Source organism: Streptomyces sp. NPDC055506 (genome assembly GCF_053643595.1).
The window spans coordinates 1-55,407 of the sequence record NZ_JBSHKH010000027.1; the positions used below are offsets into that span (position 1 = coordinate 1).

The window sequence follows — 55,407 nt, forward strand, 5'->3', positions numbered from 1 at the left end:
GCGACGTTCCGAGGACGGACACCCCCCGGCGCGGCCCCGACCCACCACCCGGCGAGATGGCGCTACGCGCACCCCCACCAAAGCCCCACAGGCCGCCGCAGGCACCCGGCCCCACCCAAACAGCCGCACCCGCCACCCCCAGCAAAAGAAATGACCCCGCCCACACCAGGACGGGGTCACCTCACGGCAGCGTCACCGCCGGGCCACACCCTCGGCCCGCGCGGCCGCGGCCACAGCCGCCGTCACCGCCGGCGCGACCCGCTCGTCGAACGGCGACGGAATGACGTAGTCGGCAGCGAGGTCGTCCCCGACCACGGACGCCAGCGCCTCGGCCGCCGCCAGCTTCATCCCCTCGGTGATCCGGGAGGCCCGCACCTGCAGCGCCCCCGCGAAGATCCCCGGAAACGCCAGCACGTTGTTGATCTGGTTCGGGAAGTCCGACCGACCGGTCGCCACGACAGACGCGTACTTGTGCGCGACCTCCGGGTGCACCTCAGGATTCGGGTTCGCCATGGCGAACACGAACGCGCCCTCGGCCATGGAGGAAACCGCAGCCTCCGGCACGGTCCCGCCGGACACCCCGATGAACACATCGGCCCCGGCCAGCGCGGCCTCCAGCGGCCCGCTGATCCCCGCCTTGTTCGTGAACCCGGCCAGCTCCTGCTTCACCGCCGTGAGGTCGTCCCGGTCCGCCGACACGACACCCTTGCGGTCGGCGACCGCGACATCCCCGATCCCGGCCTCGACCAGCATCCGCGCGATGGCGACACCGGCCGCCCCCGCACCGGAGATGACGGCCCGCAGCTCCCCCAGCGACCGCCCGCTCAGCCGCGCGGCGTTCCGCAGGGCCGCCAGCGTCACCACCGCCGTACCGTGCTGGTCGTCGTGGAAGACCGGGATGTCCAGCCGCTCCTGCAGCTTCCGCTCGATCTCGAAGCACCGGGGCGCCGAGATGTCCTCCAGATTGACCCCGCCGAACGACGGCGCGAGCCGCACCACCGTCTCGACGATCTCGTCGACGTCCGTGCAGTTCAGCGCGATCGGAACCGCGTCCACGCCCCCGAACTGCTTGAACAGGATCGCCTTGCCCTCCATCACCGGGAGGGAGGCCTCGGGCCCGATGTCACCGAGCCCCAGCACGGCCGTACCGTCCGTCACGACGGCGACGACCGACGACTTCCACGTGTAATCGTGGACGAGATCCGGCTGCTCCGCGATCGCGCTGCACACCTTCGCGACGCCGGGCGTGTACGCCAGGGACAGGTCGTCCTTGTCACGGACCGGCACCGTGGCCTGCACGGCCATTTTGCCGCCGCGATGCAATGCGAACGCCGGGTCGAAGGAGTCGAGGGGCTCCGCACCGCCCTCGTGACCCGTATCGCCGGTCTTGCTCTCGCTGCGAGGATTGACGATCTCCGCTGCCACTTCGTTTTACCCCTTAAATCTTCATTGGTCTGAGGGTGGCCACTCCTGGTGAGGGGTGGGCGGGACCGCGTACCGCCGTGGTCGTGCTCTGTACGTGATACGTACGGGCGCGTACGCGACGGGCGCGCCGCACACGCGCCCTGAGCCCCGGATGAGGGGTGTAAACACCCTTCTTACCGGACGGACGACGCCGACGACGAGTCCATAACGCGAAGGTCACATGAGGGCACCCCGACGCTTCGTCCAATTTCGGTACAACCCCTGGACAAAGCAGCGACAACCGCTCAAGCATCCGCGAAGTTCGCGGGCCCCATGCTGAAATCCCTGGTTACGCCGAAGATCTTCCGGCCGGAAGCACCGATTCCTATAGAAGGTCCAGCCGTGATGTACCTGGGTGATGCGGTTCGGGGATCGCCCGTTATCCGATTTTGACATGGCTGGCCCCCAGAATCGCGCAGTCCGAATGGCAAGATGCCGTAATCACACGAGGTCGCGACACTCGAAGGCGTGTGCTCTCGTCGACCCCATGGCGCTGCCGCACCGGCAGTCGCCGGCCCCATCGGCAACTCCACCCATCCGCCGGAGGAACCCACCATGACCGCAAGCTCCACCCGTCGTACGACCGCCGCGCACTCCCGGCTAGCAGCGGTCGGTGCGATCGCGGTCGCAGGCGCGCTGATGCTCACCGGATGCGGTGACCAGACCAAGGACAACGGCTCGAGCGACACGGCGGCCTCGGCCCCGCTCGCCGACAAGCTGCCCCAGGCCATCCGCGACAAGGGCGTCATCAAGGTCGGTTCCGACATCGCCTACGCCCCCGTCGAGTTCAAGGACGACTCGGGCAAGACGGTCGGCATCGACCCGGACCTCGCCGCCGCCATGGGCAAGCAGCTCGGGGTCGACTTCCAGTTCGAGAACGGCACCTTCGACACGCTGATCACCGGTCTGCGCTCCAAGCGGTACGACATCGCCATGTCCGCGATGACCGACACCAAGGACCGCCAGGAGGGCATCGACTCCGACACCGGCAAGAAGGTCGGTGAGGGCGTCGACTTCGTCGACTACTTCACCGCCGGTGTCTCGATCTACACCAAGAAGGGCGACGACCAGGGCATCAAGACCTGGTCCGACCTGTGCGGCAAGAAGATCGTGCTGCAGCGCGGCACGGTCTCCGAGGACCTCGCCAAGGCGGAGTCGAAGAAGTGCCCGGCCGGCAAGAAGATCGCCATCGAGCCCTTCGACAACGACCAGCAGGCCCAGACCCGGCTGCGCGCGGGCGGCGCGGCCGCCGGTTCGTCCGACTTCCCGGTCGCCGCGTACGCGGTGAAGACCTCCGGCGGCGGCAAGGACTTCCAGCTGGTCGGCGAGCAGGTCGAGGCCGCTCCGTACGGCATCGCGGTCGCCAAGAACCAGACGGAGCTGCGCGACGCCCTCAAGGCCGCGCTGGACGCCGTCATCAAGAACGGCGAGTACGAGAAGATCATGAAGAAGTGGGGCGTCACCGACGGCGCCATCGACGAAGCCACGATCAACGGCGGCAAGTGACCGCGACGCAGCGGCACTGAAAGGCAACACCCGTGACTGTTGACATCGACAAGACGCCGGCCGACACGCCCCCGGCCGGACCGGAGGCCATCAAGGCCATCCCGGTCCGGCACTACGGGCGGTACATCTCGGCCGTCGTCGCTCTCGCCCTGCTGGGCGGCATCGTCTACGCGTTCTCCCAGGGCAAGATCAACTGGGATGCGATCCCGGACTACTTCTTCGACGACCGCATCCTGGACGGCGTGGGCAAAACGCTCCTGCTGACCGTCCTGTCCATGGCGATCGGCATCATCGGCGGCGTCCTGCTGGCCGTGATGCGCCTGTCGAAGAACCCGGTGACCTCGTCGATCGCGTGGTTCTACATCTGGTTCTTCCGCGGCACCCCGGTCCTGGTCCAACTGATCGTCTGGTTCAACCTGGGCCTGGTCTTCGAGTACATCAACCTCGGGCCGTTCTACAAGGACGAGTGGTCGGACTTCATGACCCCGTTCCTGACGGCTCTGCTGGGCCTCGGCCTCAATGAGGCGGCCTACATGGCGGAGATCTGCCGTGCCGGTCTGCTCTCGGTCGACGAGGGCCAGACGGAGGCGTCGCACGCGCTGGGCATGAGCCACACGAAGACGCTGCGCCGGATCGTCATCCCGCAGGCGATGCGCGTGATCGTGCCGCCGACGGGCAACGAGGTCATCAACATGCTGAAGACGACCTCGCTGGTCTCGGTCGTCCAGTATCCCGAGCTGCTCCGCGCCGCCCAGGACATCGGCCAGACCTCCGGCGCCCCCGCCGAGATGCTGTTCCTGGCGGCGGCCTGGTACCTGCTGCTGACCTCCGTCTTCAGCGTGGGCCAGTACTACCTGGAGCGGTACTACGCGCGTGGTTCGAGCCGGTCCCTCCCGGCCACCCCGTTCCAGAAGATCAAGGCGAACGTGCTGTCCCTCTCCAGCCGCTCCAAGCCGAAGGGAGGCACCGCATGACCGCCATGGTCAAGGCCGAGGGCGTCCACAAGTCCTTCGGCCCCGTAGAGGTCCTCAAGGGCATCGACCTGGAGGTGAAGCAGGGCGAGGTGTTCTGCCTCATCGGCCCCTCCGGCTCCGGCAAGTCGACCTTCCTCAGGTGCATCAACCACCTGGAGAAGATCAACGCCGGCCGCCTGTACGTGGACGGTGAGCTGGTCGGCTACCGCCAGAAGGGCGACAAGCTCTACGAGCTGAAGGACAGCGAGGTCGCGGTCAAGCGCCGGGACATCGGCATGGTCTTCCAGCGCTTCAACCTGTTCCCGCACATGACGGCCGTCGAGAATGTCATGGAGGCGCCCGTCCAGGTCAAGGGCGTGAGCAGGAGCCAGGCCCGTACGCGCGCCCACGAGCTCCTGGACCGGGTGGGCCTGGCCGACAAGGCGGGCAACTACCCCTCGCAGCTCTCCGGCGGCCAGCAGCAGCGCGTCGCCATCGCCCGGGCCCTCGCCATGGACCCGAAGCTGATGCTGTTCGACGAGCCGACCTCGGCCCTCGACCCGGAGCTGGTCGGTGACGTCCTGGACGTCATGCGCGACCTCGCCGAGTCCGGCATGACGATGATCGTCGTCACCCACGAGATGGGCTTCGCCCGCGAGGTGGGCGACAGCCTGGTCTTCATGGACGGCGGTGTGGTGGTCGAATCCGGTCACCCGCGCGAGGTGCTGACGAACCCGCAGCACGAGCGGACGAAGTCGTTCCTGTCCAAGGTGCTCTGAGGGTACGGACACCGAGGGGGCGGTACGGATCTCCGTACCGCCCCCTTCGCTCGTCCGCGCCCGGTCACTTCAGGGCGAGCAGCAGGGTGTCCGAGGGCGAGCACCACACCGGCCTGGCCTCCCCGAATCCCTTCTCCCGCAGCACGCGCGCGTGCCACGCCCCCGAGGGCATGTCGCCGTCGGCGTGTTCACCGTAGATCTCGTAGCGCCGGGCGGTGGGCTCCGCCAGGACCGGGTCCTTGGCGGCGAGCTGCCACCATTCGGACCAGTCGAGGATGCCGTCCCGCTTGGCCTGATCCATACGGGCGTGCCGCTGTGCCCGCTCCGCCGCGTTGATCCGGGGCGTCGACTCGTCGATCATGTGATCCGCGTTCATGAAGACACCGCCGTCGCGGACGAGTCCCGCGACCTGGCCGTAGAGGTCCGCGAGGGGTTCCCGGTGCAGCCAGTGCAGGGCCGTCGCGGTCAGGACGGCGTCGTACGAGTCGTACGGCAGCCGCGCCGGCCAGTCGGGGTCCTTGAGGTCGGCGGTGACGAGGCCGACCCGGTCGTCGCCCGCGAAGGTGCCCTCGGCGATGGCGAGGAGCGCCGGGTCGAGGTCGACGCCGGTGCTGCTGGCCTCGGGGAACCTGGCGAGCAGCCGGGCCGTGATGCTGCCCGTGCCGCAGGCGAGGTCGAGCACGCGCGGGGCGGTGCCCACCAGGGCCTCGACCATGTCGAGCATGATCCCGAACCGCTCCTCGCGGTCGGGCAGGTACCACTCCTGCTGCCGGTCCCAGCTCTCCTGCCAGGCACGCCAGTCGGCGGTGGCCGTAGTGGTGTCGGCGTCCGTCATCGAGCCCCTCCCTCGTAATACCCTGGAAGCACCATCAGCTGTTACAAGTCCGCGCTCACGACAATAAAGCCCCTCCGTAAGGACTACAAGTGGAACTGGCCTATTACTCGGACTATGCCGTGCGCCTCGTCAACACCGAGGAACCGGTCCGGGGGAAGGACACGCTGACATCGGTCGAGGCCGTCCGCGACCTGTTCGGCGCCAGCCAGTCGGCGGCCCGCCGCGCCACCGACTCGGACGTGACGCGGTTCCGATCGATCCGGGCCCGGCTGCGCGCGGTCTTCGAGGCGGCCGACGCGGGCGACGAGACCCTGGCCGTCGATCTGCTGAACTCACTGCTGCTGGAGTTCCCGGTGAGCCCGCAGATCTCCGGGCACGACTTCCGCGACGACGACGGCCGCCCCCTGTGGCACATGCATCTGGCGGACCACCCGTCCAACGCCACCGCGGGCTACGCGGCGATCGCGGCGATGGGCCTGGCGTTCCACCTGACCGAGTACGGCGTGGACCGGCTCGGCCTGTGCGAGGCCGCGCCCTGCCGCAACGCCTACCTGGACACCTCCACGAACCGCTCCCGGCGCTACTGCTCCGACCGCTGCGCGACCCGCGCCAATGTGGCGGCCTACCGGGCCCGCAAGCGCCGCGAGGCCGATCTGTCGGAGAACACCGGCCTGGCAGCCGACAGCACCCAGCCCAGCAGCGCCCACGGCGAACGCCCGGTCCCGCGCGGCCGGTAACGGAACCGGACCCGCCCCAGCACCAAGTCGTCCGGCACCACGCCGTAGTCCGTGCTGTCACCACCGGCGTACGCGTTGTCCCCGAGGACCCACCAGCCGCTCTCGCGCCGCTGGGCGACCCGCTTCACGACGAGCAGGTCCTGCTGGAAGGGATGCCGCAGCACGACGACGTCACCGGGCTTGACCCGGGCCCCGTAGTGCACGAGGAGCTGGTCCCCGTGGTGCAGCGTGGGCACCATGGACGGCCCGGTCACCTCGGCGACGCCGAAGGGCGCGGCCGACCTCCCCCGCTCGGACTCCTGCGACAGCTCCGGCATCACCCGGCACCTCCCCGGTTCTTCCTCCACCAGTCTCAGTCTCACCCCGGACTTTTGTCCTAAGCCCATGGGGGCACCCGCGAAAACCAGTCCCCCACGGAGTAATGTCCCCTGTGAGAAGACGATCACGAGGAAGGAATGCTCCATGCTTTCCCGCCTGTTTGCCCCCAAGGTCAAGGTCAGTGCGCACTGCGACCTGCCCTGTGGTGTGTACGACCCTGCCCAGGCCCGCATCGAGGCGGAGTCGGTCAAGGCTGTCCAGGAGAAGATGGCCGGCAACGACGACCCGCACTTCCAGGCGCGCGCCACCGTCATCAAGGAGCAGCGCGCCGAGCTCGCGAAGCACCACGTCTCGGTGCTCTGGAGCGACTACTTCAAGCCGCCGCACTTCGAGAAGTACCCGGAGCTGCACCAGCTGGTCAACGACGCCCTCAAGGCCCTCTCGGCCGCCAAGGGCTCGACCGACCCGGCGACCGGTCAGAAGGCTCTGGACTACATCGCCCAGATCGACAAGATCTTCTGGGAGACCAAGAAGGCTTGATCTTGGATCATGCCCTCTGACCTGCGATTACTTTGGTTGCAGTGTCTCCGAGTCCGCACCCGGTCCGCAGGGCGCCGAGCACGGCGTCCATGACGGCCCGGGTGCGGCTTTCTTCGTGCGGCCACATGTGGGCGTAGCTCCGCAACGTGACAACGGCAGACGCACGACGAACTCGTCGGCGTTGCGTTGTGCGGTGAACCGGGCGAAGTCGGCTGGCGACACCGCGCCGCGGCAGCCCGGTCGAGCATCGCCACATCAACGCCGAACACCTGCGCCAGGTACGTGCGGTTCACGGAACCGGGGTACGCACCTCGCGCTCGTAACGCCCGATCTCCTACCGGTCTTGGCGGCACGCCCCTCCACGGCGTTGTACTCCCGGATGGCCCAAACAGCCCCGCCCCGCTGGCGCGATGGTGGGGCAGGGGCCGTTGACGGGGCCCCGCGTCGCCACAACTCCCACGCGCGGGCGCGGATGTTGCGGGAGCTGTTCCGGTCCGCGTGATCAACGAATCCGCAGGTCCGGCACGCGAACCTGGCCTGCGACACCCGGTTCGCCCTGTCGATATGGCCGCACTCGGCGCAGGTACGCGAGGTGTACGCCGGATCGACATACACCACCGGCACACCGGCCCTGCGGGCCTTGTAGGCGATGAACTGCCCCAGCTGGGCGAAACCCCAGCTGGAGTGGGTGGCCCGTTGGGGCTTTCGAAGCCGTACCCGCTCGCGGATGCCCGTCAATTCTTCCAGGGCGATCCCGCGACCGGTGCGTTCTGCCTCGGCCACCACATGCTTAGCGATCTTGTGGTTGATGTCGCGCGCCCGCCGCGCCTCCTTACGGCGCCGCTTCTTCAGCCGGCGTTTCGCGGACGGCGTGCTCTTCTTCTGCAGCTTGCTGCGCAGCGCTCGCTGACGAACCCGGACCCGGTTGATCTGGCGTCCGGCCATGATCTGGCCGTCGGAGGTGGTGGCGATGTTCACGATGCCCAGGTCGATACCCAGGAAGTCCACCGGATCAGTGTTCGGCGGCGCCTGGGGCACCTCACAGATGGCGTTCAGAAACCACATGCCGTCCCGGCACATCAGATCCGACTCGCCCTTGCGGTACAGGGCCAGGGTGGCCAGCTGCTCCGCAGACTCGGTGAACTCCACATCCTTGATCCGCCCAGCCGTTGTCCAGATCGACACCCTCCGCTCGGGGATCTGCCAGGACAACATCCGGTCGTCATACGGCTGCGCACTCTGCGGCCGGAAAACGAGCGGCTTCTGCACGGCCCTGCGGTAGCGCTTCGAACCTGGCCTGCCCAGATTCCCGACCCGCAGGTTCGCCTTCAGCGTGGCGTACGCGTCGCACGTCTTCTTGATCACGTGCTGGGCAGCCTGCGCCCCGAGCCCCCAGCGCCTCTTGATCTGTGCGTAGGTGTGCTCGCGCAGGGCGAAGTTCCGCTGCACACCCTTCTCGAACGCGACCTCGCTCGCCCAGGTCGCCGCTTCGTTGCAGGCACGCAGCGTCGCTTCCAATGCCGCCGCCTGCATCGGCGTCGGCAGCAGCCTGACCTGCACCACCAGCTTCACGATCAGCGAAGCTACACAGGTGTACGAGCGCCCACCGCACGTTCACCACACACCACCCGACCGGGTGAAGGGCTGTTGCCCCGCACCTGCGGCAACGGCCCGCCGGAGGATGGCACCCGGCCGCTGCAGCCGAGCACTCACGAGGGGCCAAGGGGCCCAGGCGAGGGGTTCCCGGCCGGGCCCCTTCGTCGTAAGTCGTGATCAGTGGAACTGAGGCACGATCAGATAGATCCCGTACGCCACCACGGCCGCGCAGGCGAGGAAGCACAGGGCGGCCTGGGTGAGGCCGAGGGCGGAGGTGCCGCCCGGGTGTTCGCGGGCGCCCTCCAGCCGGGCGAGGCCGAGGACGCCGAAGGCGAACACGACGACCACGGCGACGGTGACGCCGACGCTCACCGCGCCGACCTGGCCGAGTGCGGTCCAGTCCAGATGCATGTCGACTCCCCGTCGTTCAGGCTGCCGTGCCGACCTTGGCGGGCGGCTCGGTGCGGATGCTGACCTCGTGCGCGTCGTTGACGTTGTGCGCGTGCACCGGGTTGCGGCGCGAGACGGCCACGATGCCCGCGGCCAGGGCCGCGCCGACCAGCGCGACGACCGCCGTACCGAGGTCGCCGCCGTTCTGGACGACGCTCGCGGCCAGACCGCCGACCAGTGCGGCGGCGGGCAGGGTGATCATCCAGGCGAGCGCCATCCGGCCCGCGACGCCCCAGCGGACCTCCGCGAGCCTGCGGCCGAGCCCCGCGCCGAGGATGCTGCCCGAGGCGACCTGAGTGGTGGACAGGGCGAAGCCGAGGTGGGCGGAGGTGAGGATGACGGTGGTGGAGGCGGTCTCGGCGGCGAAGCCCTGTGGCGACTGGATCTCGGTGAGGCCCTTGCCCATCGTGCGGATGATGCGCCAGCCGCCGAGATAGGTGCCGAGGCCGATGGCGAGGCCCGCGGAGGCGATGACCCACAGGGGCGGGCCGGCGTCGTGGCCGAGCGCCCCGGCGGAGATCAGGGTGAGGGTGATGACGCCCATGGTCTTCTGCGCGTCGTTCGTGCCGTGTGCGAGGGAGACCAGGGAGGCGGAGGCGATCTGGCCGATCCGGAAGCCCTTGGTGACGGAGTCCTTGCGGGCGCGGTCGGTGAGCCGGTAGGCGAGGTAGGTGGCGAGCAGCGCGGCGACACCGGCCACGATCGGCGAGGCCACCGCCGGGACGAGTACCTTCTCGAGGACCTTGTCGAAGTTGACGCCGTGGCTGCCCGCACCGACCCACACGGCCCCGATCAGTCCGCCGAACAGGGCGTGCGAGGAACTCGATGGCAGTCCGACGAGCCAGGTCAGCAGGTTCCACAGGATGGCCCCGACCAGCCCCGCGAAGATCATCCCCGGGCTGACGAGTGTGTCGTCCACGATGCCGCCCGAGATGGTCTTGGCCACCTCGGTGGAGAGAAAGGCACCGACGACGTTGAGGACACCGCTGATCAGGACCGCCGTACGAGGAGCCAGCGCGCCGGTGGCGATGGACGTGGCCATCGCGTTCGCCGTGTCGTGGAATCCGTTGGTGAAGTCGAAGGCGAGCGCCGTGACGATGACGACCGCCACGAGGAACGTGATGTGGTCCATTCCTGAATGCAAACAAGCGCAGACCAATACACGGGGAACGGCGAGGCAAAGGCTGGTCAAGGTTCACGCAGGTGGCCGTGGCGAGCCGCGCCGCGTTCGCGTCCATGAGGATCGGCGGGGTGAACTAGTCCCTCAACCGCGCCGCCCGCGCCTGGAGATAGCGCTGCTCGGGCAGGCTGAGGGTCTGGGCGGCCGCCGACTCGTAGGCGGTCCGGGCGGCTTCGGGCTCGCCCGCGCGCTCGAGGAGGTGGCCACGTACCGCGTCCAGGCGGTGGCCTTTCAACTCGCCTGACAGAGAGTCCAGTTCGGTCAGGCCGGCGCGTGGGCCGTGGACCATGGCGACGGCGACCGCGCGGTTGAGGCGTTCGACCGGGCCTGGGACCAGGCCGACCAGGACGTCGTACAGACCCAGGATCTCGGTCCAGTCCGTCGCCTCGGGCGAAGGCGCCTCGTCGTGTACGGCCGCGATCGCGGCACGCAGGGGGTACGGCCCGGGCCTGCCCCGGGACAGGGCCCGGGTCACCAGCGCGACGCCCTCCTCGATGGCGGCCTTGTCCCAGCGGTCGCGGTCCTGCTCGTCGAGGGGGATGAGCTCCCCGCGCGGTCCGCTGCGCGCATCACGGCGGGCGTCGGTGAGCAGCATCAGCGCGAGCAGCCCGGCCACCTCGCCGTCGTCGGGCAGCAGCCGATGGACCGTACGGGTCAGCCGTACGGCCTCGCCCGCCAGGTCGGGGCGTTGCAGGGCGGTGCCGGAGGTGGCGGTGTAGCCCTCGTTGAAGATCAGGTAGAGGGTCTGCAGAACGGACGGCAGCCGCTGCTCCCAGCGGTCCGGGCGGCCGAAGCGCACGCCCCGCACCTTCTGCTTGGCCCGGCTGATGCGCTGCGCCATCGTCGCCTCCGGAACCAGATACGCGCGGGCGATCTCCGCCGTGGTCAGCCCGCCGACGGCGCGCAGCGTCAGCGCGATCTGTGCGGGCGGCGTGAGGTCCGGATGGCAGCACAGGAAGAGCAGCGAGAGGGTGTCGTCCTCGCGGGGAGCCCGCTCCCCCGGCGGCGGGGCGGTGAAGGCGTCGCGGGGCGTGAGCGCCGCCGCCCGCTCCTCGCGCTGCCGCCGAGCCTCCTCGCTGCGCAGGGCGTCGGTCAGCCGCCGCGAGGCCACCTTGATCAGCCAGCCGCGCGGATTGCCCGGCACGCCCGCCGAGGGCCACTGCCCGGCCGCGGCGAGCAGCGCCTCCTGCACCGCGTCCTCGGCCGCGTCGAAGTGCCCGTACCGTCTGACCAGCGCGCCGAGGACCTGCGGCGCGTTCCGGCGCAGCAGGTCCTCGATCTCGGGTGTGTTCCTCACCGGCGGGTCCGTCGGCTTCGCACGGGCCGGCTCGTCAGATGTCCCCGCTGCCGTCCATGATCGGGCGGATCACGACCGGGTAGTCGGGGGCACCGGCCGGCTGGGGGCAGCGGGAGATGCGGTCGGCGATCTCCGTGACCCGCTCCAGGCTCTCGCACTCCAGGACCCAGTAGCCGGCCAGCAGCTCCTTGGTCTCGCTGTACGGGCCGTCGGTGATCACCGCCTTGCCGTCGTCACCGAGGGTGACATGCCGGGTCTGTGCCGGCTCGGCCAGGCCCTGCCCGTCGACGAACTCGCCGGTCTCGGAGAGATCGTCGTTGATGGCTCCCATGTAGGCGAACATGGCCTGCAGCTCGTCCTCGTTCCAGGCGGGCGAGTCCGCTGACGCCTTGCCGCGCATGGCCTCGTAGTCCGCCTGTGTGCCCTGCACCATGACCAGGTACTTCATCAGTCCGCTCCTTCGGCTCTCACCACCCTGCCGGGCGGCTCTCACAGGGAACGTCGGAGCCGGGCCGGGATTCTCGACACGGGCTCAGGAGTTTTCCGAGACGGTTTCTCCGGGAGCCGTTTCGGCCGAGGTCGTCGCAGGTGAGGCGGTGCCTTCGGCCGGCCGCGGGTCCGCGTCGGGCCGGGTCTTCCCGGCAGGCCGCCTGTCCTCGACCGCGGGGCCGCTCTCGGCGCCCTCCGCGTCGTAGGCCCCGCACTCGGGGTTGTGGCAGGGGCCCGCCACCCACAGGGGCACCCACGTGCCCAGCGTCTTGTGGCGCCGGACGACTGTTTCCACTGGCTGTCCGCAGGACGGACAGACGTGTTCGTCACTGCCCATGTCCTCAGAGTAGGACGGTCGGGGGCTCAGCGCTTCCTGCTGTACGAGCGCACCAGCGCGCCTTTCTGCATCTGGCCATGCTCGGGCTGCTCCTGGCGCGTCCGACCCTGCGGGGCGTCCTGGAGGGCGTACTGCCAGGACCGCGGCGGGGTTGTCTAGGCGCCCGTGCGCGTACGCGGCTCGCGCCACATCGGCCACATGGCCGGGCCGTCCGGGAGGTCGAGGACGGGACCGGCGACCTCGAAGCCGAGACGCTCGTACAGTTTGCGGCTACGGGCGTTGCTGGCCTCCAGATAGGCGGACAGCCCCTCGCGGTCGCAACGGTCGAGGACCGACTCGATGAGCGCCGTGCCGAGCCCCTCGCCCTGTCGGCCGGGGGCGACGCCGATCATCCACAGGTACTCATGGGCCCGCCCCGAGGGGTGGACCGCGGCCGTCAGCCGGCCGATCAGCTCGATGCGCTCGTTGTCCGGGTCGACGGCCTCCCGCACCTGGGCCGGACCGTCGTCCTCGGAGTCGTCGTCCGCGGAGTCACCGTCATGGTCGTCGGCCGGTATGGACAGCCACAGCGCACAGGCCGAGCCGTCCTCGGTGACGTCGATACGTCCGGCCGCGAGCACGATGTCGGTGAAGGCGGCCATGAGCCCGGGGTGATGTTCACGGCGGTCCTCCGCACCGGGAAAGACCCAGCCGCTCACCGGGTCGTCCTGGAACGCCTCGTCCAGCAGCCGGACGACCGACTCCCGGTCCGCCTCGCCGGCCGTACGGATCGCCACGCCCATGCCCCGCCCCTTCGCTCGTCCCGACGGGCGTTGATCGTAGGGGGGTTGAGGGTCGTCCGGAGCAAGTGGGGCGGGAGCTTGGCGGAATTGAGTCGAACGACTGTCCAAACTCGATCGCATGATGCGTGAAAGGGGCGGGCCCCGCACACGGTGGGGCAGTGCGGGACCCGCCGACCGGAGTCCGGAAGCCGCGCGGGGTCAGGAGCCGCACGGCCCCGACACTCCGGGGTCCTGCCTCCGGTCGCCCGAAGGTTCGTGCTGTGCTGCCGGCCGTCGACGACCCTGCCGTCGAGTGCCGTCGGCCGCCGCCGGCCTGCATGCCTTGCCGACGGCCGCCGGACCGCCACCCCTTGCCGAGGCTGCCAGGCCGTCATCCTTGCCGAGGGCCGCCGGTCCGTGCCGATGCCGCCCGGCCCTGCCGGTACCGCCGGCCCTGCCGGTACCGCCGGCCTGGCCGGTACCGCCGGCCCTGCCGATGGCCGACCGCTGCCGGCCGTGAACCACGGCCGAACATCAACCACGGCCGAACATCAACTGCCGCCGAACATCAACTGCTGCCGAGCGTCAACCGTTGCCGAGCCTCAACTGCTGCGCCGTGTCACGAACTCGGCGAGGGCCAGCAGGCCGCCCGCCGCCTCCGGATCCGGCACCGCACGCGCCAGTTGCTGCATCGCCCGCGCCATCCGGTCGGCCGCCTGGCCCTGCGCCCAGTCACGGCCGCCCGCGCGCTCCACGGTCAGGGCGATGTGGTCCAGGTCCTCCTTCTCGCGAGGTCGTGCGTACAGGTCGGCGAGCTCGGCGGCCGCCGGCGTGCCGGACGTGAAGGCCGCGACGACCGGCAGGGACTTCTTGCGGGCGGCCAGGTCCGCGCCGACGGGTTTGCCGGTGCGGTGCGGGTCGCCCCATATGCCGATGACGTCGTCGATGAGCTGGAAGGCGAGCCCGGCCTCCCGGCCGAACGCGTCCAGCGCCGCCACGTCCCCGTCCCCGGCACCCGCGTACAGGCCCCCGATCGCACAGGCACTCCCCAGCAGTGCGCCCGTCTTGGCCTCCGCCATGGCGAGCACCTCCTCGAGGGTGACGTCGCCGGGGTCGCACCGCTCCATGGCCGTGTCCGCGTGCTGGCCCGCGCACAGTTCGACCACGCAGTCCGCGAGCCGGACCGCGGCGGCCCGGGCCGCCGGGTGCGGATCCGTCGCGAGCAGCCGCAGGGCCAGCGCCTGCAGGGCGTCCCCGCCGAGGATCGCGTCGGCGTCTCCGAACACCGTCCACGCGGTGGGCCGGTGCCGGCGGGTGGTGTCCCGGTCCATCACGTCGTCGTGCAGCAACGTGAAGTTGTGGACCAGCTCCACTGCCGCGGCCGCCCGGACCGCCCCCGCCCGGGCCTCGGGCCCCCCGAGAGCGGATGCCGCGGCGAGGACGAGCGCGGGGCGGATCGCCTTGCCCGAGCCGCCCTCGGCCGGGGTGCCGTCCGCCTCCTCCCAGCCGAAGTGGTAGAGCGCGATCCTGCGCATCGGCCCGGGCAACGAGTCGAGCGCGGCCCGCAGCACCGGGTCGACCTCCGCCCGGGCCCGGTCCAGGAGCATGACCGCCTCGTGCCCCTCGGCCGGTCCGGGCCGGCCGTCCCGCTGTGTCCCGATGGACCCCCGCCTTTCCGGCACCCCGGCCGCACGCCCGGGCTCGGCACCTCGCTGCACGCCGAGGGCGGCTCGCTGCTCACCAGGGGCGGGCAGCGGCGTCTCCGTCCTGAACTCCGTGAGGGACTCACCCATGGGACCGCCTCGGAGTGTGTGCGGACGGTGGCGCTTCCGCTGCCGCTGGGCGCGTACCCCGAGGGTGTACCCGCCCGGGCGGGCGGGGACACGGCTGACGTACCGGAAGCGTCACCGCCAGCGGCCGATCTCGACGTTCTCCAGGACTCCGAGCGCGTCCGGTACCAGGACCGCGGCCGAGTAGTAGGCCGTGACCAGGTACTTGATGATGGCCTGTTCGTTGATGCCCATGAAGCGCACCGACAGGCTCGGCTCGATCTCGTCCGGGATGCCGGAGGCCCGCAGGCCGATGACACCCTGGTCGGCCTCGCCGGTACGCATCGCGATGATCGACGTCGTACGGGCCTCGGTCACCGGGATCTTGTTGCACGGGTAGATCGGCACACCACGCCAGGTGGGGATGCGGTTGCCGCCGACGTCGATGGTCTCGGGCACCAGCCCGCGCTTGTTGAGCTCACGGCCGAACGCGGCGATGGCACGCGGGTGGGCGAGGAGCAGCTTGGTGCCGCGGCGCCGGCTGAGCAGCTCGTCCATGTCGTCCGGGCCGGGCACCCCGTCGTGCGGCTGGATCCGCTGCTCGTACTCGCAGTTGTGCAGGAGCCCGAAGTCGCGGTTGTTGACGAGCTCGTGCTCCTGGCGCTCCTTCAGCGCCTCGACCGTCAGCCGGATCTGCTGCTCGGTCTGGTTCATGGGCTGGTTGTAGAGGTCGGCAACGCGCGTGTGCATGCGCAGCACGGTCTGGGCGACGCTCAGTTCGTACTCACGGGGCCTGGCCTCGTAGTCGACGAACGTGTGCGGGATGTCCGGCTCGCCGGAGTGGCCGGAGGAGAGGTCGATCTCCTTCTCGCCGTACTTGTTGGAGCGCTGCTCGGGGATCGCGCGCCGCTGCTGGAGGTGCTCGCGCAGCGAGTCCGAGCGCTCCGCGATCTGTTCGAACTCCTGGCGGGGCAGCACGAGAACGGTGCAGGCGGTGAGCGCGCGGGCCGTGTACTCCCAGATCGCGTCCTCGTTCAGCAGGGACTCGTCGCCGAAGTAGGCACCGTCGGCGAGGACTCCGAGGGACTCGTCGTCCCCGTAGGGGCCCGTGCCGATCTTCTCCACCCTGCCGTGCGCCAGCAGATACACCTCGTCGGACTGACTGCCGAACGACGCGATCACCTCGCCCGCCTGGATCTCCCGCTGCTCACAGCGGCGGGCGATCTCGGAGAGCACCTCCTCGTCCTCGTACGACCGCAGTGCCGGCAGCTCGCCCAGCTCCGCGGGGATGATCTCGACGCGGTCGCCGGTCTTCACGAACGTCATCCGGCCGTCGCCGACGGCGAAGGTCAGCCGCCGGTTCACCCGGTACGTGCCACCCTGGATGTCCACCCAAGGCAGCGTCCGCAGCAGCCAGCGGGAGCTGATCTCCTGCATCTGCGGCACGGACTTGGTCGTGGTGGCCAGGTTCCGCGCGGCCGCCGTGCCGAGACTCTGCTGCGGCTTGGTCTCCTCCGTGCGGACCTCTTCGCCTACCGACATAGAGAACTGCCCTCCCGGTTATGCCCAACGCCCATATGACTCGGGCATCGATGTCCACGGGCAAGCCTTCCTCACTCAACGTCGCGGTGCTATTACCCGAAAGAGCGGGAATGGATCTTCGTATCACTGGGCAGAGGAGACCCGTTTCGGCATTCGAAGGTTCCGTGGCCGGACCGGGTGGCGACAACCCGTGGAAACCTGTCGCTCGCGCCACTGGGGAGCGGACGGGGCCGGATCTAGCGTGATGAGCCGTTCCCTTCCCGGCTCCAGAAACGGCCCCCATCGATGCAGTACATCGCGCCGATCGGCATCGGCATCCTCTACGCCCTGGTGATGTCCCTGGTCCGCGAACCGCACCGGCGGCGCCTGAACGCGGTGATGGTCGCCGGTGCCGGTGCCGCCTATCTCAGCGGCGGCGGCATGGGCGGCTGGGAGTTCCCCTTCACCGCGCTGGTCACCTACGTCGCCTTCCGCGGCCTGGAGTCGTGGACGTGGATCGGCATCGGATGGCTGCTGCACACGGCCTGGGACATCGTCCACCACATCAAGGGCAACCCGATCATCCCGTTCCTCCACACCTCGTCCCTGGGCTGCGCCGTCTGCGACCCGGTGATCGCGCTCTGGTGTCTGCGGGGCGGACCGTCGCTCATCGAGTTCGTGCGATACAGCCGAAGCCGCCGCGGCCGCAGCCGCAGCCAAAGTGGCAGTCGCAGTGGCAGCCAGATCGGGCCGGAAGCCGGGTCGCACGCACCCCGGGCGACAATGACGAGGTGACCAGCCCCGACACCCCCGACCCGCCCGGGCTCGCGGCCCTGCGCCCCCGGCTGCCCTCGCCGGTGGGGGAAGTCGTCGACGGCCGGTTCGAGCGCCGGGGCGTCCGGCTGCTGCTGAAGCGGGACGACCTGATCCACCCGGAGCTGATCGGCAACAAGTGGCGCAAGCTGGCACCGAATCTCGCGGCGGCGGCCGGCCGTCCCGTCGTCACCTTCGGCGGCGCCTACTCCAACCATCTGCGCGCCACGGCCGCGGCCGGCCGGCTGCTCGGCATCCCCACGGTCGGTGTCGTACGCGGCGAGGAACTCGCCGGCCGCCCCCTCAACCCCTCCCTCGCGCGGTGTGCGGCCGACGGCATGCGGCTGCACTTCACCGACAGGGCGACGTACCGCCGAAAGTCGGAGCCGCGGGCCCTGGCCGGGATCCTGCGCGCGGCCGATGCCGAGGGGGCCTGTGTCGTCCCCGAGGGCGGCAGCAACGCCGAGGCCGTGCGCGGCTGCCGGGCGCTCGGTGCCGAGCTGCGCGACCGGGCCGATGTCGTGGCCGTGGCCTGCGGCACCGGCGGCACGCTGGCGGGACTGGCCGCCGGGCTCGCTCCCGGGCAGCGCGCCCTGGGCGTGCCGGTCCTCAACGGCGGCTTTCTGACCGCCGAGACCGAGGCCTTGCAGCGGCAGGCCTTCGGCGGCCGCCGCGGCACCTGGACCTTGGACGACCGCTTCCACTTCGGCGGCTACGCGCGCGTGCCCGACGAGCTCGACGCCTTCGCCGCGGACTTCGAGGACCGCCACGGCCTGCCCGTCGAACGCCTGTATGTGGCCAAGCTGCTGTACGGCCTCGTCGCCCTGGCCGAGGAAGGCGCCTTCCCGCGCGGGACGACGGTGGCGGCCGTCATCACCGGCCGCCCCTTCCCGTGACCCGGCAGCGCCTTCTGACACTGTCGCCCGGCGTCGCCTCCGTGCCGGCCCGCGGCTACGCCGCCTCCCGGAAGGCCGCCGCCTCCTCCAGGTCCAGCCTGCGCAGCAGGGTCCGCAGCATCTCGTCGTCGATGTACCGGGCGTCCCTGAGCCTGACGAACACCTCGCGCTCGGCGCTGATCATCTCCCGCGACAGCCGCCGGTAGGTGTCGTCGACGGACTCCCCGGTGATGGGGTTGGCCTGCCCGAGCCGTTCCCAGACGGCGTTGCGGCGGCGCTCCAGGACGATGCGCAGCCGGTCTGCGAGCGGGGCGGGCAGGGCGTTGCGCTCGTCGGCGAGGAGTTCGTCCAGGCGCCGCTCGGCGGCCCGGGAGGCCTGCGCCTGGGCGTTCGCCTCGGCAAGCGTCTCTGCCTGGGGGTCCCGCCCGGGGACCTTGAGCAGACGGATCAGCGGGGGCAGGGTCAGGCCCTGCACGACCAGGGTGCCGATGACCGTCGTGAAGGTCAGGAAGAGGATGAGGTTGCGGTGCGGGAAGGGTTCCTCTCCGTCGTGCATGGTCAGCGGGATGGAGAAGGCGATGGCCAGCGAGACCACACCCCGCATGCCGGCCCACGCGATGATGAACGGACCCTTCCATGTCGGGTTCTCCTCCCGCTCCCTGATCCGCGCCGACAGCAGCCGCGGCAGGAAGGTCGCCGGATACACCCAGACGAACCGGCTCACGACGACCACCAGGAAGACGGCGAGCGCGTACCAGGCGGCTTCGGCGCCCTCGTACTGTCCGAGACCTCTCAGGACCACCGGCAGCTGCAGTCCGATCAGCGCGAACACGACCGACTCCAGGACGAAGCCCACCATCTTCCACACCGCCTCCTCCTGGAGGCGCGTGGCGAAGTCGACCTCCCACGCGCGGTGCCCCAGGTAGAGCGCGACGACCACGACCGCGAGGACACCGGAGGCGTGCACCTGCTCGGCCACGGCGTAGGCGACGAACGGGATGAGCAGGGAGAGCGTGTTCTGCAGCAGCGCCTCCTTCACGTGCGTGCGCAGCCAGTGGATCGGCGCCATCAGCACCAGCCCGACCACGACACCGCCGACCGCCGCGAGCAGGAATTCGCCGATGCCCCCGGCCCAGGAGGCGCCCTCTCCGACGGCGGCCGCCAGGGCCACCCGGTAGGCGGTGATCGCGGTGGCGTCGTTCAGCAGGGACTCGCCCTGGAGGATCGTGGTGATCCGGGACGGCAGCCCGACCCGGCGCGCCACCGCGGTGGCCGCGACGGCGTCCGGCGGCGCGACGACCGCGCCGAAGACCAGCGCCGCGGTCAGCGGCAGGTCGGGCACGAGCAGGTACAGGGCCCAGCCGACGACGAAGGTCGCGAACAGCACGTACCCGACGGACAGCATCGCGACCGGCCTGAGCTGGGCCCGCAGGTCGAGATAGGAGCTGTCGGTGGCCGCCGTGTGCAGCAGCGGGGGCAGGATGAGCGGCAGGACGATGTGCGGGTCGAGCGTGTAGTCGGGCACCCCGGGGACGTAGCTGACCACCAGCCCGATCGCCACCAGCAGCAGCGGCGCAGGCACCGGGGTGCGCCGCGCCGCCGCGGCGATCGCGGCACTTCCCGCCACCAGCAACAGCAGTGGCATCACGTCCATCGTTCTCGCCCGCCCTCTTTTTTTCGCGCGGTCTTCCGCTCGACCGTCGTAACCTGGCAATCATGAAACAGTGCACGCACGCCGAGGCGCTGCCGCACCCCGAACCCGGCCCGCTCAGCGAGACGTGTCCGGAGTGCCTGGCGGAAGGCATGGATCCGGTACAACTACGGCTGTGCCTGAGCTGCGGTCACGTCGGCTGCTGCGACTCCTCGCCGGGGCGGCACGCGGCGGGGCACCACAAGGAGTCCGGCCATCCCGTGATGCGGACGCACGAGCCCGGGGAGACCTGGCGATGGTGCTTCGTCGACCATGTCCTGGTGTGACTCGGCAAGGCCCCGGCGGCGGACGGTTCGACCGTCTGACGTCTGGGTACGTCAACCCGGCGCGCGCTCTTCCCATTTGGGCCCGCCCAACCCCTAGACACGGAGCGTATCCACAGGTTTACTGTGAGTGACGACAAGGGGTTGGGGTCCCGGGGACAGGACCGTCGAGAGCGCGATAGCGTCACCGCTGAACCACGTATCGCGTTATCCCGGGGGGCGACCCTCGGCCCTGAAACGCTTGTACCACCATGGAGGTGAGGGTGTCCCAGATCGCAGGCGAGCCCGCGACCCAGGACTTCGTGGAAGTCCGGCTGCCGGCCGCGGGTGCCTACCTGTCGGTGCTGCGTACGGCCACGGCCGGTCTCGCGGCCCGTTTGGACTTCACCCTCGACGAGATCGAGGACCTGCGCATCGCGGTGGACGAGGCCTGCGCGATCCTGCTTCAGCAGGCCGTGCCAGGCTCGGTGCTCAGTTGTGTATTCCGCCTCGTCGACGACTCACTCGAGGTCACTGTCTCGGCACCGACCACGGATGGCCATGCCCCCTCGCGGGACACCTTCGCCTGGACCGTCCTGTCGGCCCTCGCGGGCAAGGTCTCCTCTGCCGTGGACAAGGACAAAACCGTTTCGATCAGCCTCTACAAACAGCGCGGCGCGGGACCCGGGCCGGCGTGAGGAGCGAGGACGGGCCGGTGCGGGACGAAGAGCGCAGCACACGAGAGCTGCCGGCCGAGGGCACGGGCACGAGCGGTCCGAGCGGGGCCCGGCGCATGGCGGACGGCATCGACGGCATCCCCGAGCAGGCCCGCCCGCACCCTGAGGACGACTCCACGGGAGCCGTCCTCCCGGGCGGCGGGCCGCTGGAGCAGGGCGGTGCCGTGCGGAGCGCGCCTCCGGGCGGGGGGATCACCGCATCCCCTGTCCCAGGGGGTCCTCCCACTCACGCGAAGTCAAGAGTGGCGGAGGAGGCGAGGGCTCGGGGAAGGGCGACGGGCGGGACGATGAGCGAGCACGAGCGAGACTCCGAGCATCAGGCGCCGAAGGTGCACCACGCACAGGGTGCGCACCACGGCTCTCCGGACCGCAGCGGGGCGCGCGAGATGTTCCTCAAGCTGCGCACCCTGGGAGACGGCAGTCCGGAGTACGCGGAACTGCGCAACCAGCTGGTCCGCATGCACCTGCCACTCGTCGAGCATCTCGCGCGCCGCTTCCGCAACCGCGGCGAGCCGCTGGACGACCTCACCCAGGTCGCCACCATCGGACTGATCAAGTCGGTCGACCGCTTCGACCCGGATCGCGGCGTGGAGTTCTCGACGTACGCGACCCCGACGGTCGTCGGCGAGATCAAGCGGCACTTCCGCGACAAGGGCTGGGCGGTGCGCGTGCCGCGCCGGCTGCAGGAGCTGCGCCTGGCGCTGACCACGGCGACGGCCGAGCTCTCGCAGCTGCACGGCCGCTCCCCCACGGTCCACGAGCTCGCCGAGAAACTGGCGATCTCGGAGGAGGAGGTCCTGGAGGGCCTGGAGTCCGCCAACGCGTACTCCACGCTGTCCCTGGACGTCCCCGACACCGACGACGAGTCCCCGGCGGTCGCTGACACCCTCGGCGCGGAGGACGAGGCGCTGGAGGGCGTGGAGTACCGGGAGTCCCTCAAGCCGCTGCTGGAGGACCTGCCGCCGCGGGAGAAGCGGATCCTGCTGCTGCGGTTCTTCGGCAACATGACCCAGTCGCAGATCGCGCAGGAGGTCGGCATCTCACAGATGCACGTCTCGCGGCTGCTGGCGCGCACGCTCGCGCAGCTGCGGGAGAAGCTCCTCGTCGAGGAGTGACGGCTACTTCTCCACGTTGCCGGGGTTGCCGGGCCCGCGGATCCCCAGGGCCCGGGTCGTCTCGGGGTTCACCAGCAGGACGAGCGCCGTGACGGCCACGACCGCGAGGGCGATCCCGGCCGGAATGGCCATGCTGTCGGCCTGGAGCAGGTTGTAGGCCACCGGCAGCGCGATGAGCTGCGTGATGACGGCCGGGCCGCGGCTCCAGCTGCGCAGGGCGAGCAGACCACGGGCCGCGAGCAGCGGCAGCAGTGCGAGCACGACCAGCGTGACGCCTCCGGTCACCGCCTGCTGCCGGTCGTCCGGGTGCCCCGTGAGGCCGAGGACGAGGATCCAGACGCCGCCGACGACCAGCGCGAGTCCCTCCAGCGCGGCCAGCAGCGCGGCGTATGTCAGGCGCCGGGGGCGGGGGCCGGTGGTTTCCTCGGTGGTGGGGGTCTGCTCACTGCTCACCCCTGAAGAGTAGCCCTCGCCCTACGAGCCCCCCGTGGCGAGGTTCACCCCTGGTCTCTTACCTGATCCCTACCTCGGTCTGGGCCCGGTACCCCCCAGTAGGTACGCTGCCAGTCATGCGTGCACTTCTCGTGGTCAATCCGGCGGCAACCACCACCAGTGCGCGCACGCGCGACGTACTGATCCACGCGCTCGCCAGCGAGATGAAGCTGGAGGCGGTCACCACCGAGTACCGCGGCCACGCGCGCGACCTGGGCCGGCAGGCGGCGGACAGCGAGGACATAGACCTGGTGGTGGCCCTCGGCGGCGACGGCACGGTCAACGAAGTGGTCAACGGCCTCCTGCATGCCGGCCCCGCCCCGGGGCATCTCCCCGGCCTCGCCGTGGTCCCGGGCGGCTCCACCAATGTCTTCGCCCGCGCCCTCGGCCTGCCCAATGACGCGGTGGAGGCCACCGGCGCGCTGCTGGACGCCCTGCGCGACGGCAGCGAACGCACCGTGGGCCTGGGTCTGGCCTCGGGTACACCCGGCACGGAGGACGAGACGGTGCCGGCCCGCTGGTTCACCTTCAACGCGGGCCTCGGCTTCGACGCCGGTGTGGTGGGTCGTGTGGAGCAGCACCGCGAGCGGGGCCGGAAATCCACACACGCTCTCTACGTACGCCAGGTCGTGCGCCAGCTTCTCGGTGAGACCAACCGCCGGCACGGCATGATCACGCTGGAGCGGGCCGGCGAGGATCCGGTCACCGATCTGGTGCTGTCCATAGTCTCGAACACTTCCCCGTGGACGTTTCTGGGGAATCGCCCGATCTACGCGGCGCCTAAGGCCTCGTTCGATACCGGCCTCGATCTCTTCGGTCTCAGCCGTCTGTCCACCGCCGCTGTTGCCCGGTATGGGACCCAGTTGCTCACTTCGTCCCCCGAGCGTGGACCCCATGGCAAACACGCCACTTCCCTGCACGACTTGACCGAGTTCACCTTGCATTCCAAGGTGCCGCTCCCCCTCCAGATGGACGGTGACCACCTGGGCCTGCGAACGAGCGTGACGTTCACAGGCGTACGCCGTGCACTGCGTGTGATTGTGTGAGCAGAACTGGCTAAAGTCCTTTCACTCGAACGTTTAGGCCAGGATCCACCCCATGGAAGTACGGCTGTGACCTAGTCGACACCGAAGAATCAAAAAAAACTTTCCAGAAGGGGTTGTATCCGCCGCTGAGGTTTGCGAGTCTCTACGTGGCGATCGGGACGGCCCGCAACACCGGCCTCCACTGATCACCAGAATCCCCCTTCAAAACACAGGACCCACGCCAGGGAACCTGGCAGTTGGCCCTTCACTTGTTGAGGGATTCGTGAAAGCGTTCACATTCACAAGCAAGCCCTGCACGTAATACCAAGGAGAGGTAGCAGCCATGGACTGGCGTCACAACGCCGTTTGCCGCGAGGAAGACCCCGAGCTCTTCTTCCCCATCGGCAACACCGGTCCTGCGCTGCTGCAGATCGAGGAAGCCAAGGCCGTCTGCCGTCGCTGCCCGGTGATGGAGCAGTGTCTGCAGTGGGCGCTCGAGTCCGGCCAGGACTCCGGCGTCTGGGGTGGTCTCAGCGAGGACGAGCGCCGTGCCATGAAGCGCCGCGCCGCCCGCAACCGGGCCCGTCAGGCCTCCGCCTGACAACCCACCCCTGCTGACAGCCTGAGCTTGGCGGCGCGTACAGCGAGTACGCATCTCCCGCCCCCGAGCCGCAGCGCGCAGTTCCCCCGATGCGCTTAGCAAAGCAGCAACGAGCTTGAGCCCCGGGCCACCAAGTGGCCCGGGGCTCAATGCTGTTCAGGGCGTTTCGGCGCCTCGGCCGTTTCCTACTTCTGTGAGCGCACCGGGATGTCGAGGATCACCCGGGTCCCGCGCTCCGGGGCCGGGACCATGTCGAAGGTGCCGCCCAACTCGCCCTCCACCAGGGTCCGTACGATCTGCAGGCCGAGGTTGCCCGCGGTGTGCGGATCGAAGCCCTCCGGCAGTCCGACGCCGTCGTCCTGGACGGTGACCAGCAGTCGGGCCTCCTTGCTCGTGCCACCGCGGATCGCCGACACCTCGACCGTGCCGGTGTCGCCCTCGCGGAAGCCGTGCTCCAGGGCGTTCTGCAGAACCTCGGTCAGCACCATCGACAAGGGTGTGGCGACCTCGGCGTCGAGGATGCCGAAGCGGCCGGTGCGCCGGCCCGTGACCTTGCCCGGGGAGATCTCCGCGACCATGGCCAGGACACGGTCGGCGATGTCGTCGAACTCGACGCGCTCGTCCAGATTCTGAGAGAGCGTCTCGTGCACGATCGCAATCGAACCGACCCGTCGCACCGCTTCCTCGAGTGCTTCGCGGCCGCGGTCGGACTCGATGCGCCGGGCTTGGAGGCGGAGCAGGGCCGCCACCGTCTGGAGGTTGTTCTTGACCCGGTGGTGGATCTCCCGGATCGTCGCGTCCTTGGTGATCAACTCGCGTTCGCGGCGGCGGAGTTCGGTGACGTCACGGAGCAGGACCAGCGAGCCGATACGGGTGCCCTTGGGGCTGAGGGGGATCGCGCGGAACTGGATCACCCCGTCGCTGGCCTCGATCTCGAACTCGCGCGGCGCCCAGCCGCTGGCCACCTTGGCGAGCGCCTCGTCCACGGGGCCCCGGGTCGGGGCGAGTTCCGCGGTGGTCCTGCCCAGGTGCTGGCCGACGAGGTCGGAGGCGAGGCCGAGACGGTGGTAGGCGGAGAGGGCGTTCGGTGAGGCGTACTGGACGAGGGCATCGGCGTCGAGCCGGATCAGGCCGTCGCCCACGCGGGGCGAGGCGTCCATGTCGAGCTGCTGGTTCGCGAACGGGAAGGAGCCGGCCGCGATCATCTGTGCGAGGTCGGAGGCGCTCTGCAGATAGGTGAGCTCCAGGCGGCTCGGGGTGCGCACGGTGAGGAGGTTGGTGTTGCGCGCGATGACGCCGAGGACGCGTCCCTCCCGCCGTACGGGGATCGACTCGACCCGGACGGGGACCTCTTCGCGCCACTCGGGGTCGCCCTCACGCACGATGCGGCCCTCGTCGAGGGCGGCGTCCAGCATGGGACGGCGGCCTCGCGGGACCAGGTGGCCCACCATGTCGTCCTGGTACGAGGTCGGGCCGGTGTTGGGCCGCATCTGGGCGACCGAGACGTACCGGGTGCCGTCGCTCGTGGGGACCCACAGGACCAGGTCGGCGAAGGAGAGGTCGGAGAGCAGCTGCCACTCCGAGACCAGCAGGTGCAGCCACTCGAGATCGGTGTCGTCGAGTGCGGTGTGCTGGCGTACGAGTTCGTTCATGGAGGGCACGTGTGCGAGCGTACCCGGGGGTTTGTACGGCTCTGAAATGTTCGGATCCCGTCCGGGCCCGGAAACACCCGCGGGCCGCGGCGCCTGAGAGGGACCCTCAACCCTCCCGGCACCGCAGCCCGGAGCAGCATCGGCCGTGGGGTGTGCGGTCCCGGTCGGCCGAAGGATGAGGACCCGGGGCAGTCAGGGCAGAGAGCCTCGGTTCCTCGGTCCGTCCTCCTGTGCGGGGAAGACGGAGGCTTGTACGCGCTTCGCAAGCGCCCTCGTACGCATTGTGGACTAGACCACTAGGGGGTGTCCATGCGTTGGAGGCTGTTCGTTGTTGTGCTGTCTTCCGCGCATCGGACGTACTGGCGTCCACCATGCAGCCTAACCCTTGTGGGTTCCTGTGCGGGGCCAGATGGTCATGGCAATTTTCGCGACCGCCTCCAGTTCCTCCCGGCTCGCCCCGTCCCGCGCCTGTTGTGACATGCCCTGGATCATCGCCCCGACATGGCGGGCCAGGGCGGAGGCGTCGGTGGCCGAGGGCAGCACACCGGCGACGACATCGGCCCTGATGCGGCTCTCGAACGCGGCGATGTTGGCGTTGCGGCGGTCCCGCAGCGACTGTTCGACCTCGGTGTCCGAGCAGTTCGTGGCGGCGTGGACGACGAGACAGCCGTGCGGGTGGCCGGGTTCCGTGTACGCGGTGGCGGCCTCGCGCAGCGCGCGTTCGACGGCCGCCCGGGCGGTGGGCTCCTCGGCGAGGGCGCGGTCGGTGAACGAGCCGTGCCCCGTGCCGTACACGCGGACGACCTCCCCGAAGAGGGACCGCTTGTCGCCGAAGGCCGCGTAGAGGCTGGGGGCGCCGATGTCCATGACGCGGGTGAGATCGGAGACGGACGTGGCCTCGTAACCGTGCTCCCAGAAGGCCAGCAGGGCCTTCTCCAGCGCGGTCCCGCGATCGAAGGAGCGGGGGCGGCCGCGAGGCCTGCCCTTCTTCTTGCCCTCGCCGGCGGTCTCCACCTTCCGGGTGTCCGCGGTGGCATGCCTCTCGGTCTTCGCGGTCGTGTCGTCGCCGTTCACCATGGGGTGCATTTTATAGCGGGCACTAGAGAAATGTCGGCGGGCTGCTGTACGGTTTTTTTGTAGCGACCACTAGGAAAATACGAAGGGGGCGCAGCCATGGGCGTGCTCACGGGCCGGACGGCACTCGTCACGGGGGCGAGCAGGGGCATCGGGCGAGGGATCGCCGAGCGACTGGGGCGCGACGGCGCTCGGGTCGCGGTGCACTACGGCAGGAGCGAGGCGGCGGCGAAGGAGACAGTCGCGGCGATCGAGGCGGCGGGCGGCTCGGCGTTCACGGTGGGCGTCGAGCTCGGAGTACCGGGCGACGCCGAGGCGCTGTGGGAGGAGTTCGACCGGCACGCGGACGGGCTCGACATCCTGGTGAACAACGCGGGGATCGGGAAGGCACGACCGATCGGGGAACTGGAAGAGCGAGAGTACGACGAGGTCTTCGCGGTCAACGTGAAGGCGCCGTTCTTCATCCTTAAGCACGGTATGACGCGACTGCGGGACGGTGGCCGGGTCGTCAACATCTCGTCGGGCCTGGCTCGGACGGCGGCGATGCCGGACAACGTGGCGTACGCGATGACGAAGGGCGCACTGGACGTCCTCTCACGGGACCTGTCCAAGGTGCTGGGCCCTCGGGGCATCACGGTGAACTCGGTGGCGCCCGGGATCATCGAGACGGACAACACGGCCGAACTGCTCCACGGAAGTGCCGACGGCTGGGCGAAGGCCGCGGCGATATCGGCTCTGGGCGGAGTGGGCGAGCCCGCCGAGGTCGCCGACGTGGTGGCGTTCCTGGCCTCGGACGGGGGCCGGTGGGTGACGGGGAGCTGGGTTGATGTGACGGGGGGGTCCCTGACGTAGCGGGGCGCGGGCGACCTCGGGGGCGGCACGCTCGCCCGCACCCAAGCCGGCTTCGCGCGACGGCGGTCAGGACCGAGGCAACTCCCCCAGCGCCCGTGCGTCCCCGTGGTTCAGCGCGTCTCCGTCACCTTCGCCAGGGCGCGAGGCGCGTCCGGGTCCTGGCCACGGGCGATGGTGACCTCGTAGGCGAGGAGTTGGAGGGGGATGATCTCCAGAACGGGCTGCACCTCTTCGGCCACGCCGTCCGTCGGCAGGGCGAAGCCGGCCGACGCCTGCTCGACCTGGTGCCCGGGGCCGATGATGACCAGGTCGGCGCCGCGACCGCGCAGCCGGTCGAGGACGGGCTGGAGCGCTTCGCCGCCCTTGCCGTCGGTGACCACGGCGATGACCGGGGAGACGTTGTCCACCATGGCGAGCGGACCGTGCAGCAGATCGGCGCCGGAGTAGGAGAGGGCGGGGATGTAGCTGGTCTCCATCAGCTTGAGGGCGGCCTCCTTGGCCGTGGGGTAGCCGTAGCCGCGCGAGGTGATCACCATGCGTTGGGCGAAGCGGTAGCGGGCGGCGAGGGTGCGCACCTCGTCCTGCCGGGCGAGCAGTTGCCCGGCGAGGTCCGGCAGGACGTGCGCGGGGCCGCCGTCGCCGCCGCGCAGGCCTTCGACGAACAGGTAGAGCGCGAGGAGGGAGGCGGTGTAGGTCTTGGTCGCGGGGAGCGCCTTCTCCGGTCCGGCCATGATGTCGATGTGGTACTCGGAGACGTCGGCGAGCGGCGAGTCGGGGTTGTTCGTGACGGCCAGGGTGATCGCGCCGGCCTCGCGGGCGGCCCGGGTCGAGGCGACCAGGTCCGGGGAGCCGCCGGACTGGCTGACGGTGACGACGAGGACGTCCGTGAGGTCGGGGCGGGCGCCGTAGGCCGTGGTGGTGGACATCGACGTGAGTCCGCAAGGCAGGCCGAGGCGGATCTCCAGTAGGTACTTGGCGTAGAGCGCGGCGTTGTCCGAGGTGCCGCGGGCGGTCAGCAGGACGAAGCGGGGTGTGCGGGCGGCGATCCGCCGTGCCACGTCCCGGATGGCGGGGGCGCCGTCGGCCAGGATCCGGCGCAGAACTGCGGGCTGCTCCGCCATCTCCCTGGCCATGGTCCGGCCCGGGATGTCGCTGAAGGGGTCCGGTGTGGCGGCGGTCATGGCGGGTTCCTTCCGTGGCGGGGCGTCGGCAGTTCCCATTCCACTCCCCCGGGCCGGAGAACGCCCCCGCGGGACCGGCACTGTTCACCTGGTCGAGGCCTGGTCGGCACAGTCGTGCCGGCTGCCCGGGAGCGAGTGCGTACACCCTGGGAGCAGCAGCCCCGCTCTGTTAGATTGGTCTAAACCACATGCCCCTTCGAGGGTCCAGTCCCAGTCGAGCACTCCTCTCAGATCGGCAGGCCCAGCGTGGAAGTTGTCATCGTTCCGGACGCCAAGGCGGGCGGCGAGCTCATCGCCGAGGCCATGGCCCAGCTGCTCCGGCGCAAGCCCGACGCGCTGCTCGGTGTGGCGACGGGCTCGACGCCGCTGCCCGTGTACGAGGCGCTGGCGACCAAGGTGCTCTCCGGTGCCGTGGATGTCGCGGAGGCGCGGATCGCGCAGCTCGACGAGTATGTGGGGCTGCCCGCCGACCATCCGGAGTCGTACCGCTCGGTGCTGCGGCGTGAGGTGCTGGAGCCGCTCGGGATAGGGATGGGCCGGTTCACGGGCCCGGACGGCACCGCTGAGGATGTGCAGGCCGCGTGCGAGGCGTACGACAAGGCGCTGTCGGACGCCGGGGGTGTGGACCTTCAGCTGCTCGGGATCGGGACCGACGGGCACATAGGGTTCAACGAGCCGTGCTCGTCGCTGGCGTCGCGGACCCGGATCAAGACGCTGACCGAGCAGACCCGGATCGACAACGCGCGGTTCTTCGACGGCGACATCGATCAGGTGCCGCATCACGTGATCACCCAGGGCATCGGGACCATCCTGGAGGCCCGGCACCTGGTGCTGCTCGCCACCGGCGAGGGCAAGGCGGACGCGGTCGCGGCGACGGTGGAGGGGCCGGTGGCCGCGGTGTGCCCCGCGTCCGCGCTCCAGCTCCACCCACACGCGACCGTCGTCGTCGACGAGGCCGCCGCGTCGAAGCTGAAGCTGGCGGACTACTTCCGGCACACATACGTCAACAAGCCGGAGTGGCAGGGGATCTAGGGGCCTGTCGGCGCAGTCCCTTTTCGTTCGGTTCATGCCGCGGGCGCGGGGGCCTCGCGTTCCGGTACGTCGTCCTCGGCCGGTTCGTCCTGGGCACGCAGGCCGGCGACCCAGAGTGGCATCACCCAGTGGACGACGAAGACGGCGATGAGCAGGGGCGCGGCGTAGGCCTTTGGGGCGTCGCCGTCGGCGAGGCCCGCCGCGAGCAGGGCGCTTATGGCTGCCGCGAGGAGCAGGGTCGTCATGCGGTGGGCGCGGGCCAGGACGCGGCTGCGTTCCGCCGACTGCCGCTCGTCCAGAACGCGTTCGCGCAGCTCCAGCAGGCCCCTGGTGGCGCCGTTGATGACGCCGGTCGCAATCATCCACGGGAGCAGCAGTACGGCCATCGCGACGACGGGCCACAGCGGTTCGCCCTCGGCGAGGAAGAAGTGGGTCATCAGTCCGCCGAGGGCCACGGTGAGGGTGATGTGCGCCGCGACGGCCAGACGTCGGCGGGCCGCCGTGGCGTACCAGGCCTGGCCCCGGCGGTCGTTCATCAGCCGCAGCATGCTCCGGTCGTAGCGGGTCAGGCGTGTCGTCGTCATGGCTGGTTCCTCCCGTAGACCTCGTCCGTGAGCGGCCGGAACGGTTCGAGGGAGAACACGGCCTCGACCGGCAGGCCGAAGAACTTCGAGATCTTCAGCGCCAGGTCGAGGCTCGGGTTGTACTGCCCTCGCTCGATGTAGCCGATGGTCTGGTAGTGGGCTCCCACTGCCTCGGCCAGGCTCTGGCGCGACACCTTCCGTTCGGCACGCACCATGGCCAACCTGTTGTGCACCTGCTCGCTCATGTATAAGAAGTACTACATTCGGATGCAGCCTTACAACCCGCTGACCCCGGTGAGACCGGTGATCACCTCGGCTGCCGCCCGGCCGCAGACGCGGGCCGCGCCATGGGTGGCGATGTGCAGGGCGCCGCGCGGGGCGGCCTGGGGGACGCCCATCTCGACCACGACGGTGTCCGGGCGGGCGGCCAGGAGGGTGTCGAGGGCCGAGGCCATCCAGGGGTGACGGTGTTCGTCGCGGACGACGGCGACGATGCGGCGCGGACCGGCCGCCTGGAGTGCCGCGCGTCCGGCGCTCGCCCCGCTCTTCCCGTCCGTGTCGACCCTGCCGTCGCCGCCGTCCGTGTCGGTAGGGCCGTCGCCGCCGTGCTTGCCGTCCTTGCCGTCCCCGGCGGAGAAGCTGCCGGTCACGGTGCCCGGCAGGAGGTGGATGAGTTCCGCGGCGACGCCCCACGGGGTCTCGTCGCCGACCGCGATGTTGGCGACGGGGGTGAGGGCGGCGACGTAGGGCGGCTCGGTGAGGGGCTTGAAGCTCTCCGGGCGCTCCAGGCCCGGAGCGACGGTGACCGTGAGGGCACGGCGGGCGGCACGCAGGCCGATCTCGTCGGCGTGCGGGGCCTCGGGTGCGGGGGCTGCCGTGCCCGTCCAGCGGGCCAGGGCGCGTACCCGGTCGGCGGCGTCGGCGAGGCGTTCCTCCGGCAGTTCGCCCGCGCGTACCGCCGTGACCAGGGCGTCGCGCAGCCGCAGTACGGTCGCGTCGTCGGCCAGGCCGCCGCCGACGCAGATCGCGTCGGCTCCGGCGGCGACGGCGAGGACGCTGCCGCGTTCGATGCCGTAGGTGCCCGCGATGGCCCGCATCTCCATGCCGTCGGTGACGATGAGGCCGTCGTAGCCGAGTTCGCCGCGCAGCAGGCCGGTCAGGATCCGCCGGGAGAGTGTGGCCGGGTGGTCGGGGTCCAGGGCCGGGACCAGGATGTGGGCGCTCATCACGGCCCGGGTGCCGGCGGCGATGGCAGCGCGGAACGGGGTGAGTTCGCGGTCGGCGAGCACGTCCGCGGGGACGTCGATGTGCGGGAGGGAGTGGTGGGAGTCGACGGCCGTGTCGCCGTGGCCGGGGAAGTGCTTGGTGCAGGCTGCGACCCCGGCCGACTGGATGCCTTCGACGTAGGCGGCGGTGTGCCGGGCGGCCAGGGCCGTGTCGGCGCCGAAGGAGCGGACGCCGATCACCGGGTTGGACGGGTTGGAGTTCACGTCGGCGGAGGGGGCCCAGTTGAGGTTCACGCCGCAGGCCGCGAGGCGGCGGCCCAGTTCGTGGGCGACGGCTCGCGTCAGCTCGACGTCGTCGACCGCGCCGAGCGCGTGGTTGCCGGGGAAGGAGGAGCCGGACCGCACCTCCAGGCGGGTCACGTCACCGCCTTCCTCGTCGATCGCGACCAGGACGTCGTCGCGCTCGGCCCGCAGCTGCGCGGTGAGCGCGGCCAGTTGGCCGGGCGAGGCGATGTTGCGGCCGAACAGACCGACGGAGGCGAGGCCCTCACCGAGCCGGCGCAGCAGCCAGTCGGGGGCGGTGGTGCCGGTGAAGCCGGGCTGGAGAACCGTCAGGGCGTCACGCGTGAGCGTGTCGGCACCGCTGGCGAGTGTCGTCATCGGGTGGGGTCATCCCTTCACGGCGCCCGCGGTCAGGCCCGCGGCCATCTTGCGCTGGACGAGGAGGAAGAGGGCGACGATGGGCACGGCCATCATCGTGGCGCCGGCCATCATCGGGGCGTATTCGGTGCCGTGCTTGGTGGTGAAGTTGCCGAGCCAGACGGTCGCGGTCTGGTTCTTCTGGCTGAGCAGCATCAGGGCGTAGAGGTACTCGTTCCAGGCCTGGATGAAGCCGTAGACCGAGGTGGCGACCATGCCGGGGGCCAGGAGCGGGAAGACGACCCGGAGGAAGGCGCCCGTGCGGGAGCAGCCGTCGACCATGGCCGCCTCCTCCAGTTCCTTAGGGATGTTGACGATGAAGCCGCGCAGCGTCCACACCGTGAACGGGAGGATGAAGGTCAGGTACGTGATGATGAGGCCGGTCAGCCGGTCGTACTGGCCCAGGTCGTTGAGCAGCAGGAACACCGGGATGATCATGGCGACGAGCGGCACCATCTGGACCGCCAGGATGCCCACGATCACGATCTTCCGGCCGCGGAAGGCGAACCGGGAGATGGCGAGCGCGGCGAGCAGCCCGACGACCATGCCGATGACGACGACCGCCAGCGACACCACCAGGCTGCGGCCCACCGGGCCCCAGAAGTCGGCGATGTCCAGCGCCCGGCCGAAGTTGGCGAAGGTGATGCCGGTGGGCAGCAGGCTCGGGTCCGGGTCGATGGCGTCCTTGGCGGGCTTGAACGCCGTGTTGAGCATCCAGTAGAGCGGGAAGCCGACGACGACGAAGACCAGGAGGCCGAGGAGGTTCCAGCCGAGCCGCGACTTACGGCGGCCGGCTCCGGCGAGCGTGCTCATTCGACCTCTCCGATCTTCAGCATCTGCCGCATGTAGACGGCGACCACGCCGAGCAGCAGCAGGACGGTGATCAGCGCGATGGCCGAGCCCTGCGCGTAGTCGTTGACCACGAACGCCCGGTCGTAGGAGTAGGTGTTGAGGACCTGGAACTCCGGCTCGGGGTGGCCGTTGCGCATGACGAACACCTGGGGGAAGACGCCCATGTCCCAGATGACCGACAGGGTCGTGAGCATCACGATGATCGGCTTGAGGACGGGCAGGGTGACGTAGCGGAAGACGCCCCAGGAGCCGGCGCCGTCCAGGCGGGCCGCCTCCTCAAGTTCCTTCGGGACCTGGGTGAGTCCCGCGCTGAGCGTGATGACCACGAAGGGGACCGCTCCCCACACCACCAGCAGCATGATCACGGCCAGGCCCTCGGGCCCGCTCGCGAACCAGTTGTGGCCGATCATCTCGACGCCGGGCAGCTTGCTGAGCAGCGCGTTGAAGACGCCGTAGTCCGAGTCGAAGAGCCACTTGAAGACCGTGGTCGCCACGATCACCGGCATGCCCCAGCTCGCCACCAGCACGATGTTGATGAGCACCTTCAGCCAGCCGGAGACCCGCTGGAGCAGCAGGGCGAGCGCCATGCCGATCACCATCGTGAAGACGACGGCCCCGGCGGCGAAGACGATGGTGCGCAGGACGACGGCCCAGAACTCGCCGTCGCCCAGCACCTTGGCGAAGTTGTCGAACCCGACCGACTCGGCAGGCTGGAAGCCCCACAGCTGGGACTGCCCGAACTTCTGGAAGGAGAGGGTGACCAGCCGGGCCAGCGGATAGCCCATGACCAGGGCGAGGATCAGCAGGCAGGGCGCGAGCAGCAGCCAGGGGGCCGTGGCCCCACCCGACGGCCGCTTCACCCGTGGCGGCGCGTCGGCGGTGGGTGGCGGTGCCTGTCGTGGTGGCGGCACCTTGGCGGGGGTGGTGGTGTCTGCGGCACTCATCGCGTGCTCCTCGGCGGTCCCTCAGGTCTGACGGGGCGGGGCTCCGCCCGGTGACGACGGCGGGGCTCCGCCCGGTGAGGGAGCCCCGCCCGTAGGTCACTTCGTGTTGATGACCTTGTCGATCGCGACGTCCGCGTCCTTGGCGGCGGCCTCGACCGACTTCTTGCCGGTGCCGATGCTCTGCAGCATGGTCTGCAGGATCTGCGCCTTCTCGACCTGGCCCCAGCCGGGGGCCATCGGGACGAACCAGTTGGACTCGGCCGCGGTGGCGGGGACCGCCGTCGCCGGGTCGTTCTTCAGCGTCGCGAGGTCGGTCTTGTTGTTGGGCAGATTGCCCTTGGCCATCAGGCCCTTCTGCCCGGAGGAGCCGGTGTAGGCGTTGATCCACTCGGCGGCCAGGTCCTGCGCGTCGGACTTCACCGGCACGGCGAGGTCGCTGCCGCCCAGGAAGACGGGCATGTTCTTGCCGGACGGGCCGGGCATCACGAAGTTCTCGAGGTTGCCCTTGAGCTTGCCGGTCTTGTCGTTCTTGGGGTCCTCGGCGGTCGCGCCCTCCCAGGCGGCGGCGAAGATCATGGCGGACTTGCCCTGGCCGTAGACGATGTAGCGGTCGGACTCGTCCTTGGTCTTGTCGCCGTGCATGTAAGAGTCGACGACGTTCTTGAACTCCTTCAGGCCCTTGAGGGACTCGGGCGAGGAAAGAGAGGCCTTCCACTGTCCGCCCGACTCGGTGGCGATGGCGCCGCCGGCGTCGTAGACGAAGGACATGGCCGCATACCAGTCGCGGGTGGGCTGGTACCAGGCGTTGTACTTGCCGCCCTCCTTCTTCTGGATCTTGTCCAGGGCGGCAGTCAGCTCCTTGTAGGTCTTCGGGGGCGTCTTCACACCGACCGAAGCCGCGATGTCCTTGCGCCAGTTGGCGACGCGGCCGCCGGCGTAGTACGGGACGCCGTAGGTCTTGTCCTCGTAGGTGACCGAGGCCTTGAGGCCGTCCAGCCAGGCGTCGGAGTTGTCGAACTTCGCCGGGTCCAGGGGAGCGAAGGCGCCCTTGACCATGTAGCCGAGCATCTCGGTGTTGCCCATCTCGACCACGTCGGGCGCCTTGTCGGTGGCGAGGACGGCGTCGAGCTTGGCGTTCTTGTCGGGCCAGCCGTAGTACTCGTGGTTGATCTTGAGACCGGGGTGCTTCTTCTGCACCGCCGCGTCGGCGGCCTTCACCAGTTGCGGCCAGTTGTTCTGGGCATCGACGGTGAGCCAGACGGTCAGCTCCTTGGCGTCCGCGCCGCCCTTGTCCGAACCACCGCCCTCGCCCCCGCACGCCGCGATGGAGACCATCATGCCCGCGATACCGATCGCGGATATCAGCTTGCGCTTCACGCCACCCTCCTCAGCTGGACCATTGGTGTAGACCAGTAGGGAGGAGCTTGGCCTGGACCACGAGACCTGTCAAGAGGTCCGATAAGGCTCTGACCAGCCGTTATGCGACCTACATATGCAGGGACCTTTAAGTAATAAGCCAGCGAAATGCTGGCTGTACACGCCATACTTCAGGTAGACCACTGGATGTTGTGGACTAGACCAAAAGCGGCGCCGACGGTATACAAGTGGGATCGTGTCGGCAGACCGAGCCGGGAAGGCGGAGCATGAGCACCGACGTCAGCAGTGCGGAGAACGAGAACGGGGCGCCCGTCCGTACCGCACGCGTGCCCAAGTACTACCGCCTGAAGAAGCACCTGCTCGACATGACGGACACACAGGCGCCCGGCACACCGGTCCCGCCCGAGCGCACGCTGGCCGCCGAGTTCGACACCTCGCGCACGACCGTGCGCCAGGCGCTGCAGGAGCTGGTCGTCGAAGGCCGTCTGGAGCGCATCCAGGGCAAGGGCACGTTCGTCGCCAAGCCCAAGGTCTCCCAGGCGCTCCAACTGACCTCGTACACCGAGGACATGCGTGCCCAGGGCCTGGAACCCACCTCGCAGCTGCTGGACATCGGCTACATCACCGCCGACGACCGCCTCGCAGGCCTGCTCGACATCACGCCCGGCGGACGCGTGCTGCGCATCGAGCGGCTGCGCATGGCCAACGGCGAGCCGATGGCCATCGAGACCACCCATCTGTCCGCCAAGCGCTTCCCCGCGCTGCGCCGGTCGCTGGTGAAGTACACGTCCCTCTACACCGCGCTCGCCGAGGTCTACGACGTCCATCTCGCGGAAGCCGAGGAGACCATCGAGACGTCGCTGGCCACCCCGCGCGAGGCCGGCCTGCTGGGCACGGATGTCGGCCTGCCGATGCTGATGCTGTCCCGGCACTCGCTGGACCGGGAGGGGCAGCCGGTGGAGTGGGTGCGGTCGGTGTACCGGGGGGACCGGTACAAGTTCGTGGCCCGGCTGAAGCGGCCTGTCGAGTAGCGCACGACGCGGACCGCTGGTGAGCCCCGGTTTCTATTGGGTGTCGCATTGCGGACGAGGGGTTCCGTTCCCGCCGCACCCTGACCTAGATTGCCTGCGCATTGCACAGGTGATCACTGAGGGGACGGAGCCGCCTGATGTCGCAAGCCCCAGAAGCCAGTAGAGGTCCGGTGGTGACGCCGATGCGCGTCGTCATCGGCGTCTGCCTCCTAGCGCCCTTCGTGGCCATGCTGTGGGTCGGCTCCTACGCCAAGACCGACCCGGCCTTCATCGGCATACCGTTCTTCTACTGGTACCAGATGGCGTGGGTGCTCATCTCCACCGCGCTGACGATGATCGCCTACAAGCTGTGGCAGCGTGACCAGCGCGCCCGTAAGGAAGGTGCGCGGTGAAGGACGGCGTGAACGGCGTCGCACTCGCCGTCTTCATCTTCTTCTTCCTGCTCGTCACGGTCATGGGCTTCCTGGCCGCGCGGTGGCGCAAGGCCGAGAACGAGCACAGCCTCGACGAGTGGGGCCTGGGTGGCCGGTCGTTCGGCACCTGGGTCACCTGGTTCCTGCTCGGCGGCGACCTGTACACGGCGTACACCTTCGTGGCCGTACCGGCGGCGATCTACGCGGCGGGCGCGGCGGGCTTCTTCGCGGTGCCGTACACGATCCTGGTCTACCCGCTGATCTTCACCTTCCTCCCCCGCCTGTGGTCGGTGTCCCACAAGCACGGGTACGTGACGACGTCCGACTTCGTGCGCGGCCGCTTCGGCTCCAAGGGCCTGTCGCTGGCCGTGGCCGTCACCGGCATCCTCGCGACCATGCCGTACATCGCGCTCCAGCTCGTCGGCATCCAGGCCGTGCTGGACGTGATGGGCGTCGGCGGCGGCGAGGACACCAACTGGTTCATCAAGGACCTGCCGCTGCTGATCGCGTTCGGTGTGCTGGCGGCCTACACGTACTCCTCGGGCCTGCGGGCCCCGGCGCTGATCGCCTTCGTCAAGGACACCCTGATCTACATCGTCATCGCGGTGGCGATCATCTACATCCCGATCAAGCTGGGCGGCTTCGACGAGATCTTCGCCAAGGCGGGCGACGCGTACAGCCAGACCAACCCGGCGACGGGGGCGGCGCGCGGTGCGCTGGTGCCGCCGGAGGCGGGGCAGTGGACGTACGCCACCCTCGCGCTCGGCTCCGCGCTCGCGCTGTTCATGTACCCGCACTCGATCACGGCGACGCTGTCCTCGCGCAGCCGTGAGGTGATCCGCCGCAACACCACGATCCTGCCGCTGTACTCGCTGATGCTGGGCCTGCTCGCGCTGCTCGGCTTCATGGCGATCGCGGCCGGGATCAAGGTGCAGAACGGGCAGCTGGCGATCCCGCAGCTGTTCGAGACGATGTTCCCGGACTGGTTCGCCGGCGTGGCCTTCGCGGCGATCGGCATCGGAGCGCTCGTGCCGGCGGCCATCATGTCCATCGCGGCCGCGAACCTCTTCACCCGCAACATCTACAAGGACTTCCTCAAGCCGGACGCCACGCCGGCGCAGGAGACCAAGGTCTCCAAACTGGTCTCCCTGCTGGTGAAGGTGGGCGCGCTGGCCTTCGTCCTCACCATGGACAAGACCGTCGCCATCAACTTCCAGCTGCTCGGCGGCATCTGGATCCTGCAGACCTTCCCGGCCCTGGTCGGCGGCCTGTTCACCCGCTGGTTCCACCGCTGGGCACTGCTCGCGGGCTGGGCGGTCGGCATGATCTACGGCACGGCCGCCGCGTACGGGGTCGCCTCGCCGACCCAGAAGCACTTCGGCGGCTCCTCGAAGGAGATCCCCGGCATCGGCGAGATCGGCTACATCGGCCTCACGGCGTTCGTCCTGAACGTGGTGGTGACGGTGGTCCTCACCTTCGCCCTGAAGGCCCTCAAGGCCCCCGACGGCATCGACGAGACCAAGCCGGAGGACTACACGGCGGACGCGGGCGACCCCGGGGTGCAGGTGGAACTGCCGCCGGCCACGGCGGGCTCCGCCCACTAGAACGGACCGGGCACATACGCCCGCAGCGGGCCGCCGGTGATCAACCACACCGGCGGCCCGCTGTCGTACACACTCACGCCATGGACACCTTGATCCGGCGAGTGAAACCCACCGAGTACGGCCCCCTCGGCGAGTTGACGGCCCACGCCTACCTCGCCGACGGCCTTCTCGACTTCGGCGAGAGCGACGCGTACCTCCACGAACTGCGAGACGTCGCCAGACGCGCAGCCGCAGCCGACGTTCTGGTCGCCGTCGAGAACGACACCCTCCTCGGCGGCGTCACCTTCGTACCGTCCGGCGGCCCCATGGCCGACATAGCCGGCCCGGGAGAGGCCGAGATACGAATGCTCGCGGTCTCGCACGCCGCCCGCGGCCGCGGCACCGGCGAGGCCCTCGTATCCGCCTGCATCGACCGCGCACGGGCCACGCCCGGCTGCGTCCGCATCGTGCTGTCGACCCAGCGCACCATGCGCGCAGCCCACCGCATCTACGAACGCCTGGGTTTCACCCGCACTCCCGAGCGCGACTGGAACCCGATCCCGCACCTGGCGGACATCACTCTCCTCACCTACCAGTTGACGCTCTGAAACCAGCACGACACAACATCTGGGGGTGCCGCCCGAACCCGGCACAAGATGTATGCTCGTGCTCGCTGTCGCCGCAGGGGAATCCGGTGCGAATCCGGAACTGTCCCGCAACGGTGTACTTGTGCATGTCTGTTCCCAGAAACGTCATGCACGGGAGTCAGTCCGAGGACCTGCCGACAGCGCACCCGGCCGTCCGGCCGGGGTGCCCTGACGTCCGGGCCTCGTGGAATGGGCCGGTGGACGCGACGCCGTGTGCGCTCGTGTGCTGCCCCCTGCCCTGCGCGAGGCCCCTTGCCGAGCGAGGGAGAGCCCCACGTGACCATCGCGCCAGCCGAACCGGTCTCAGCTTCCGAAGAAGAGCACGACGGTCCCGGTGCCGCGCTGCTGCGGACCCTGACCGAGCTGACCGCCGATCTCCCCGACGCCGACCCCGGCCGGGTCGCCGCCGCCGCGCTGCGCGGGCGGTCCGCGCGGGCGGACGAGACGGAGCTGCGCGAGCTCGCGACGGAGTCGGCCGCCGGCCTCATCTCCGAGGACCCCGCCTACTCCCGGCTGGCCGCGCGCCTGCTGACGATCGGCATCCGCGAAGAGGCCGCCTCCCAGGGCGTCACGTCCTTCACCGAGTCCGTCGCGGTCGGCCACCGGGAGGGACTGATCGCCGACCGGACCGCCGAGTTCGTGCGCGTCCACGCCGCCCGGCTCGACGCGCTGATCGACCGGGCCGCCGACGACCGCTTCGGCTACTTCGGCCTGCGGACGCTGCACAGCCGCTACCTGCTCCGCCACCCGATCACCCGCAAGGTCGTCGAGACGCCCCAGCACTTCATGCTGCGCGTCGCCGCCGGGCTCGCCGAGGACGACACGGCACAGGCCGTCGACGAGGTCGCCGCGCTCTACGGGCTCATGAGCCGCCTCGACTACCTGCCCTCCTCCCCCACCCTCTTCAACTCCGGCACCCGGCACCCCCAGATGTCGTCCTGCTACCTCCTCGACTCCCCCAAGGACGAGCTGGACTCGATCTACGACCGGTACCACCAGGTGGCGCGGCTGTCGAAGCACGCGGGCGGCATCGGGCTGTCGTACTCCCGCATCCGTGCGCGCGGTTCGCTGATCCGCGGCACCAACGGCCACTCCAACGGCATCGTCCCGTTCCTGAAGACCCTCGACGCCTCGGTCGCCGCCGTGAACCAGGGCGGTCGCCGCAAGGGCGCGGCCGCGGTCTATCTGGAGACCTGGCACTCCGACATCGAGGAGTTCCTGGAGCTGCGCGACAACACCGGCGAGGACGCCCGCCGTACGCACAATCTGAACCTGGCGCACTGGGTGCCGGACGAGTTCATGCGGCGGGTGAACGCCGACGGGAAGTGGTCGCTGTTCTCCCCCGCGGACGTGCCCGAGCTGGTCGACCTGTACGGCGAGGAGTTCGACGCCGCGTACCGGGAGGCCGAGGCGAAGGGCCTGGCGAAGAAGACCCTGCCCGCCCGTGAGCTGTACGGCCGCATGATGCGCGCCCTGGCGCAGACCGGCAACGGCTGGATGACCTTCAAGGACGCCGCCAACCGCACCGCCAACCAGACGGCCGAGCCGGGCCACGTCGTCCACTCCTCCAACCTCTGCACGGAGATCCTGGAGGTCACCAGCGACGGGGAGACGGCGGTCTGCAACCTGGGCTCGGTCAACCTGGGTTCCTTTGTCGACACATCGACCGGCGATCTCGACTGGGAGCGGCTGGACGAGACCGTCCGTACGGCCGTCACGTTCCTCGACCGGGTCGTGGACATCAACTTCTACCCGACCGAGCAGGCGGGCCGCTCCAACGCCCGGTGGCGTCCGGTCGGCCTCGGGGCCATGGGCCTGCAGGACGTCTTCTTCAAGCTGCGCCTGCCCTTCGACTCGCCCGAGGCCAAGGCGCTCTCCACCCGTATCGCCGAGCGGATCATGCTCGCCGCGTACGAGGCCTCCGCCGACCTCGCCGAGCGCAACGGCCCGCTGCCGGCCTGGGAGAAGACCCGTACGGCCAGGGGCGTGCTGCACCCCGACCACTACGACGTGCAGCTGACCTGGCCCGAGCGCTGGGCGGCCCTGCGCGAGCGCATCGCCACGACCGGCATGCGCAACTCCCTGCTCCTCGCCATCGCGCCCACGGCCACTATCGCCTCCATCGCGGGCGTGTACGAGTGCATCGAGCCGCAGGTGTCCAACCTGTTCAAGCGCGAGACGCTGTCGGGTGAGTTCCTCCAGGTCAACTCCTACCTGGTGGACGAGCTCAAGCGGCTCGGCGTATGGGACGCCCGCAGCCGGGAGGCGCTGCGCGAGGCGAACGGCTCGGTGCAGGAGTTCGCCTGGATCCCCGAGGACGTACGGGCGCTCTACCGCACGGCGTGGGAGGTCCCGCAGCGCGGTCTGATCGACATGGCGGCGGCCCGGACGCCGTTCCTGGACCAGTCCCAGTCCCTGAACCTCTTCATGGAGACGCCGACCATCGGCAAGCTCTCCTCGATGTACGCGTACGCCTGGAAGGCCGGGCTGAAGACGACGTACTACCTGCGTTCACGCCCGGCGACCCGCATCGCCCGCGCGGCCCAGGCCGCTGTCCCCGCGCAGGCCACCACCCCGGATCCCGAAGCGGTCGCCTGCTCCCTGGAAAACCCCGAGTCCTGCGAGGCCTGCCAGTAATGACCACCCAGAACCTTCTCGACCCCGGCTTCGAGCTCACCCTGCGCCCCATGCGCTACCCGGACTTCTACGAGCGCTACCGGGACGCCATCAAGAACACCTGGACCGTGGAGGAGGTAGACCTCCACTCGGACGTCGCCGACCTCGCCAAGCTGTCCCCGATGGAGCAGCACCTGATCGGCCGGCTGGTCGCCTTCTTCGCCACGGGCGACTCGATCGTCGCGAACAACCTGGTGCTGACGCTGTACAAGCACATCAACTCCCCCGAGGCGCGGCTGTATCTGAGCCGGCAGCTCTTCGAGGAGGCCGTGCACGTCCAGTTCTATCTGACGCTGCTCGACACGTATCTCCCCGACCCGGAGGACCGTGCCGCCGCGTTCGACGCGGTGGAGAACATCCCCTCCATCCGCGAGAAGGCCGGGTTCTGCTTCAAGTGGATGGACTCGGTGGAGAAGCTGGACCGGCTGGAGACCCAGGCCGACCGCCGCCGTTTCCTGCTGAACCTGATCTGCTTCGCCGCGTGCATCGAGGGCCTGTTCTTCTACGGTGCCTTCGCCTACGTCTACTGGTTCCGCAGCCGGGGCCTGCTGCACGGCCTGGCCACCGGCACCAACTGGGTGTTCCGGGACGAGACGATGCACATGTCCTTCGCCTTCGACGTGGTCGACACCGTCCGCAAGGAGGAGCCGGAGCTGTTCGACGACCAGCTCGAGCAGCAGGTCACGGACATGCTGCGGGAGGCCGTCGAGGCCGAGCTGCAGTTCGCGCGCGACCTGTGCGGTGACGGCCTCCCGGGCATGAACACCGAGTCGATGCGGCAGTACCTGGAGTGCGTTGCCGACCAGCGGCTCACCCGGCTCGGCTTCGCTCCGGTGTACGGCTCCGAGAACCCCTTCTCCTTCATGGAGCTCCAGGGGGTTCAGGAGCTGACCAACTTCTTCGAGCGGCGCCCCTCGGCGTACCAGGTGGCGGTGGAGGGCACCGTCGACCTGGACGAGGACTTCTGAGCCCGCTCGCGCTCCCTGGCCTCCTGGGCCTCCCTGATCTGACGGTCGACGCGCCTGTCGCGCACGATGCCGATCACTGACGGGAGGACCAGGAGGACCAGCGTCCCGAGTACGAAGATCATTGCGATGAGTGTCTGTGCCTGGTTCGTTTCCATGGACACCACTGTCGCGCCGATGACTCCTTACCGTCAGTGGCAGTACTGCCGTAGACCCTCGAATTACTGCCACCGGCGAGGCACACTGGAGGCATGCTCCAGAACGTGGCCGTCGTCCTGCTCGACGGCGTGAATCCTTTCGAACTCGGTGTGGTGTGCGAGGTCTTCGGCACCGACCGCAGCGACGACGGCCTGCCGGTCTACGATTTCGCGGTCGCCTCGGCCGAGGGCCCGTCCCTGCGCATGAACTCGGGCTTCTCGCTCCAGGCCGAGCACGGCCTGGAGCGGCTGGAGACGGCCGACCTGATCGCGGTGCCGGCCGGGCACAGCTACGCGACGCGCTCGTTCCCGCCCGAACTGCTGGACGCCCTGCGGCGCGGCGTCGGCCGCGGCGCCCGAGTGCTCAGCGTCTGCTCCGGCGCCTTCGTGCTGGCCGCCGCCGGGCTGCTGGACGACCGCCGCTGCGCCGTGCACTGGAAGCACGCGCGGGACCTCGCCCGGCAGTACCCCCGAGCGGTCGTCGAGCCGGACGTGCTCTACGTCGACGAGGACCCGGTGATCACCTCCGCCGGCACGGCCGCCGGGATCGACGCCTGCCTCCACCTGGTCCGCAAGGAGCAGGGCACCGAGGTCGCCAACAAGATCGCCCGGCGGATGGTGGTGCCGCCGCACCGCGACGGAGGCCAGGCCCAGTACATCGAGCGCCCGCTGCCCCACTCCGAGGGTGACACGATCGGAGACGTGCTGGCGTGGATGGAGCGCCACCTCGACGAGGAGGTCACCGTCGAGCAGCTCGCCGCCCACGCCCATATGTCCCCGCGCACCTTCGCCCGCCGCTTCCAGCAGGAGACGGGGACGACTCCCTACCGCTGGGTCCTGCGCCAGCGGGTGCTGCTGGCCCAGCGGCTGCTGGAGGCGACGGACGAGACGATGGTCGCGATCGCCGGCCGAACGGGGTTCGGCAACGCGGCCACGCTGCGCCACCACTTCGTGCGGGCGGTGGGCACCACTCCGAACGCCTACCGGCGCACGTTCAGGGGCCCCGAAGCGGCCTGACGGTCACCGGCCCCTCACCTCGGCACCGGCCGCAGCAGCAGGTCGTGCGGCCGGAGCGTGATGCCGACGCGGGTGCCGTCGTTCGAACCGGCCACCTGCTCGAACCGGTACTTCGTGGCCAGCGCCGCCGTGATCAGCGTCAGCTGCGCCATCGAGAAGTGGTCGCTCGGGCACTTGCGGTTGCCCGTGCTGAACGGGCTCATGGCGTGCTTCGGGATGTCCTTGACGCGGTCCGGCAGCCAGCGGTCGGGGTCGAAGTCGAGATGCCGGCCGTACGACTTCGCGTCGCGCTGGATCGCGTACGGGCTGTAGACGATGTCCGCCCCGGCCGGAATCCGGTATCCGCCGAGTTCCGTGTCCCGTACCGCCCGGCGCGTCAGAATCCAGACGGCGGGGCGCAAACGCATGGCCTCGACGACGACATTGTTGGTGTGCCTGAGTCCCCGGACGTCCTCGAATGCCACCGGCCTCCCACCGGTGACGGCTTCTACTTCGTCACGCACCCGGTCCGCCTGTTCCGGGTGTTCCGCGAGCATATGCAACAGCCACATGATCGTGGAGGCGATGGTTTCGCTGCCGGGGGTGAGGATCGCGACGACCTGATCGTGGATCTCCTGTTCCCCGATGGGGTCGCCATTCTCGTCCTTCGCCTCCAGCAATGCCGTCAGCAAATCGTCCGGCTTTTGACCGGATGCCCGACGCTCGGCGACGATCTCGTCGACCAGGAGATGCAAATCGGCCAATGCCCGGTTGAATTCGCGGTTGGCCGGGAGCGGCAGCTTGTAGAGCGGCCCGAGCGGGACCACCATCCGCCGGTACATCCCGCGGAAGACGGTGGCGAGCGCGACGCACAGCCGCTCCGCCCGCTCGTCCATGTAGTCGCCGCGCAGCAGACAGCGGGCCGCGACGCGCACGGCCACCCGGAAGGACTCGGAGGTGCAGTCGACGGTCTCGCCGGGCTTCCAGCGCTCGGTCAGCGCGTGCGCCTCCTCCTCCATGATCGGCCCGTAGGCGGGGATGGCGTCGAGCCGGAAGGCGGGCTGGATGGTGCGCCGCTGGCGCCGGTGCCGCGGCCCGTTCGCCGTGGCCACTCCCTCCTTGCCGAGCAGGCCCTCCAGGGACTCCCAGAGCGGCCCGGCGATGATGAAGTCGTTGCTCAGCGCCAGTGCGCCGGTGAGCTCCGGGGTGGTGACGGCGTACACGGTCTTCGGCCCGAGCTTGAGGCGGACCACGTCACCGTGGTCGCGCAGCCGGGACATGAACGCCAGCGGGTCACGCACGAGCTTCCAGCCGTGGCCGAGGCCGGGGACTGAGCCGCCCGCCCGGGGCGGCTCACGCAGATCCGGAGCCAGGGCTTCGGGTTGAACGGACTCGACGGTCATTTCTCACCTGCCGCTTCGTTGTTGACGTACGGGGGCGTGGACCGGTCGTCCCAGCTGTCGACCATGTACCGGCCGGACTCGTGGTGGAACCAGTAGACCGAACTGAACCAGTTGCGCATATTGCTCAGACAGGCCCGCACGGCGGCGCTCAGTTCCTTTCCCCGCACGGTGCCGTCGGCGAGGTCGTCGGCGAACCGTAATGCTTCCTGTTCGACATCGAGGAATTCAGTGATGCAATTCTCGACACGGCGCCTCAGGTCCACTACCGCCTGTTCCAGAGTCAGGCCCTCATGGGTGATGAGACTGATTCCGAGATTGTGCACCTCGTCGCCCGCTATTTCCTTGGGAAGGGAGCAGAGGTCGTTGTACCAGGCGGCGAATTCCTGACTCAGCAGCGCTGCCCGCCGGTATGCCGGGTGTTTCCGGACGGGGTCGGGTATTTCACATCCAGCGGCCGGCTCCAGGAGGTCCGTCCATATCCAGTGGGCGAAGGTGAGCCGGCGCAACCGGAGGTATTCGTCGACCGTGGGCACGATTCCGTGGGTGCGGTTGTGGAACTCCCGGTCGTACGCGTCGACCACCGCGTGGAAGTGCCGGGCGAACCGGAGGTTCCACGTCCTCGGCAGGAACGCGTACAGCCGCAGCACGCTGTCCGCGAACCCGGCGACCAGTGGGTCCTCGTGGTGCAGATGCGCCCCTGGGAAGTCGAGGGCCGTGTGCAGCCGGTCCCGCAGCCGCCGCCAGGCGACCGGACGGCCGTGCACGATGTCGCGGTCGTGCCGGTCGTCCCAGACGAAGAACCAGGCGCTGTAGTCCGCGATCGCCTGGAGGACCTCGTCGGGGGCACCGATGTAGTACCCGGCCATGAGGTCGGTGTAGCAAAGGCCGTCGGCATATTCCTCCACCTTGTCCGCGGGCATGAGCCGCTTTTCGAGCAGCCAGGCCCGGGTCTTCTCTTGGCACTTCGGCCAATACGGGTGGAGTTGCCGGGGAAACGCCGCCTCGATCACCGGTAGAGAGAGCGACGGTGGAACTGCGATGGTGGTCGGTGTCGATGTGGTGCCGTCTGGCAAAGCTTGCACGAACTAACCCCTCTCAGCCGCCAGTTGGCGCGGGCGCCCCTCCCTTCGTGCCGGGCGTGCGCCGTTGCATACCCCGCTCATCCCATTCAGCACTACAACTGACCGTTCTGGGAACGCATTTGCTCCATTCACTACCCCACAGTGCCGGGATCCTCCCGGTGTGTGACTGGTAGCGGATCACCAGGAGAGCAGAAGCGATCGAACGTGCGACGGACAGACGAACGGCACAGGCGAACGGCGTCTGTTCAGGACGGGATTCCCGAACAGACGCCGTTCGCCTGGTGCTCGTGAGGTCTCAGTCGTTCGCGACCACGGGGTAGCGAGGCTCGTTCTCGGCCATCTGCCGCAGCGCGTCCTTGCGCTCCCGCTTGGAGAGCCGGTCGATGTACAGGTAGCCGTAGAGGTGGTCGGTCTCGTGCTGCAAACACCGAGCGAAGTATCCGGTGCCACGGACCTTGATCGGGTTGCCCTTCTCGTCCTGCCCGGTCACCTCGGCGTAGTCGGGCCGGGCGAGCGGGGCGTACGCGGTGGGCACGGACAGACAGCCCTCGTTGCTGTCGTCCAGCCGGCGCTTCTCGGCGGGCAGTTCGACGAGCCTGGGGTTGCAGACCACGCCGGTGTGCCGGAGGCCCTCGTCGTCGGGGCAGTCGTAGATGAAGACCTTCAGGTCGACACCGATCTGGTTGGCGGCCAGGCCGACGCCCTCGGCGGTGCGCTGGCTGGCGAACATGTCCGCGACGAGCTGCTGGAACTCCTCGCCGAACTCGGTGACGTCCTTGCACTCCTTGTGCAGCACCGGGTTCCCGACCACCGTGATCGGCCGCGAGGTCCCCCGCTCCCGCCAGGCCGCCTCGCGCTCCTCGCAGTCCTCCGTGTCGATCACGTACCCCTCGTCATCGACGGGGAGCACGCCCGCGTGCTGCTGATCGGTGTCCTGCTGAGCCATGACGTTACGTACGCCTTCCTGAACAAATCCAAGCTGGGATGCTGATACAGGTTACGCCGGTGTCGGACGCCCCTTTTTTCTTGGGGGCGCGGGGAACTGCGCGAAGAACCACGACGGCGCCGCACACGACAACGGCGCTAACAGACCTCTTCCAGATCCCGCCAGTCCCGAGAATCCGGACTGTCAGCCACCCACCCGTCCAGCAGCCCCCGCACAAGAGACGCCGGCGCAGCCAACCCGCACTCCCGCTCCGGCACCCACAGCTGCCCGTCCGTCCGATGCCCCAGCGGCCCGGGATGCCCCGGCTCACTGTGATCATGCGGATCGAGATGCTCCCCGTCCCCCTCGTCCGACGGCATCCGGGACTCGGAACACATCCGGCACAGCAACCGCACCGAGGAGGACCAGTCCTCCGCGGCGAACCCGGCATCCCCCGCCAGCTGCTCCAGCGCGTCCCGGTCCGCCTCGGTCGCCGCCTCCAGCAGCACCACCCACGTCGGCACCGGCGACGGCGCCCACAGCTCGATCTCGTCGAACACCGGGTAGGTGTGCCCGGCGGCCGTGGTCCGCTCCCCGTGCGGCACCCCGTCGTGCAGGACGACCTCGCCCCAGCGCCGCCCCGAAGACGGCAGCGGAATGGACAGCACCTCGATCCGCGCGGGATCCAGCCGCCGCCCCCACACGACCTCGGCCTCCCCCTCCGGGGACAGCCGTACGGCCGCGCTGCCGAGATCCATGCCGACGGGCTCGCCGGCGGCCATGGCGGAACCCGGCATCCGCAGCCCGTAGGCCTGCCAGGCGCGCCGGGCCAGCGGCCAGTCCTGGAGTGCGGTCGCTGCGATGCCGACGTTCCACCAGTCGGGCGCGCCGGTGTCCCGGTCGAGCAGGGCCACGGCCCTCAGGCCCGCCGCCCGCGCCTGCTCCCAGTCGTGCCGGAACTTGTGCAGCAGGGCCAGGTTGAACCACGACTCGGACAACCAGGGCTCCAGGTCGGCGGCACGTGTCAACAGTGCGCCCGCGTCCTCGTACCGGCCGTCGCCGATAAGTGTGAACGCCCGGTCTGTGGCCTGCCGCCAGGAGGCGGAGGGCCGGTGCCGTCCCTTGCCGAAGATCCTCACGATTCCCGCCTGCCAGTTCCGTGCGGTGGGCTGGCCGTAGCTGTGTTTCGAGCCCCCGGACACCTTCTCCTTCGCATCCAACCACGTACGGCCTCCGAGGCGCTCATTACCCATGGGTTACCCAGCCACGGGCAGAGTCAGACTGCTCCTTGCCAGTACCCGGGCCAGTGATTCCACCACCTCCGGCGCGTACTTCCCGGCGGTGGCGAGCCGGAGTTCCTCCAGCGCCGTCAGCGGCCCGCCGGGCCCGCCTTCCCTGGACTTCTCCTCGTACGCGTTCACGGCCCGGACGATTCGCGCGGCCAGCGGCTGCTCGGCGTAGGGGTCGGCCTGCCGCTCCACGACCACGGCGACCGCCTCGTCGACCCCGGTATGCCGTACGACGGCGCCGCCGAGCAGCGCGATCCGCCGCTGTTCCGCGGCGGGCAGGTCGGCGGTGGCGCCCGCCGGCACCGGGTCGACGAGGCTCAGCTGGCCGATGTCGTGCATGAGCGCGGCGTACTCCAGCACGGCCAGCTCGGGCTCGGTCAGGCCCAGGTCCCGCCCCACCGCCTGGCCGAGCGCGGCGACGCGCCGGGCGTGCCCGCAGGGGGTGTAGCCGGCGACCTCGGTGGCCCGTGCGAGGGAGGCGATGGTCTGCCGGTACGTGGCCCGGACGGCGGCGTACCTCCGGAACGACATCTGGGCGAGCAGCAGCGGCACGGAGAAGACGGGCAGCGCCCACAGCCCGACGACGGCGACCGCGAGCGCCATCACGGCCCCGGTCGCGATGACGGCGGACCCGATGCCGCACACGGCCCGCAGCTCGTCCCGCAGCACCGGGCCGAAGGGCCAGCCGGTGCGGGAGTGGGCCAGGGCGGCGGCGAGCACCGCGTCGCACAGCGCGGTCAGGGACAGCAGCGCGAGCAGCAGCAGCGCGTAGGCGTGGCCGCCCCAGTCGTCGAACATCCCCCGGCTGTAGGGGGGCTGGAAGCACACAGCGACGAATCCGACGGTGAGCATGCGGCGCGCCAGGTGGTCGAGCGTGGGCCCCTGCCCGCGTGCGACATGCGGCACGCTGCCGAGCAGTGAGGCGGCCAGTACGACGGCGATTACCTGGGCCAGGCCGTGGTGCGTGGCCCGCCCGCCGGCCTCCCCGAGCAGGGCGTACGACAGGGCCGCCGCGGCCCCGAGCGGTGCCGGCTCCCGGATCCGCGCGCCGTTGCGCCGGGTGAGCTCCCCGACGGTGACGAGGACCCCGAAGGCGAGGGCGACGCGGCGTTCCTCGAGTCCGTTGTAGAGGGTGACGGCGAGGGAGCTCGTGGCGAGGAGGGCGGCACAGGCGTGGACGAGGGTGCGCAGGAGCGGCGCCCCGCACGCGCTCACCGGTGTGCTCCCGGCCGGCTGGAGACGGGTTCGCCGGGCGCGGGCACCCGGGGTGTGCGGGCGTCGTCGGCGGTCACCGCGGGGTGCCAGCCCGCCCGCCGTACGGCCTCGACCAGGGCCGCGACCATCACGGGGTCGAAGTGGCTGCCCGCGCACCGCTCCAGTTCCTCCAGGGCCACCGGGACGGGGCGGGCCCTGCTGTAGCTCCGGGTGGAGGTCATGGCGTCGAAGGCGTCGGCGACCGCCACGACCCGTGCGGACTCCGGGATCTGACGGCCCACCAGCCCGTAGGGGTACCCGCTGCCGTCCAGCCGTTCGTGGTGGTGCAGTACGGCGGCCCGGGCCTCCCCGAGGAAGCCGATGCCGCGCACCATCTCGTGCCCGTACTCGGGGTGCAGCTCGATCACGCGCCGTTCCTCGGGGGTCAGCGGCCCGTTCTTCCTGAGCAGCCGGGTGGGCACGCCCAGCTTGCCGACGTCGTGCAGGATCCCGGCGAAGCGGAGCACCTCGACGCGCTCGTCGTCCATGCCCAGCTCGCGCGCGATCATCATGGAGGCCTGCCCGACGCGCTCGCTGTGCCCGCGCGTGTACCCGTCCTTGATGTCGACGGCCTGGACCAGCGCCCGGATGGTCGCCTGGTGGGCGGCCCGTTCCCGGTGGTACTGCGCGAACGCCCACCACGAGACGCACATCGGCAGCAGCACGAGCAGCGCGGCCACGGGACCGTACGGGCTGCGCCACAGGACGGCCATCATCAGCCCGGCGAGCCCGTGCACGGCGATCGGCGCGAGCGAACGCGCCACCAGCCCCCGCCAGGCGCGCCGCACCGGCACCCGCTCGGCGGCGGCGAGGATCCCGCCGTCCAGCAGCGCGAGCACCAGGCAGAACGCCAGCACGGCGGCCCCGGCCGGCCCGAGCGCGTAGGGGACGTCGCCCGCCACGACCGCGTCCCGCCCGCCGAGCACCCAGTGCACCCGGGCCGCGGCCCACACCCCGAGGACGAGCTGGGCGGCCCGCCAGATCCGCCGCAGCGCCACAGGCCGCTGCCCGACGGGCGAGAGCAGCGCGGCGGGCACGGCGACCAGGGCGGCGGCGGGCGCCGGCAGCAGGAAGGCGCCGGCGAGCAGCACGGGGTAGAAGGTCCCGGCCGGGTGCGAGATGCCGACGAACCGGGACCGGGCGACGCGCTCGCACCCGGCGTACAGCGCGGCGAGCAGAGCGACCGCCCACCAGGGCGTACGGACGCCCGGCAGCGGGAGCAGACAGCACAGGGCGGCGACGGCGACACAGGCGACATAGACACGTGCCCGAGCCGATACCGCTTCCATGAGCCCCTCCCCGGCCATGTCCGTCAGGCCCGGAGCCTAGGACGGCGGTGGGGGGCTCCACGGGCAGATAGCCCGTGGATTAGCACGTTCGAGTGACGCGTTCGAGGGTGACTAGAGGATGACTACCCCTGGAGAGGCGGGGTAGTTGAAAAGCGCAGGAGTGTCAGGACTCCTGGGGCGAGGCAGGCGAGGCCGTGACGTCCTGGTCGGGAACCGCCTGGCCGGAACGGATCAGGTCGATCCGCCCCATGACCTTGGCCCGCAGGTCGCCCGGCACGTCGTCATGCCCGCAGCAGCGCTTGACCAGCTTCTTCACGGCCTGCTCGAGCCCGTACTTCTCGAGGCAGGGCGAGCATTCCTCGAAGTGGTGCTCGAACTTCACGCAGTCCGAGTCCGGCATCTCACGGTCGAGGAACTCGTAGAGATGATCGAGGATTTCGCTGCAATCCGTCTCGTGCGGCTCTCCGCAGCTCATGACCCCGAGCCTTTCGCTTCGTTCGACTCTCCGGCGCCGGCCGGAACCATCCCGCGGTCACGGGCGTAGTCCTCCAGCATGCCGCGCAGCTGACGGCGGCCCCGGTGCAGCCGGGACATCACCGTACCGATGGGTGTCCCCATGATGTCGGCGATCTCCTTGTAGGCAAACCCCTCGACGTCCGCGAGATACACGGCGATACGGAACTCCTCGGGGATCGCCTGGAGCGCTTCCTTCACGTCCGAGTCGGGCAGGTGGTCGAGCGCCTGCGACTCGGCGGAGCGCAGACCGGTCGACATGTGCGACTCGGCGCGGGCGAGCTGCCAGTCCTCGATCTCCTCGGCCGCGGAGCGCTGAGGTTCGCGCTGCTTCTTGCGGTACGAGTTGATGAAGGTGTTGGTGAGGATCCGGTACAGCCACGCCTTGAGGTTGGTGCCCTCACGGAACTGGTGGAAGGACGCGTACGCCTTGGCGTACGTCTCCTGCACCAGGTCCTCGGCGTCGGCCGGGTTGCGCGTCATGCGCAGCGCGGCCGAGTACATCTGGTCGAGGAACTCGAGCGCGTCCCGCTCGAAGCGCGCGCTGCGCTCCGCGGCCGTCTCCGCGCCCGTGCCGCCCTGGCCCTCGGGCTGCTCCGCCTGGCCGTGTTCGGTCCCTGCGTCGGTCCCAGTGACCGGACCCACCTCCTCGAGTGTTCTCGTGAGACCGAGACCGGTCTCACCCGAATCGGAGGATAGACGACGATCCGGTCCGCCCGCCGCCCGAACAGGGGCGGTCCTGGCCGCGTGCAGCACCGTCCACTCCAGGTCGGCACGGCTGCTGCGGCTCGGGCAGATGGTCGAACCCATGCGGCGGACTTCCTCTCCTACGGCGTCTGCGCTGGTCTCCAGCACGTACGTCCCGCACAACAGTGCCCGCCGCCCCGGCATTCCCGGAGCTTCACCCGAGTGACCCGGTCCACTCCACGACCGCGTCCGTGATGAGCGCCACGGCCTCCTCCTGCGAGATCTCCGCACGCTTGGGGACCGCGAAGCCGTGATCGCCGTACGGCACCTCGACGAGTTCGTACGAACCCGCGGGGAACTCCTCCGGCTTCCCGAACGGGTCGTTCCCGCCCTGGACGACCAGGGTGGGCACCCCGGAACCGAGCAGTTCGTCCGCCCGGGACTTCTCCGGCTTGCCCGGCGGGTGGAGGGGGAAGCTCAGGGCGAGGACCGCGTGGGCGCCCAGTTCGGCGGCGGTACGGCAGGCGACCCGGGCCCCGGCGCTGCGGCCGCCGGACACGACGGGCAGTCCCGGCCCGGCCAGCGCGGGCCAGATGCCGCGCCAGCCGACGTCCAGGGTCTTGGGCGCGGGCGCCAGCTTCTTCCCGGCCACCCGCCAGGGCTGCTCCACACGGGCCACGCTCACCCCGTGGGCGGGGAGAACGGCGGCCAGTGCCGTCAGATCGCGGGCCTCGATACCGCCGCCGGCGCCATGGCTGACGGCGAGCACCAGCCGCGCCTTCTTCGCCCGGTGCCAGGTGATGCGGGCGGGGCCCGCGTCGGTCTCGATGATCTCGGTCGTGTCGGAACTCACGTCAGAAGAGTGTGCCCTCTTCGGGCCCTTCCAGCTCCTTCAGCAGCTCCGGCCCGTTGTTGCGGACGTTGCTGACGGCCGTGGTGACGGGATAGGCGCGCATCAGCCCGGGGGGCGGCGGGGCGAGCAGCTCGCGCAGGTCGTCGGCGTCCGTGCGGGACGGGTCGAGCCAGGCGTCCCAGCGGTCGGGCGTGAGCATCAGCGGCATCCGGGGGTGGATCTCGGCCAGGGCCCGGGGACCGTCCGCCGGGGACACCGCCAGCGGGCTCGTCTCGGCCTCGGTGGTGATGACGGAGCACGTCACCCACCAGGACTGCGGGTGGTCGTCCGGCAGCGTCCCGTCCCGCCAGAACTCGTACAGCCCGGCCATGGCGAAGACCGACCCGTCCGCCGGTGTCACGAAGTACGGCTGCTTGCGGGGGCGCTTCTTCTTCCCCTCGACCTCCAGCTCGCGCTCCTGCGTGCCGGTGACCCACTCGTAGTAGCCGTCGGCGGGCAGGACACAGCGCCGGGAGGTGAAGGCGCGACGGAAGGACGGCTTCTCGTGGACGGTCTCCGCGCGGGCGTTGATCATCCGGGCGCCGCCCTCGGGGGTCTTCGACCAGGACGGGACGAGCCCCCACTTCAGCTTGCGCAGCTGCCGAACCGGCCGCGGGTCGTCCACGTCTTTGAGAGGACGGTCGAGGACGGCGTAGACCTCTTTGGTGGGCGCCACGTTGTAGTCGGGCTCGAGGGTCTCCTCGGGCTCCCACTTCTCGATCTCAAAGATTCCTGCGAGATCCTCTGGCCTGCGACTCGCTGAATACCGTCCGCACATACGTGCCACACTGCCAGATTCCATCCGACCACAGGGAGCCAACGCCTTACATGGACAGCACCGCTACCGCCTCGCTCGCCTCCCTCTGGGACGAGGTCTCCGGCACGCAGCCCGACCCCGACCTGTGGGTGGTGCTCGCGACCGCGGCCGTCGCGCTCGCCGTGGTGATCCCGCACGGCCTGTGGCGCATCTCCCGCAACGCCATCACCATCGCCCACGAGGGCGGTCACGGGCTCGTGGCCCTGCTCACCGGCCGCACCCTCACCGGCATACGGCTGCACTCGGACACCAGCGGCCTGACCGTCAGCCGCGGCAAGCCGCACGGCATCGGCATGATCCTCACGGCCGCCGCCGGCTACACCGCCCCTCCCCTGCTGGGCCTGGGCGGAGCGGCCCTGCTGGGCGCCGGCCGCATCACGCTCCTGCTGTGGCTGGCCACCGCCCTGCTCCTGATCATGCTCGTGATGATCCGCAACGCGTACGGTGCCCTGACCATGATCGTCACCGGCGGCCTGTTCGTCCTGGTGTCCTGGCTGGCCGGCCCTCAGGTACAGGCGGCGTTCGCCTATGTGGTGGTGTGGTTCCTGTTGCTGGGCGGGGTGCGCCCGGCGTTCGAACTCCAGGCGAAGCGGTCGCGGGGTGGCGCGGGTGATTCGGACGCGGACCAGCTGTCGCGACTGACGCACGTACCGGCGGCATTGTGGTTCTTCCTGTTCCACGCGGTGTCGCTGTGCTCTTTGATAGGCGGAGGGCGCTGGCTGCTCGGACTATGACGTGCCCCGAAGGGGCGCTGTCATAGGGGCGCGGGACTGTGTCGATGTGCGGCTCCGCCGCGTGGGCGCGAACAGCCCCAACGGCGCCGCACCCGAACGACGGCCTACTTATAAAGTGGGGGCCATGGCCCCGAACACCGCAGAAGCCGCCCTCTGGCCCGCCCCGCACGCGAGCGGAGCCGTCGACGCGACGGTCCACGTGCCCGGGTCCAAGTCGGTCACCAACCGCGCCCTCGTCCTCGCCTCCCTCGCCTCCGAGCCCGGCTGGCTGCGCCGCCCCCTGCGCTCCCGCGACACCCTGCTGATGGCCGGCGCCCTGCGCGCGATGGGCATCGAGATCGAGGAGGGCGTGGGCCCGGACGGGACGGGCGAGGCCT

Annotated in this window: 56 protein-coding genes and 1 riboswitch (1 of these 57 only partly in view); of the genes, 23 read left to right on the forward strand and 33 right to left on the reverse strand. The window is 69.9% G+C overall.

The window, feature by feature from the left end:
- Nucleotides 1–192: 192 nt before the first annotated feature.
- On the reverse strand, nt 193–1,425 hold the full coding sequence (locus tag ACWIF2_RS13205) for an NAD(P)-dependent malic enzyme (protein WP_454360270.1): 1,233 nt from the start codon (nt 1,423–1,425) through the stop codon (nt 193–195).
- 594 nt (nt 1,426–2,019) lie between these two features.
- Between ACWIF2_RS13205 and ACWIF2_RS13210 the strand changes: the two genes are divergently transcribed.
- The 3 genes from ACWIF2_RS13210 to ACWIF2_RS13220 are packed head-to-tail and all read left to right on the forward strand — an operon-like array spanning nt 2,020 to nt 4,702.
- A complete protein-coding gene (locus tag ACWIF2_RS13210; RefSeq protein ID WP_454360272.1) occupies nt 2,020–2,970 on the forward strand; it encodes an ABC transporter substrate-binding protein in 951 nt (316 codons plus the stop codon).
- Nucleotides 2,971–3,002: 32 nt separating this feature from the next.
- Nucleotides 3,003–3,944, forward strand: coding sequence for an amino acid ABC transporter permease (locus ACWIF2_RS13215; protein ID WP_454360274.1), 942 nt, complete (start codon nt 3,003–3,005; stop codon nt 3,942–3,944).
- Nucleotides 3,941–4,702 carry an amino acid ABC transporter ATP-binding protein gene (locus ACWIF2_RS13220; RefSeq protein ID WP_454360276.1) on the forward strand — a complete coding sequence of 254 codons (762 nt, stop codon included), beginning with the start codon at nt 3,941–3,943 and terminating at the stop codon, nt 4,700–4,702. The genes ACWIF2_RS13215 and ACWIF2_RS13220 overlap by 4 nt, the downstream gene beginning before the upstream one ends.
- A gap of 64 nt (nt 4,703–4,766) precedes the next feature.
- Here ACWIF2_RS13220 and ACWIF2_RS13225 read toward each other — a convergent pair whose 3' ends face one another.
- Nucleotides 4,767–5,537: a class I SAM-dependent methyltransferase gene (locus ACWIF2_RS13225; protein ID WP_454360278.1), complete on the reverse strand. Its 771-nt coding sequence runs from the start codon at nt 5,535–5,537 to the stop codon at nt 4,767–4,769.
- Between the two features lie 89 nt (nt 5,538–5,626).
- Between ACWIF2_RS13225 and ACWIF2_RS13230 the strand changes: the two genes are divergently transcribed.
- The gene (locus ACWIF2_RS13230; RefSeq protein WP_454360280.1) at nt 5,627–6,274 is read left to right on the forward strand and encodes a CGNR zinc finger domain-containing protein; all 648 of its coding nucleotides are present in this window, start codon (nt 5,627–5,629) and stop codon (nt 6,272–6,274) included.
- On the opposite strand, the gene sodX is transcribed toward ACWIF2_RS13230, so the two are convergent.
- On the reverse strand, nt 6,160–6,591 hold the full coding sequence (gene sodX, locus ACWIF2_RS13235) for a nickel-type superoxide dismutase maturation protease (RefSeq protein ID WP_454360282.1): 432 nt from the start codon (nt 6,589–6,591) through the stop codon (nt 6,160–6,162). The genes ACWIF2_RS13230 and sodX overlap by 115 nt on opposite strands.
- A 145-nt stretch (nt 6,592–6,736) precedes the next feature.
- Here sodX and sodN point away from each other — a divergent pair, with 145 nt between their 5' ends.
- Nucleotides 6,737–7,132, forward strand: coding sequence for a superoxide dismutase, Ni (gene sodN / locus ACWIF2_RS13240; protein ID WP_030928916.1), 396 nt, complete (start codon nt 6,737–6,739; stop codon nt 7,130–7,132).
- Between the two features lie 255 nt (nt 7,133–7,387).
- On the opposite strand, the gene ACWIF2_RS13245 is transcribed toward sodN, so the two are convergent.
- The 9 genes from ACWIF2_RS13245 to ACWIF2_RS13285 form a co-directional block, all read right to left on the reverse strand.
- The gene (locus tag ACWIF2_RS13245) at nt 7,388–8,704 is read right to left on the reverse strand and encodes an RNA-guided endonuclease InsQ/TnpB family protein (protein ID WP_454360284.1); all 1,317 of its coding nucleotides are present in this window, start codon (nt 8,702–8,704) and stop codon (nt 7,388–7,390) included.
- A 201-nt stretch (nt 8,705–8,905) separates the two neighbouring features.
- Nucleotides 8,906–9,139 carry a hypothetical protein gene (locus ACWIF2_RS13250; RefSeq protein WP_454360286.1) on the reverse strand — a complete coding sequence of 78 codons (234 nt, stop codon included), beginning with the start codon at nt 9,137–9,139 and terminating at the stop codon, nt 8,906–8,908.
- 16 nt (nt 9,140–9,155) lie between these two features.
- Entirely contained in the window at nt 9,156–10,310 is a 1,155-nt protein-coding gene (locus ACWIF2_RS13255; RefSeq protein ID WP_454360287.1) for an anion permease, read from the reverse strand.
- Nucleotides 10,311–10,434: 124 nt separating this feature from the next.
- Nucleotides 10,435–11,655, reverse strand: a complete 1,221-nt coding sequence (locus tag ACWIF2_RS13260; RefSeq protein WP_454360289.1) for an RNA polymerase sigma factor — start codon at nt 11,653–11,655, stop codon at nt 10,435–10,437.
- A 34-nt stretch (nt 11,656–11,689) separates the two neighbouring features.
- Nucleotides 11,690–12,103 (reverse strand): YciI family protein, encoded by a 414-nt coding sequence (locus tag ACWIF2_RS13265; protein WP_376385860.1) that lies wholly within the window; start codon nt 12,101–12,103, stop codon nt 11,690–11,692.
- A gap of 84 nt (nt 12,104–12,187) precedes the next feature.
- Nucleotides 12,188–12,481 carry a hypothetical protein gene (locus tag ACWIF2_RS13270; protein ID WP_454360291.1) on the reverse strand — a complete coding sequence of 98 codons (294 nt, stop codon included), beginning with the start codon at nt 12,479–12,481 and terminating at the stop codon, nt 12,188–12,190.
- Nucleotides 12,482–12,636: 155 nt separating this feature from the next.
- Nucleotides 12,637–13,263 carry a GNAT family N-acetyltransferase gene (locus tag ACWIF2_RS13275; RefSeq protein ID WP_454360293.1) on the reverse strand — a complete coding sequence of 209 codons (627 nt, stop codon included), beginning with the start codon at nt 13,261–13,263 and terminating at the stop codon, nt 12,637–12,639.
- Nucleotides 13,264–13,844: 581 nt separating this feature from the next.
- Nucleotides 13,845–15,035 (reverse strand): family 2 encapsulin nanocompartment cargo protein polyprenyl transferase, encoded by a 1,191-nt coding sequence (locus tag ACWIF2_RS13280; protein WP_454360295.1) that lies wholly within the window; start codon nt 15,033–15,035, stop codon nt 13,845–13,847.
- Nucleotides 15,036–15,146: 111 nt separating this feature from the next.
- Nucleotides 15,147–16,553, reverse strand: coding sequence for a family 2B encapsulin nanocompartment shell protein (locus tag ACWIF2_RS13285; protein ID WP_454360296.1), 1,407 nt, complete (start codon nt 16,551–16,553; stop codon nt 15,147–15,149).
- Nucleotides 16,554–16,838: 285 nt separating this feature from the next.
- On the opposite strand from ACWIF2_RS13285, the gene ACWIF2_RS13290 reads away from it, so the two are divergent.
- On the forward strand, nt 16,839–17,327 hold the full coding sequence (locus ACWIF2_RS13290) for a DUF6010 family protein (RefSeq protein WP_454360298.1): 489 nt from the start codon (nt 16,839–16,841) through the stop codon (nt 17,325–17,327).
- Nucleotides 17,324–18,241: a 1-aminocyclopropane-1-carboxylate deaminase/D-cysteine desulfhydrase gene (locus tag ACWIF2_RS13295; RefSeq protein ID WP_454360299.1), complete on the forward strand. Its 918-nt coding sequence runs from the start codon at nt 17,324–17,326 to the stop codon at nt 18,239–18,241. Before ACWIF2_RS13290 ends, ACWIF2_RS13295 begins: the two co-directional genes overlap by 4 nt.
- Before the next feature lie 55 nt (nt 18,242–18,296).
- Here ACWIF2_RS13295 and ACWIF2_RS13300 read toward each other — a convergent pair whose 3' ends face one another.
- Nucleotides 18,297–19,895 (reverse strand): Na+/H+ antiporter, encoded by a 1,599-nt coding sequence (locus ACWIF2_RS13300; RefSeq protein WP_454360301.1) that lies wholly within the window; start codon nt 19,893–19,895, stop codon nt 18,297–18,299.
- A 62-nt stretch (nt 19,896–19,957) separates the two neighbouring features.
- Here ACWIF2_RS13300 and ACWIF2_RS13305 point away from each other — a divergent pair, with 62 nt between their 5' ends.
- The 3 genes from ACWIF2_RS13305 to ACWIF2_RS13315 all read left to right on the forward strand — a co-directional run bounded on the left by ACWIF2_RS13305 (nt 19,958) and on the right by ACWIF2_RS13315 (nt 22,046).
- Nucleotides 19,958–20,218 carry a UBP-type zinc finger domain-containing protein gene (locus ACWIF2_RS13305; protein ID WP_454360303.1) on the forward strand — a complete coding sequence of 87 codons (261 nt, stop codon included), beginning with the start codon at nt 19,958–19,960 and terminating at the stop codon, nt 20,216–20,218.
- A 260-nt stretch (nt 20,219–20,478) separates the two neighbouring features.
- On the forward strand, nt 20,479–20,892 hold the full coding sequence (locus tag ACWIF2_RS13310) for an ATP-binding protein (RefSeq protein ID WP_003992877.1): 414 nt from the start codon (nt 20,479–20,481) through the stop codon (nt 20,890–20,892).
- A gap of 17 nt (nt 20,893–20,909) precedes the next feature.
- Nucleotides 20,910–22,046: an RNA polymerase sigma factor SigF gene (locus ACWIF2_RS13315; protein WP_454360304.1), complete on the forward strand. Its 1,137-nt coding sequence runs from the start codon at nt 20,910–20,912 to the stop codon at nt 22,044–22,046.
- Between the two features lie 3 nt (nt 22,047–22,049).
- On the opposite strand, the gene ACWIF2_RS13320 is transcribed toward ACWIF2_RS13315, so the two are convergent.
- Complete coding sequence (locus ACWIF2_RS13320; protein ID WP_454360306.1) at nt 22,050–22,499, reverse strand: hypothetical protein; 450 nt, start codon at nt 22,497–22,499, stop codon at nt 22,050–22,052.
- Nucleotides 22,500–22,615: 116 nt separating this feature from the next.
- On the opposite strand from ACWIF2_RS13320, the gene ACWIF2_RS13325 reads away from it, so the two are divergent.
- Nucleotides 22,616–23,584, forward strand: coding sequence for a diacylglycerol/lipid kinase family protein (locus tag ACWIF2_RS13325; protein WP_215118593.1), 969 nt, complete (start codon nt 22,616–22,618; stop codon nt 23,582–23,584).
- A 322-nt stretch (nt 23,585–23,906) separates the two neighbouring features.
- On the forward strand, nt 23,907–24,164 hold the full coding sequence (locus tag ACWIF2_RS13330; RefSeq protein ID WP_016639615.1) for a WhiB family transcriptional regulator: 258 nt from the start codon (nt 23,907–23,909) through the stop codon (nt 24,162–24,164).
- 185 nt (nt 24,165–24,349) lie between these two features.
- On the opposite strand, the gene ACWIF2_RS13335 is transcribed toward ACWIF2_RS13330, so the two are convergent.
- On the reverse strand, nt 24,350–25,816 hold the full coding sequence (locus ACWIF2_RS13335) for a sensor histidine kinase (protein WP_454360382.1): 1,467 nt from the start codon (nt 25,814–25,816) through the stop codon (nt 24,350–24,352).
- A gap of 378 nt (nt 25,817–26,194) precedes the next feature.
- Nucleotides 26,195–26,893, reverse strand: a complete 699-nt coding sequence (locus tag ACWIF2_RS13340) for a TetR/AcrR family transcriptional regulator (protein ID WP_454360308.1) — start codon at nt 26,891–26,893, stop codon at nt 26,195–26,197.
- A gap of 96 nt (nt 26,894–26,989) precedes the next feature.
- On the opposite strand from ACWIF2_RS13340, the gene ACWIF2_RS13345 reads away from it, so the two are divergent.
- The gene (locus ACWIF2_RS13345; RefSeq protein WP_454360310.1) at nt 26,990–27,742 is read left to right on the forward strand and encodes an SDR family oxidoreductase; all 753 of its coding nucleotides are present in this window, start codon (nt 26,990–26,992) and stop codon (nt 27,740–27,742) included.
- A gap of 110 nt (nt 27,743–27,852) precedes the next feature.
- Here the strand turns inward: ACWIF2_RS13345 and ACWIF2_RS13350 are convergent, their stop codons facing one another.
- Nucleotides 27,853–28,923, reverse strand: a complete 1,071-nt coding sequence (locus ACWIF2_RS13350) for an SIS domain-containing protein (protein WP_454360312.1) — start codon at nt 28,921–28,923, stop codon at nt 27,853–27,855.
- A gap of 246 nt (nt 28,924–29,169) precedes the next feature.
- Here ACWIF2_RS13350 and nagB point away from each other — a divergent pair, with 246 nt between their 5' ends.
- Nucleotides 29,170–29,955 (forward strand): glucosamine-6-phosphate deaminase, encoded by a 786-nt coding sequence (nagB, locus tag ACWIF2_RS13355; protein WP_454360314.1) that lies wholly within the window; start codon nt 29,170–29,172, stop codon nt 29,953–29,955.
- A 32-nt stretch (nt 29,956–29,987) separates the two neighbouring features.
- On the opposite strand, the gene ACWIF2_RS13360 is transcribed toward nagB, so the two are convergent.
- The 6 genes from ACWIF2_RS13360 to ACWIF2_RS13385 all read right to left on the reverse strand — a co-directional run bounded on the left by ACWIF2_RS13360 (nt 29,988) and on the right by ACWIF2_RS13385 (nt 35,637).
- Nucleotides 29,988–30,539 (reverse strand): hypothetical protein, encoded by a 552-nt coding sequence (locus ACWIF2_RS13360; protein ID WP_454360316.1) that lies wholly within the window; start codon nt 30,537–30,539, stop codon nt 29,988–29,990.
- Nucleotides 30,536–30,784, reverse strand: a complete 249-nt coding sequence (locus ACWIF2_RS13365; RefSeq protein WP_184590604.1) for a helix-turn-helix transcriptional regulator — start codon at nt 30,782–30,784, stop codon at nt 30,536–30,538. The genes ACWIF2_RS13360 and ACWIF2_RS13365 overlap by 4 nt, the downstream gene beginning before the upstream one ends.
- A 30-nt stretch (nt 30,785–30,814) precedes the next feature.
- Complete coding sequence (locus tag ACWIF2_RS13370; protein ID WP_454360319.1) at nt 30,815–32,425, reverse strand: glycoside hydrolase family 3 protein; 1,611 nt, start codon at nt 32,423–32,425, stop codon at nt 30,815–30,817.
- A gap of 9 nt (nt 32,426–32,434) precedes the next feature.
- The gene (locus ACWIF2_RS13375; protein WP_454360320.1) at nt 32,435–33,277 is read right to left on the reverse strand and encodes a carbohydrate ABC transporter permease; all 843 of its coding nucleotides are present in this window, start codon (nt 33,275–33,277) and stop codon (nt 32,435–32,437) included.
- Nucleotides 33,274–34,260, reverse strand: coding sequence for a carbohydrate ABC transporter permease (locus ACWIF2_RS13380; protein WP_454360322.1), 987 nt, complete (start codon nt 34,258–34,260; stop codon nt 33,274–33,276). The genes ACWIF2_RS13375 and ACWIF2_RS13380 overlap by 4 nt, the downstream gene beginning before the upstream one ends.
- 96 nt (nt 34,261–34,356) lie before the next feature.
- Complete coding sequence (locus ACWIF2_RS13385) at nt 34,357–35,637, reverse strand: extracellular solute-binding protein (protein ID WP_454360324.1); 1,281 nt, start codon at nt 35,635–35,637, stop codon at nt 34,357–34,359.
- Between the two features lie 266 nt (nt 35,638–35,903).
- Here ACWIF2_RS13385 and ACWIF2_RS13390 point away from each other — a divergent pair, with 266 nt between their 5' ends.
- From ACWIF2_RS13390 to ACWIF2_RS13420, 7 genes are all read left to right on the forward strand, one after another.
- Entirely contained in the window at nt 35,904–36,668 is a 765-nt protein-coding gene (locus ACWIF2_RS13390) for a GntR family transcriptional regulator (RefSeq protein ID WP_454360326.1), read from the forward strand.
- Nucleotides 36,669–36,805: 137 nt separating this feature from the next.
- Entirely contained in the window at nt 36,806–37,060 is a 255-nt protein-coding gene (locus ACWIF2_RS13395) for a DUF3311 domain-containing protein (protein ID WP_454360328.1), read from the forward strand.
- Nucleotides 37,057–38,685 carry a monocarboxylate uptake permease MctP gene (gene mctP, locus ACWIF2_RS13400; RefSeq protein ID WP_454360330.1) on the forward strand — a complete coding sequence of 543 codons (1,629 nt, stop codon included), beginning with the start codon at nt 37,057–37,059 and terminating at the stop codon, nt 38,683–38,685. The genes ACWIF2_RS13395 and mctP overlap by 4 nt, the downstream gene beginning before the upstream one ends.
- A gap of 80 nt (nt 38,686–38,765) precedes the next feature.
- Complete coding sequence (locus tag ACWIF2_RS13405) at nt 38,766–39,272, forward strand: GNAT family N-acetyltransferase (protein WP_454360332.1); 507 nt, start codon at nt 38,766–38,768, stop codon at nt 39,270–39,272.
- A 52-nt stretch (nt 39,273–39,324) separates the two neighbouring features.
- Nucleotides 39,325–39,464: riboswitch (cobalamin riboswitch) on the forward strand.
- 123 nt (nt 39,465–39,587) lie between these two features.
- Nucleotides 39,588–41,948, forward strand: a complete 2,361-nt coding sequence (locus ACWIF2_RS13410; RefSeq protein ID WP_454360333.1) for a ribonucleoside-diphosphate reductase subunit alpha — start codon at nt 39,588–39,590, stop codon at nt 41,946–41,948.
- Entirely contained in the window at nt 41,948–42,955 is a 1,008-nt protein-coding gene (locus ACWIF2_RS13415) for a ribonucleotide-diphosphate reductase subunit beta (protein ID WP_454360335.1), read from the forward strand. Before ACWIF2_RS13410 ends, ACWIF2_RS13415 begins: the two co-directional genes overlap by 1 nt.
- Before the next feature lie 248 nt (nt 42,956–43,203).
- Nucleotides 43,204–44,166: a GlxA family transcriptional regulator gene (locus ACWIF2_RS13420; protein ID WP_454360337.1), complete on the forward strand. Its 963-nt coding sequence runs from the start codon at nt 43,204–43,206 to the stop codon at nt 44,164–44,166.
- A 14-nt stretch (nt 44,167–44,180) separates the two neighbouring features.
- Here ACWIF2_RS13420 and ACWIF2_RS13425 read toward each other — a convergent pair whose 3' ends face one another.
- The 10 genes from ACWIF2_RS13425 to ACWIF2_RS13470 form a co-directional block, all read right to left on the reverse strand.
- Entirely contained in the window at nt 44,181–45,548 is a 1,368-nt protein-coding gene (locus ACWIF2_RS13425; protein ID WP_454360339.1) for a bifunctional albaflavenone monooxygenase/terpene synthase, read from the reverse strand.
- Nucleotides 45,545–46,630: an epi-isozizaene synthase gene (gene cyc1 / locus ACWIF2_RS13430; protein WP_454360341.1), complete on the reverse strand. Its 1,086-nt coding sequence runs from the start codon at nt 46,628–46,630 to the stop codon at nt 45,545–45,547. The genes ACWIF2_RS13425 and cyc1 overlap by 4 nt, the downstream gene beginning before the upstream one ends.
- A gap of 295 nt (nt 46,631–46,925) precedes the next feature.
- A complete protein-coding gene (def, locus tag ACWIF2_RS13435; protein ID WP_454360343.1) occupies nt 46,926–47,576 on the reverse strand; it encodes a peptide deformylase in 651 nt (216 codons plus the stop codon).
- Between the two features lie 137 nt (nt 47,577–47,713).
- Nucleotides 47,714–48,694, reverse strand: a complete 981-nt coding sequence (locus ACWIF2_RS13440) for a tetratricopeptide repeat protein (protein ID WP_399024470.1) — start codon at nt 48,692–48,694, stop codon at nt 47,714–47,716.
- 117 nt (nt 48,695–48,811) lie between these two features.
- On the reverse strand, nt 48,812–50,059 hold the full coding sequence (locus tag ACWIF2_RS13445) for an HD domain-containing protein (protein WP_454360345.1): 1,248 nt from the start codon (nt 50,057–50,059) through the stop codon (nt 48,812–48,814).
- Nucleotides 50,056–51,387, reverse strand: a complete 1,332-nt coding sequence (locus ACWIF2_RS13450) for an HD-GYP domain-containing protein (protein WP_454360347.1) — start codon at nt 51,385–51,387, stop codon at nt 50,056–50,058. Before ACWIF2_RS13450 ends, ACWIF2_RS13445 begins: the two co-directional genes overlap by 4 nt.
- Nucleotides 51,388–51,550: 163 nt before the next feature.
- Nucleotides 51,551–51,862 carry a mycothiol system anti-sigma-R factor gene (rsrA, locus tag ACWIF2_RS13455; RefSeq protein WP_432966240.1) on the reverse strand — a complete coding sequence of 104 codons (312 nt, stop codon included), beginning with the start codon at nt 51,860–51,862 and terminating at the stop codon, nt 51,551–51,553.
- On the reverse strand, nt 51,859–52,545 hold the full coding sequence (gene sigR / locus ACWIF2_RS13460; protein WP_189723136.1) for an RNA polymerase sigma factor SigR: 687 nt from the start codon (nt 52,543–52,545) through the stop codon (nt 51,859–51,861). Before sigR ends, rsrA begins: the two co-directional genes overlap by 4 nt.
- Nucleotides 52,546–52,801: 256 nt before the next feature.
- Nucleotides 52,802–53,440 carry an alpha/beta hydrolase family protein gene (locus tag ACWIF2_RS13465; protein WP_454360349.1) on the reverse strand — a complete coding sequence of 213 codons (639 nt, stop codon included), beginning with the start codon at nt 53,438–53,440 and terminating at the stop codon, nt 52,802–52,804.
- Between the two features lies 1 nt (nt 53,441).
- The gene (locus tag ACWIF2_RS13470) at nt 53,442–54,257 is read right to left on the reverse strand and encodes an SOS response-associated peptidase (protein WP_454360351.1); all 816 of its coding nucleotides are present in this window, start codon (nt 54,255–54,257) and stop codon (nt 53,442–53,444) included.
- Between the two features lie 50 nt (nt 54,258–54,307).
- Between ACWIF2_RS13470 and ACWIF2_RS13475 the strand changes: the two genes are divergently transcribed.
- Nucleotides 54,308–55,030, forward strand: coding sequence for a M50 family metallopeptidase (locus ACWIF2_RS13475; protein WP_454360353.1), 723 nt, complete (start codon nt 54,308–54,310; stop codon nt 55,028–55,030).
- Nucleotides 55,031–55,154: 124 nt separating this feature from the next.
- On the forward strand, nt 55,155–55,407 hold the 5' portion of the coding sequence (aroA, locus tag ACWIF2_RS13480; RefSeq protein ID WP_454360355.1) for a 3-phosphoshikimate 1-carboxyvinyltransferase. Its footprint extends 1,064 nt past the window's final position; only the first 253 of its 1,317 coding nucleotides appear in the window; its start codon is at nt 55,155–55,157; its stop codon lies beyond the right edge, outside the window.

Excerpts from the sequence above, each read along its gene's own strand:
- ACWIF2_RS13210 (WP_454360272.1), top strand. The coding sequence starts at position 2,020 with ATGACCGCAAGCTCCACCCGTCGTACGACCGCCGCGCACTCCCGGCTA.
- ACWIF2_RS13220 (WP_454360276.1), top strand. The coding sequence starts at position 3,941 with ATGACCGCCATGGTCAAGGCCGAGGGCGTCCACAAGTCCTTCGGCCCC.
- ACWIF2_RS13225 (WP_454360278.1), bottom strand. The coding sequence starts at position 5,537 with ATGACGGACGCCGACACCACTACGGCCACCGCCGACTGGCGTGCCTGG.
- sodX (WP_454360282.1), bottom strand. The coding sequence starts at position 6,591 with ATGCCGGAGCTGTCGCAGGAGTCCGAGCGGGGGAGGTCGGCCGCGCCC.
- sodN (WP_030928916.1), top strand. The coding sequence starts at position 6,737 with ATGCTTTCCCGCCTGTTTGCCCCCAAGGTCAAGGTCAGTGCGCACTGC.
- ACWIF2_RS13250 (WP_454360286.1), bottom strand. The coding sequence starts at position 9,139 with ATGCATCTGGACTGGACCGCACTCGGCCAGGTCGGCGCGGTGAGCGTC.
- ACWIF2_RS13255 (WP_454360287.1), bottom strand. The coding sequence starts at position 10,310 with ATGGACCACATCACGTTCCTCGTGGCGGTCGTCATCGTCACGGCGCTC.
- ACWIF2_RS13265 (WP_376385860.1), bottom strand. The coding sequence starts at position 12,103 with ATGAAGTACCTGGTCATGGTGCAGGGCACACAGGCGGACTACGAGGCC.
- ACWIF2_RS13270 (WP_454360291.1), bottom strand. The coding sequence starts at position 12,481 with ATGGGCAGTGACGAACACGTCTGTCCGTCCTGCGGACAGCCAGTGGAA.
- ACWIF2_RS13275 (WP_454360293.1), bottom strand. The coding sequence starts at position 13,263 with ATGGGCGTGGCGATCCGTACGGCCGGCGAGGCGGACCGGGAGTCGGTC.
- ACWIF2_RS13280 (WP_454360295.1), bottom strand. The coding sequence starts at position 15,035 with ATGGGTGAGTCCCTCACGGAGTTCAGGACGGAGACGCCGCTGCCCGCC.
- ACWIF2_RS13285 (WP_454360296.1), bottom strand. The coding sequence starts at position 16,553 with ATGTCGGTAGGCGAAGAGGTCCGCACGGAGGAGACCAAGCCGCAGCAG.
- ACWIF2_RS13290 (WP_454360298.1), top strand. The coding sequence starts at position 16,839 with ATGCAGTACATCGCGCCGATCGGCATCGGCATCCTCTACGCCCTGGTG.
- ACWIF2_RS13300 (WP_454360301.1), bottom strand. The coding sequence starts at position 19,895 with ATGGACGTGATGCCACTGCTGTTGCTGGTGGCGGGAAGTGCCGCGATC.
- ACWIF2_RS13305 (WP_454360303.1), top strand. The coding sequence starts at position 19,958 with ATGAAACAGTGCACGCACGCCGAGGCGCTGCCGCACCCCGAACCCGGC.
- ACWIF2_RS13325 (WP_215118593.1), top strand. The coding sequence starts at position 22,616 with ATGCGTGCACTTCTCGTGGTCAATCCGGCGGCAACCACCACCAGTGCG.
- ACWIF2_RS13330 (WP_016639615.1), top strand. The coding sequence starts at position 23,907 with ATGGACTGGCGTCACAACGCCGTTTGCCGCGAGGAAGACCCCGAGCTC.
- ACWIF2_RS13335 (WP_454360382.1), bottom strand. The coding sequence starts at position 25,816 with ATGAACGAACTCGTACGCCAGCACACCGCACTCGACGACACCGATCTC.
- ACWIF2_RS13340 (WP_454360308.1), bottom strand. The coding sequence starts at position 26,893 with ATGGTGAACGGCGACGACACGACCGCGAAGACCGAGAGGCATGCCACC.
- ACWIF2_RS13345 (WP_454360310.1), top strand. The coding sequence starts at position 26,990 with ATGGGCGTGCTCACGGGCCGGACGGCACTCGTCACGGGGGCGAGCAGG.
- ACWIF2_RS13350 (WP_454360312.1), bottom strand. The coding sequence starts at position 28,923 with ATGACCGCCGCCACACCGGACCCCTTCAGCGACATCCCGGGCCGGACC.
- ACWIF2_RS13360 (WP_454360316.1), bottom strand. The coding sequence starts at position 30,539 with ATGACGACGACACGCCTGACCCGCTACGACCGGAGCATGCTGCGGCTG.
- ACWIF2_RS13365 (WP_184590604.1), bottom strand. The coding sequence starts at position 30,784 with ATGAGCGAGCAGGTGCACAACAGGTTGGCCATGGTGCGTGCCGAACGG.
- ACWIF2_RS13370 (WP_454360319.1), bottom strand. The coding sequence starts at position 32,425 with ATGACGACACTCGCCAGCGGTGCCGACACGCTCACGCGTGACGCCCTG.
- ACWIF2_RS13375 (WP_454360320.1), bottom strand. The coding sequence starts at position 33,277 with ATGAGCACGCTCGCCGGAGCCGGCCGCCGTAAGTCGCGGCTCGGCTGG.
- ACWIF2_RS13380 (WP_454360322.1), bottom strand. The coding sequence starts at position 34,260 with ATGAGTGCCGCAGACACCACCACCCCCGCCAAGGTGCCGCCACCACGA.
- ACWIF2_RS13390 (WP_454360326.1), top strand. The coding sequence starts at position 35,904 with ATGAGCACCGACGTCAGCAGTGCGGAGAACGAGAACGGGGCGCCCGTC.
- ACWIF2_RS13395 (WP_454360328.1), top strand. The coding sequence starts at position 36,806 with ATGTCGCAAGCCCCAGAAGCCAGTAGAGGTCCGGTGGTGACGCCGATG.
- ACWIF2_RS13405 (WP_454360332.1), top strand. The coding sequence starts at position 38,766 with ATGGACACCTTGATCCGGCGAGTGAAACCCACCGAGTACGGCCCCCTC.
- ACWIF2_RS13415 (WP_454360335.1), top strand. The coding sequence starts at position 41,948 with ATGACCACCCAGAACCTTCTCGACCCCGGCTTCGAGCTCACCCTGCGC.
- ACWIF2_RS13420 (WP_454360337.1), top strand. The coding sequence starts at position 43,204 with ATGCTCCAGAACGTGGCCGTCGTCCTGCTCGACGGCGTGAATCCTTTC.
- ACWIF2_RS13425 (WP_454360339.1), bottom strand. The coding sequence starts at position 45,548 with ATGACCGTCGAGTCCGTTCAACCCGAAGCCCTGGCTCCGGATCTGCGT.
- def (WP_454360343.1), bottom strand. The coding sequence starts at position 47,576 with ATGGCTCAGCAGGACACCGATCAGCAGCACGCGGGCGTGCTCCCCGTC.
- ACWIF2_RS13450 (WP_454360347.1), bottom strand. The coding sequence starts at position 51,387 with ATGGAAGCGGTATCGGCTCGGGCACGTGTCTATGTCGCCTGTGTCGCC.
- rsrA (WP_432966240.1), bottom strand. The coding sequence starts at position 51,862 with ATGAGCTGCGGAGAGCCGCACGAGACGGATTGCAGCGAAATCCTCGAT.
- ACWIF2_RS13470 (WP_454360351.1), bottom strand. The coding sequence starts at position 54,257 with ATGTGCGGACGGTATTCAGCGAGTCGCAGGCCAGAGGATCTCGCAGGA.
- ACWIF2_RS13475 (WP_454360353.1), top strand. The coding sequence starts at position 54,308 with ATGGACAGCACCGCTACCGCCTCGCTCGCCTCCCTCTGGGACGAGGTC.